At 73.1% G+C, this 57671-nt stretch carries 49 protein-coding genes (1 of these 49 running past the window's edge); 22 read left to right on the top strand and 27 right to left on the bottom strand.

Translation table 11 applies throughout. From position 1 onward, the window contains the following. Positions 1 to 1086: 1086 nt before the first annotated feature. Complete coding sequence (locus ABT057_RS41180) at positions 1087 to 1641, top strand: hypothetical protein (RefSeq protein ID WP_352349078.1); 555 nt, start codon at positions 1087 to 1089, stop codon at positions 1639 to 1641. 170 nt (positions 1642 to 1811) lie between these two features. After that, on the top strand, positions 1812 to 2897 hold the full coding sequence (locus ABT057_RS41185) for a GNAT family N-acetyltransferase (RefSeq protein WP_352349079.1): 1086 nt from the start codon (positions 1812 to 1814) through the stop codon (positions 2895 to 2897). A gap of 163 nt (positions 2898 to 3060) precedes the next feature. Here ABT057_RS41185 and ABT057_RS41190 read toward each other — a convergent pair whose 3' ends face one another. Then, complete coding sequence (locus ABT057_RS41190; protein WP_352349080.1) at positions 3061 to 3987, bottom strand: helix-turn-helix transcriptional regulator; 927 nt, start codon at positions 3985 to 3987, stop codon at positions 3061 to 3063. 492 nt (positions 3988 to 4479) lie between these two features. On the opposite strand from ABT057_RS41190, the gene ABT057_RS41195 reads away from it, so the two are divergent. Genes ABT057_RS41195 through ABT057_RS41205 form a run of 3 tightly spaced genes read left to right on the top strand, consistent with a single transcriptional unit; the run spans position 4480 to position 6863 of the window. Continuing rightward, the gene (locus tag ABT057_RS41195; RefSeq protein ID WP_352349143.1) at positions 4480 to 4893 is read left to right on the top strand and encodes a (R)-mandelonitrile lyase; all 414 of its coding nucleotides are present in this window, start codon (positions 4480 to 4482) and stop codon (positions 4891 to 4893) included. A 21-nt stretch (positions 4894 to 4914) separates the two neighbouring features. Next, entirely contained in the window at positions 4915 to 5949 is a 1035-nt protein-coding gene (locus ABT057_RS41200; RefSeq protein WP_352349081.1) for a zinc-dependent alcohol dehydrogenase family protein, read from the top strand. 26 nt (positions 5950 to 5975) lie between these two features. Next, positions 5976 to 6863 (top strand): aldo/keto reductase, encoded by an 888-nt coding sequence (locus ABT057_RS41205; RefSeq protein WP_352349082.1) that lies wholly within the window; start codon positions 5976 to 5978, stop codon positions 6861 to 6863. Between the two features lie 60 nt (positions 6864 to 6923). Here the strand turns inward: ABT057_RS41205 and ABT057_RS41210 are convergent, their stop codons facing one another. Further along, entirely contained in the window at positions 6924 to 7775 is an 852-nt protein-coding gene (locus ABT057_RS41210) for a SigB/SigF/SigG family RNA polymerase sigma factor (protein ID WP_352349083.1), read from the bottom strand. 277 nt (positions 7776 to 8052) lie between these two features. Here ABT057_RS41210 and ABT057_RS41215 point away from each other — a divergent pair, with 277 nt between their 5' ends. The 4 genes from ABT057_RS41215 to ABT057_RS41230 all read left to right on the top strand — a co-directional run bounded on the left by ABT057_RS41215 (position 8053) and on the right by ABT057_RS41230 (position 11083). Next, a complete protein-coding gene (locus tag ABT057_RS41215) occupies positions 8053 to 8418 on the top strand; it encodes an STAS domain-containing protein (RefSeq protein ID WP_352349084.1) in 366 nt (121 codons plus the stop codon). Next, positions 8415 to 9344, top strand: coding sequence for an anti-sigma factor RsbA family regulatory protein (locus ABT057_RS41220; RefSeq protein ID WP_352349085.1), 930 nt, complete (start codon positions 8415 to 8417; stop codon positions 9342 to 9344). The genes ABT057_RS41215 and ABT057_RS41220 overlap by 4 nt, the downstream gene beginning before the upstream one ends. A gap of 142 nt (positions 9345 to 9486) precedes the next feature. After that, complete coding sequence (locus ABT057_RS41225) at positions 9487 to 10719, top strand: PP2C family protein-serine/threonine phosphatase (protein WP_352349086.1); 1233 nt, start codon at positions 9487 to 9489, stop codon at positions 10717 to 10719. Between the two features lie 70 nt (positions 10720 to 10789). Beyond that, positions 10790 to 11083, top strand: coding sequence for a hypothetical protein (locus ABT057_RS41230; RefSeq protein WP_352349087.1), 294 nt, complete (start codon positions 10790 to 10792; stop codon positions 11081 to 11083). Between the two features lie 56 nt (positions 11084 to 11139). Here ABT057_RS41230 and ABT057_RS41235 read toward each other — a convergent pair whose 3' ends face one another. The 5 genes from ABT057_RS41235 to ABT057_RS41255 all read right to left on the bottom strand — a co-directional run bounded on the left by ABT057_RS41235 (position 11140) and on the right by ABT057_RS41255 (position 20706). Further along, positions 11140 to 13086 (bottom strand): serine/threonine-protein kinase, encoded by a 1947-nt coding sequence (locus ABT057_RS41235; protein WP_352349088.1) that lies wholly within the window; start codon positions 13084 to 13086, stop codon positions 11140 to 11142. 11 nt (positions 13087 to 13097) lie between these two features. Beyond that, positions 13098 to 14711 carry a VWA domain-containing protein gene (locus tag ABT057_RS41240; protein WP_352349089.1) on the bottom strand — a complete coding sequence of 538 codons (1614 nt, stop codon included), beginning with the start codon at positions 14709 to 14711 and terminating at the stop codon, positions 13098 to 13100. A gap of 60 nt (positions 14712 to 14771) precedes the next feature. After that, entirely contained in the window at positions 14772 to 17420 is a 2649-nt protein-coding gene (locus ABT057_RS41245; protein ID WP_352349090.1) for a hypothetical protein, read from the bottom strand. Positions 17421 to 17467: 47 nt separating this feature from the next. Continuing rightward, a complete protein-coding gene (locus ABT057_RS41250) occupies positions 17468 to 18778 on the bottom strand; it encodes a hypothetical protein (protein ID WP_352349091.1) in 1311 nt (436 codons plus the stop codon). A gap of 65 nt (positions 18779 to 18843) precedes the next feature. Beyond that, positions 18844 to 20706 carry a serine/threonine-protein kinase gene (locus tag ABT057_RS41255; RefSeq protein WP_352349092.1) on the bottom strand — a complete coding sequence of 621 codons (1863 nt, stop codon included), beginning with the start codon at positions 20704 to 20706 and terminating at the stop codon, positions 18844 to 18846. Between the two features lie 386 nt (positions 20707 to 21092). On the opposite strand from ABT057_RS41255, the gene ABT057_RS41260 reads away from it, so the two are divergent. Genes ABT057_RS41260 through ABT057_RS41295 form a run of 8 tightly spaced genes read left to right on the top strand, consistent with a single transcriptional unit; the run spans position 21093 to position 29755 of the window. Continuing rightward, positions 21093 to 22394, top strand: a complete 1302-nt coding sequence (locus ABT057_RS41260) for an extracellular solute-binding protein (RefSeq protein WP_352349093.1) — start codon at positions 21093 to 21095, stop codon at positions 22392 to 22394. Between the two features lie 7 nt (positions 22395 to 22401). Beyond that, the gene (locus tag ABT057_RS41265) at positions 22402 to 23355 is read left to right on the top strand and encodes a carbohydrate ABC transporter permease (RefSeq protein ID WP_352349094.1); all 954 of its coding nucleotides are present in this window, start codon (positions 22402 to 22404) and stop codon (positions 23353 to 23355) included. Next, on the top strand, positions 23352 to 24173 hold the full coding sequence (locus ABT057_RS41270; RefSeq protein ID WP_352349095.1) for a carbohydrate ABC transporter permease: 822 nt from the start codon (positions 23352 to 23354) through the stop codon (positions 24171 to 24173). The genes ABT057_RS41265 and ABT057_RS41270 overlap by 4 nt, the downstream gene beginning before the upstream one ends. After that, complete coding sequence (locus ABT057_RS41275; RefSeq protein WP_352349096.1) at positions 24170 to 25492, top strand: carboxylesterase family protein; 1323 nt, start codon at positions 24170 to 24172, stop codon at positions 25490 to 25492. Before ABT057_RS41270 ends, ABT057_RS41275 begins: the two co-directional genes overlap by 4 nt. Positions 25493 to 25500: 8 nt before the next feature. Continuing rightward, positions 25501 to 26631, top strand: coding sequence for an ROK family transcriptional regulator (locus ABT057_RS41280; protein WP_352349144.1), 1131 nt, complete (start codon positions 25501 to 25503; stop codon positions 26629 to 26631). Between the two features lie 24 nt (positions 26632 to 26655). Beyond that, positions 26656 to 28191 (top strand): GMC oxidoreductase, encoded by a 1536-nt coding sequence (locus ABT057_RS41285; RefSeq protein ID WP_352349097.1) that lies wholly within the window; start codon positions 26656 to 26658, stop codon positions 28189 to 28191. Between the two features lie 26 nt (positions 28192 to 28217). Continuing rightward, the gene (locus ABT057_RS41290; RefSeq protein ID WP_352349098.1) at positions 28218 to 28826 is read left to right on the top strand and encodes a nucleoside deaminase; all 609 of its coding nucleotides are present in this window, start codon (positions 28218 to 28220) and stop codon (positions 28824 to 28826) included. Beyond that, positions 28823 to 29755, top strand: coding sequence for a sugar phosphate isomerase/epimerase family protein (locus ABT057_RS41295; protein WP_352349099.1), 933 nt, complete (start codon positions 28823 to 28825; stop codon positions 29753 to 29755). The genes ABT057_RS41290 and ABT057_RS41295 overlap by 4 nt, the downstream gene beginning before the upstream one ends. 146 nt (positions 29756 to 29901) lie before the next feature. Here ABT057_RS41295 and ABT057_RS41300 read toward each other — a convergent pair whose 3' ends face one another. The 8 genes from ABT057_RS41300 to ABT057_RS41335 form a co-directional block, all read right to left on the bottom strand. Beyond that, entirely contained in the window at positions 29902 to 30705 is an 804-nt protein-coding gene (locus ABT057_RS41300; RefSeq protein ID WP_352349100.1) for an endo alpha-1,4 polygalactosaminidase, read from the bottom strand. Continuing rightward, a complete protein-coding gene (locus ABT057_RS41305) occupies positions 30702 to 31364 on the bottom strand; it encodes a spherulation-specific family 4 protein (protein ID WP_352349101.1) in 663 nt (220 codons plus the stop codon). Before ABT057_RS41305 ends, ABT057_RS41300 begins: the two co-directional genes overlap by 4 nt. Beyond that, positions 31361 to 32260 carry an NAD-dependent epimerase/dehydratase family protein gene (locus ABT057_RS41310; RefSeq protein ID WP_352349102.1) on the bottom strand — a complete coding sequence of 300 codons (900 nt, stop codon included), beginning with the start codon at positions 32258 to 32260 and terminating at the stop codon, positions 31361 to 31363. The genes ABT057_RS41305 and ABT057_RS41310 overlap by 4 nt, the downstream gene beginning before the upstream one ends. Before the next feature lie 7 nt (positions 32261 to 32267). Then, complete coding sequence (locus tag ABT057_RS41315) at positions 32268 to 32981, bottom strand: nucleotidyltransferase family protein (protein ID WP_352349103.1); 714 nt, start codon at positions 32979 to 32981, stop codon at positions 32268 to 32270. Positions 32982 to 33026: 45 nt separating this feature from the next. Then, positions 33027 to 34028, bottom strand: a complete 1002-nt coding sequence (locus ABT057_RS41320) for a GDP-mannose 4,6-dehydratase (RefSeq protein WP_352349104.1) — start codon at positions 34026 to 34028, stop codon at positions 33027 to 33029. A gap of 92 nt (positions 34029 to 34120) precedes the next feature. Further along, positions 34121 to 35539 carry a hypothetical protein gene (locus ABT057_RS41325; RefSeq protein ID WP_352349105.1) on the bottom strand — a complete coding sequence of 473 codons (1419 nt, stop codon included), beginning with the start codon at positions 35537 to 35539 and terminating at the stop codon, positions 34121 to 34123. After that, positions 35536 to 37062 (bottom strand): GT4 family glycosyltransferase PelF, encoded by a 1527-nt coding sequence (gene pelF / locus ABT057_RS41330; protein ID WP_352349106.1) that lies wholly within the window; start codon positions 37060 to 37062, stop codon positions 35536 to 35538. The genes ABT057_RS41325 and pelF overlap by 4 nt, the downstream gene beginning before the upstream one ends. Before the next feature lie 98 nt (positions 37063 to 37160). Further along, positions 37161 to 39308: a hypothetical protein gene (locus ABT057_RS41335; protein WP_352349107.1), complete on the bottom strand. Its 2148-nt coding sequence runs from the start codon at positions 39306 to 39308 to the stop codon at positions 37161 to 37163. 635 nt (positions 39309 to 39943) lie between these two features. On the opposite strand from ABT057_RS41335, the gene ABT057_RS41340 reads away from it, so the two are divergent. Continuing rightward, positions 39944 to 41989 carry a phosphocholine-specific phospholipase C gene (locus ABT057_RS41340; RefSeq protein ID WP_352349108.1) on the top strand — a complete coding sequence of 682 codons (2046 nt, stop codon included), beginning with the start codon at positions 39944 to 39946 and terminating at the stop codon, positions 41987 to 41989. Positions 41990 to 42081: 92 nt separating this feature from the next. Continuing rightward, the gene (locus tag ABT057_RS41345) at positions 42082 to 42894 is read left to right on the top strand and encodes an LURP-one-related family protein (protein WP_352349109.1); all 813 of its coding nucleotides are present in this window, start codon (positions 42082 to 42084) and stop codon (positions 42892 to 42894) included. Between the two features lie 15 nt (positions 42895 to 42909). Here ABT057_RS41345 and ABT057_RS41350 read toward each other — a convergent pair whose 3' ends face one another. Both ABT057_RS41350 and ABT057_RS41355 read right to left on the bottom strand, forming a co-directional pair. Next, a complete protein-coding gene (locus ABT057_RS41350) occupies positions 42910 to 43857 on the bottom strand; it encodes a DMT family protein (RefSeq protein ID WP_352349110.1) in 948 nt (315 codons plus the stop codon). Next, the gene (locus tag ABT057_RS41355) at positions 43854 to 44657 is read right to left on the bottom strand and encodes a phosphatase PAP2 family protein (protein ID WP_352349111.1); all 804 of its coding nucleotides are present in this window, start codon (positions 44655 to 44657) and stop codon (positions 43854 to 43856) included. Before ABT057_RS41355 ends, ABT057_RS41350 begins: the two co-directional genes overlap by 4 nt. A 150-nt stretch (positions 44658 to 44807) precedes the next feature. Between ABT057_RS41355 and ABT057_RS41360 the strand changes: the two genes are divergently transcribed. Further along, entirely contained in the window at positions 44808 to 45434 is a 627-nt protein-coding gene (locus ABT057_RS41360; protein WP_352349112.1) for a TetR/AcrR family transcriptional regulator, read from the top strand. A gap of 138 nt (positions 45435 to 45572) precedes the next feature. On the opposite strand, the gene ABT057_RS41365 is transcribed toward ABT057_RS41360, so the two are convergent. Beyond that, entirely contained in the window at positions 45573 to 46598 is a 1026-nt protein-coding gene (locus ABT057_RS41365; RefSeq protein ID WP_352349113.1) for a DUF2510 domain-containing protein, read from the bottom strand. Between the two features lie 310 nt (positions 46599 to 46908). Here ABT057_RS41365 and ABT057_RS41370 point away from each other — a divergent pair, with 310 nt between their 5' ends. After that, positions 46909 to 49602, top strand: coding sequence for an ATP-binding protein (locus ABT057_RS41370; RefSeq protein WP_352349114.1), 2694 nt, complete (start codon positions 46909 to 46911; stop codon positions 49600 to 49602). Positions 49603 to 49626: 24 nt separating this feature from the next. On the opposite strand, the gene ABT057_RS41375 is transcribed toward ABT057_RS41370, so the two are convergent. From ABT057_RS41375 to ABT057_RS41410, 8 genes are read right to left on the bottom strand one after another with little or no spacing between them, the layout of a single operon-like run. Further along, the gene (locus ABT057_RS41375; protein ID WP_352349115.1) at positions 49627 to 50418 is read right to left on the bottom strand and encodes an SDR family NAD(P)-dependent oxidoreductase; all 792 of its coding nucleotides are present in this window, start codon (positions 50416 to 50418) and stop codon (positions 49627 to 49629) included. 49 nt (positions 50419 to 50467) lie between these two features. After that, complete coding sequence (gene pcaDC, locus ABT057_RS41380; protein WP_352349116.1) at positions 50468 to 51583, bottom strand: bifunctional 3-oxoadipate enol-lactonase/4-carboxymuconolactone decarboxylase PcaDC; 1116 nt, start codon at positions 51581 to 51583, stop codon at positions 50468 to 50470. Further along, on the bottom strand, positions 51580 to 52908 hold the full coding sequence (gene pcaB, locus ABT057_RS41385; protein ID WP_352349117.1) for a 3-carboxy-cis,cis-muconate cycloisomerase: 1329 nt from the start codon (positions 52906 to 52908) through the stop codon (positions 51580 to 51582). Before pcaB ends, pcaDC begins: the two co-directional genes overlap by 4 nt. Continuing rightward, positions 52905 to 53510, bottom strand: coding sequence for a protocatechuate 3,4-dioxygenase subunit alpha (gene pcaG, locus ABT057_RS41390; RefSeq protein WP_352349118.1), 606 nt, complete (start codon positions 53508 to 53510; stop codon positions 52905 to 52907). Before pcaG ends, pcaB begins: the two co-directional genes overlap by 4 nt. A gap of 6 nt (positions 53511 to 53516) precedes the next feature. After that, entirely contained in the window at positions 53517 to 54290 is a 774-nt protein-coding gene (pcaH, locus tag ABT057_RS41395) for a protocatechuate 3,4-dioxygenase subunit beta (protein WP_352349119.1), read from the bottom strand. Positions 54291 to 54309: 19 nt separating this feature from the next. Further along, entirely contained in the window at positions 54310 to 55512 is a 1203-nt protein-coding gene (locus ABT057_RS41400; protein ID WP_352349120.1) for a thiolase family protein, read from the bottom strand. Continuing rightward, positions 55509 to 56153: a CoA transferase subunit B gene (locus ABT057_RS41405; RefSeq protein ID WP_352349121.1), complete on the bottom strand. Its 645-nt coding sequence runs from the start codon at positions 56151 to 56153 to the stop codon at positions 55509 to 55511. The genes ABT057_RS41400 and ABT057_RS41405 overlap by 4 nt, the downstream gene beginning before the upstream one ends. Then, the gene (locus tag ABT057_RS41410) at positions 56153 to 56935 is read right to left on the bottom strand and encodes a CoA transferase subunit A (RefSeq protein ID WP_352349122.1); all 783 of its coding nucleotides are present in this window, start codon (positions 56933 to 56935) and stop codon (positions 56153 to 56155) included. The genes ABT057_RS41405 and ABT057_RS41410 overlap by 1 nt, the downstream gene beginning before the upstream one ends. Positions 56936 to 57157: 222 nt before the next feature. On the opposite strand from ABT057_RS41410, the gene ABT057_RS41415 reads away from it, so the two are divergent. Next, positions 57158 to 57622, top strand: coding sequence for a MarR family winged helix-turn-helix transcriptional regulator (locus tag ABT057_RS41415; RefSeq protein ID WP_352349123.1), 465 nt, complete (start codon positions 57158 to 57160; stop codon positions 57620 to 57622). Here the strand turns inward: ABT057_RS41415 and ABT057_RS41420 are convergent, their stop codons facing one another. Next, positions 57623 to 57671: the 3' portion of a DUF3048 domain-containing protein gene (locus ABT057_RS41420; RefSeq protein ID WP_352349124.1), read on the bottom strand. Its footprint extends 941 nt past the window's final position; 49 of the gene's 990 nt are visible here — the last part of the coding sequence; the start codon falls outside the window, past its right edge — the gene reads right to left on this strand; the stop codon is at positions 57623 to 57625. It lies immediately after the preceding gene.

A 57671-nucleotide genomic window follows, 5' to 3' on the forward strand; every position in this document is an offset into this window, starting at 1 on the left:
CTCGTAGCGGAGCTACTAGGGCTTTTGTCCGGTGCGGCGAGAGTGCGTGCCGGGCGTCGCGACGCCGCGGAGATCCATCAGAAGGGCCCTAGGTCCGTTGCACCTGGAGGACGTGGAGATCGGGAGCGCGGCTGGAGGGCGGGGACGCAGTGATCCGCGAAAACGGGCTTGGCGGCCTCGGTAGTTCCGGCGCCCGGGGCAGGACTGCAGGGAGCGGCTGGACGGGTGCGGCGAGCACGGCTCGCACGTCTTCGGCGGCCGGTCCGCAGCACACGTCGCGGGAAGGGCAGTCGGCAGGGTGCGTGGCTGCGGTCGTGTGGTGACCGTCCGAGGCGCTTGTCGGGAGTGTCGTGGCGGACACGCTGGTCATGGAGGCGGGGGTCGGATCTCCGTGCCAGTGGGTCATGTACCCGAGACCCATCACCAGGGCGGCGAGCAGCACGGCGAGGGCTGGGCTCAGCACCGCGAGCCGTGTTGTCCGGCACGCAGCCCTGGTCGTGTGCTGTCTCTGGGGCCCCATCGCCAGTGATCTTAGGCGGTCAATGTGGCCAGGCTGTCGCCTTCGCCCGAACAACCAGGTGACTGGCCCAGCCGAACAAGACGCCGCAGAGATGATCGGCGTCGGGACTATGAACCGGGCGACAGGGGCCGCCCCTCGGGCCGCGCCCGGGACCGGGCCCGCCCCGACCGTCTTTCGTACCGCGAGACAGACGCCGCAGCCCTCTCCGCGCCCGTAGGCCAGCCGTTTTGAACGCCCCACGCGAAGGCGCTCCGCCGCCCGCCACCGATCATCAGGGCGGCTCAAACCTTCTCGACGCCGAGCCACCCCTGGCCAGAGCGACGCGTACCGTTCTGCAAGCCATCCCCGGCACCCTCTCATCCGGCGACCTCGAGTCGAGCCTCTGCGACTTCCGGAAGGCGGCGCACATCCGACGGCCGCCCGTTCACCCGCAGATGTGACCCGTCGCCTGAACGTTCGCGTGCCGCAGTTTTCCCGTTCCGAAGTGTTTTCCCCTCCATCTCGTCGACCATGGACGGGCCATGATGGTGCACTCACTCCTTCCTGCCCGGCCCGGCCGTCCGCCCGTGAGCGGCGCGACCGGGACAGGAGCAGTGGCGGCCGTGGGCTTCGCGGTGTCGGCGACGGCACTGGCAGCCGTCGGCTACCACCTGGTCTTCGCACGGACCGTGTCTGTCACCGCATGGCTGGTCGCGGCGCTTGTCCTGTTCGCGAGCGCCCTGCGGCGTCCCTCCACGCCCAGACCCCTGCTACCCGACCTCGGCGTCATGGTCCTGGCGCAAGCAGCAGCCTGCTGCTGGTTCGCCTACGCAGCCTTCGCCCCCATGCCGGCAGGACGGGCACTTCACGTCGGCTTGGAGGGCGCCGTCCATCTGGCGTTGACGCTGCTCACCGTGTGCGCGCTGCGCGATGTCGCACGCTCCCGACTCAGGCTCTCCGGCACAGTGCAGGAGACTTTGCGCACCTGCCTGCACCGCCTTCGCCTTCTACTCTTCACACGGACCGCGGTGATCCCGCCCTTGGACGCGAGCCGGTTCTGCGGAGCACGTGCCGGCGGGGACGACAAGTGCGCCTCCGAGGCGCTGCTCACCAGCGCGACCGGGCGCAGGGGCCCTCCGTAACACCGTCGGCGTCACCCTCGCATACCGGACACGGCGTCGAAGGTCCCCCGGCGTGCCCCCTGAGCCGCCACATCCGCCACCGCTGCACGCCATGGCGCACCACGCGTGGCCGGCCGCGCGCATCACCCGGTCCAGCTGGGCCACCTGCCTCCCCGCGACCAGGAGTAGCCATGAACACACCCCGCATCGACATCGTGCACCCCCGCGACCTCACGCCGAGCGACCTCGGCCTCTGGAACGAACTGCGGGCCGCCAACGCGGTCTTTGCCAACCCCTTCATGAGCGCACAGTTCACCCAGGCCATCGGCCGGGTGCGGCCCGATGCCCGGGTCGCGGTCCTGCGCTCCCATCGGGAACTTGTCGGCTACTTCCCCTACCAGCGGGGACGCTGGGGTCACGGCCGCGCGGTCGGCCTGGGCGTCTCCGACTGCCAAGGCGCCGTCCTGCACCCCGGCTTGCACCTGGACCCGCACCACCTCATGCGCGTCTGCTCCCTGAGCGCCTGGGAGTTCAACCACCTCGAAAGCGGCCAGGAACTCTTCCTGCCGTACGCGACGGACCAATTCGCATCCCCCGTCGTCGACCTCACCCACGGATTCGAGGCGTACGAGAATCACCTCCGCGCCCACTCACGCAGCTTCCTGAAATCGACCCGGGCTCAGGAACGCCGCATGGCCCGCCACCTCGGCCCGCTGCGCTACGTCCACGACGAACGCGCCCCGGCGGCACTGAAGACCCTCGTCGATTGGAAGTCCGCCCACTACCGCCGCACCGGCCGCCGCGACCCCTTCGACCAGCCGTGGATCGCCAACCTCGTGCACCTGCTCGCCGACACCGTCTCACCGGAGTGCTCGGGCATCCTCTCGGTGCTCTACGCCGCCGACCGCCCGGTCGCCGCCCACTTCGGCCTGCGCTCGCGCACGGTCCTCTCCTGCTGGTTCCCCTCCTACGACCGCGCCCTCGCCACCTACTCACCCGGCCGCATTCTCTATATGAGAATGATCGAGGCCGCTGCCGCGTCCGGCATCCGCCTGGTCGACTTCGGCAGGGGAGACGCCGCCTACAAGAACTCCTTCAAGACGGGAGATCTCGTGGTCCACGAAGGAGCACTGCGCACCACAGGCCCGGGCGCGGCCCTGCACTGGCTCCACCGCGAGCCGAGGCGAGTCGTACACCGACTGGTGCGTGAACGGCCCGCACTGAGGCGCGCGGCGGTACGAAGTCTCAGAGCCGTCGCAGCGATGAGGCAGCGCTGACCACAGCCGGAGGGCCGGAGACATTCACCCCCCCCATGACACCTCACGGCGCCGAGCACGGCGTGAAGAGGGCGCTCGCCGGAGAACACCGCCGCATCGATCCACGGAACCGCCCGACGAGTGACGTCGGCGCGACCCCGGGAGTGGCGGGCATCTTGACCGGTCAGGTGCCCTGTCCGGGTGCGGGTCGACCGGTCCGCAGCGGCGCCCGGGCCGGGAGCTCGTCGTCGGTGGCCGCGTCGAGCAGGCGCATCGCCTCGTACTCGGGGCTGCCGGGTTCGGCGTGGTAGGCGACCAGACGGTGGCCGCCGGCGCCCTCCAGCTCCATGACCTGGTAGCCGAAGGTGACGTCGCCGATCCCGGGGTGGTGGAAGGTCTTGCGGCCGGTGGTGTTGCCCCTGACGTCGTACTGCTCCCACAGGCGGGCGAAGTCCCGGCTCTTCAGGAGCAGTTCGTCGACCAGGTCGGTCAGGTCGGGGGCGTCCGGTTCGATGCCCGCCAGGGTGCGCAGGCGGGCGACGCAGCCGCGGATCTGGTACTCCCAGTCCTCGAAGAGGGTGCGGGCGGCGGGGTGGAGGAAGACGTAGCGCACGATGTTGCGCCGGGCGGGCGGCCAGTCCGCCAGACCGGCCATCAGACGCAGGCCGCCGGGGTTCCAGGCGATCAGCTGCATCGTGCGGTCGACCACATGGGCGGGATGGGGGCGCATGCTCTCCAGCAGCAGTTCGACGCCCCGCGCCACGACCCGGCTGGGTGCCGTCGCCGGCTCGCACGCGCCGCTGCGCGCGGCATGTGCGGCGAGGTCGCGCAGGTGCTCGCGTTCGTCGCCGTCCAGGAGCAGGGCGGCGGCGAGGGCGTCGACCACGGACGGGCTGGGGTTGGTCTCCCTGCCGCGCTCCAGGCGGGTGTAGTAGTCGATGCTGACCCCTGCGAGGGTGGCCAGTTCCTCGCGGCGCAGGCCGGGCGTCCGGCGAAGCCCGGGGCCTTCGGGGAGACCGACGTCGGCGGGGGTGACCCGGGCGCGGCGGGCTCGCAGGAACCGTCCGAGCTCGCTGCCGCCGGTGCCGCCGTTGCGCTGCTCACGTGCCATGCGATTCAGTGTGGCAGGGCTGTGACCTGCGGGACAGGTGGGTGAGGGGCCCTGTCACACCCCCTCACCAGGCGGTGGCGACGGTGCAGAACCACGCGCCACGTGTCGTCGGTCAGGTCCCTCGCCGGCTTGAGGGCATGGGCCGGGGAGCCGACGACGGCCGGGCCGGGGCGGGTCTCCTCGCCGCGCTCCAGCGGGGTGCAGCGGTCGATGCCGCTGTGACCTGCGCGGGAGAAGTCTGGGGGGCCCTGTCACTCCCCGGCACGACGCGGCCTCCCACCGCGACGGCCGATGGCGGAGGATCGACAGCGACCGGAAGCCCGTCTTCCCGCAGTGCCTCGAGTCGCCCTCGGCGCACCGAGGGCCGCGGCCAAGGCGACGAAGGGGCACCGCCCGGGCCTCTCCCCGCCCGACCGCGGTCCGGTCGCCGTCGCCGCGCCTGCCGCCCTGTACCGCACGGAGCAGCCGGGTCCCACAGCAAGGAACTACACCGTGGAAATCCTCAAGAAGCAGCCCACCGTCAAGGCGCCCGCCGACTGGTTCACCGGAGACGTCTGGTTCGACGTCATCCACGCCGGTCAGGAGCCCTCCCGCGCCCGCCTCAACCTCGTCCGCTTCTCGCCCTGCGCCCGCACCGACTGGCATTCCCACGCCCTCGGCCAGACCCTGCACATCGTCTCCGGCGTCGCGCTGATCGGCGGCCGGGACGGCACGGTCATCGAGGCCCGCCCCGGCGACACGGTGTACACCCCGCCGGGGGAGGAGCACTGGCACGGCGCCACGCCCGACGACTTCATGGAGCACCTCGCCCTGTGGGAGGGCCGCGGCGACGGCAGCCCGGAGACGACCTGGCTGGAGAAGGTCGCCGACGAGCAGTACGCCGCACCGCGCACCTCCGCTCACTGACCCCCCACCGGAGAAGAACCCATGCGAGCAACACTGATGTACGGTGCCGGCGACGTCCGTGTCGAGGACGTTCCGGACCCGGAGATCCAGCAGCCCACCGACGCCGTGGTACGCGTCCTGCGTTCCTGCATCTGCGGCAGCGACCTGTGGCCCTACGGCTCCATGCCGCAGGCGCGGCACGGCGAGCGGATGGGGCACGAGTTCCTGGGCGTCGTCGAGGACACCGGCTCCGACGTGTCGCAGCTGAAGCGCGGCGACCTGGTCGTCGCCCCGTTCGTCTGGTCCGACAACACCTGCGACTTCTGCCGCGAGGGCCTGCACACCTCCTGCCGCCACGGCGGCCTGTGGGCACGCGGCGGCATCGACGGCGGCCAGGGCGAGGCGGTGCGTGTCCCGCAGGCCCAGGGCACCCTGGTCAAGCTGCCGGTGGCCGAGGACTCGGACCTCCTGCCGTCCCTGCTGACGCTGTCCGACGTGTTCTGCACCGGACACCACTGCGCGGTCACCGCGGGGGTCGACGAGCGTACGACCGTCACGGTCGTCGGCGACGGCGCGGTCGGCCTCTCGGCGGTGCTGGCCGCCAAGCGCCTCGGCGCGGAGCGGATCATCCTGATGGGCCGGCACAAGGACCGCACCGACCTGGGCCGCGACTTCGGCGCCACCGACATCGTCGCCGAGCGCGGCGAGGAAGGCATCGAGCGCGTAAGGGAGTTGACCGGCGGCGACGGCACCCACACCGTCCTGGAGTGCGTCGGCACCCTGCCCGCCCTGCAGATGTCGATCGGTGCGGTCCGCGCGGGCGGCACGATCAGCCGGGTCGGCGCGCCGCAGTACCCCGAAGTCCCGCTTGGCTTCCCGGAGTTCCTGAACAACATCACCCTCACCGGCGGCGTCGCCCCGGCCCGCGCCTACATCGGGGAACTGCTCCCGGACGTCCTGGAGGGCCGCATCCAGCCGGGCCGCGTCTTCGACCGCACCGTCGGCCTGGACGGCGTACCGGACGGCTACCGGGCCATGGCCGGCCGCGAGGCGCTGAAGGTCATCGTCCAGCCCTGAACCAACCCTGCTCACAAGGAACTTCAATGACCGGACACAGTCCCGTGCTCAAGCTGAACAACGGCGTCGAGATGCCCGCCCTGGGCCTCGGCGTCTACCAGAGCCCCCCGGAGGAGACCGCCGCCGCGGTCGAGACCGCCCTCCGGGACGGCTACCGCCTGATCGACACCGCCGCCGCGTACCGCAACGAGGAGCAGGTCGGCGAAGGCATCGAGCGCTCCGGCGTCGACCGCGACGAGGTCTTCGTGACGACCAAGCTGTGGCTGAGCGACTACGGTTACGACTCCGCGCTGCGCGCCTTCGACACCAGCTTGGCCAAGCTGGGCCTGGACCACCTCGACCTCTACCTGCTGCACCAGCCGGTGCCGCTGGAGCCCGAACCGTGGATCGCCGCCTACAAGGCCGCGGAGAGGCTCCTCGCCGACGGCCGGGTCCGGGCGATCGGCGTCTCCAACCACACCCCGGGGCTCCTGAGCACGCTCATGGAGCAGACCGACGTGGTCCCGGCGGTCAACCAGGTCGAGCTGCACCCGTACTTCGTCCAGCGTGAACTGCGCGAGGTCCACGCGAAGTTCGGCATCGTCACTCAGGCGTGGTCGCCGATCGGCGGCATCACCCGCTACTGGGCCCATGCCCCGAACGGCGGCCGCAGCGCCCTGGAGGAGCCGGTCGTCACCGCGCTCGCCGACAAGTACGGCAGGACGGCCGCTCAGATCGTCCTGCGCTGGCACCTCGAGCACGGCGTGTGCGCGATCCCGAAGTCCGTCAAGGCGCACCGCATCGCGGAGAACTTCGACGTCTTCGACTTCCACCTCACGCCCGACGAGGTGGCCGCCGTCGACGCCCTCGACACCGGGCTGCGCAGCGGGCCGGACCCGGAGAGCATCCGCCTGGACACCTTCGGACGCCGCTGACGGCCTCCACCTCACCGACTGCTCACGATGGCGATCAGGGGAGGGCCGGCGGCCGTCGGTTCAGTTCGTGGTGAGCATGCCCTGGCGCAGGCGGGCCAGGGTTCGCGAGAGCAGGCGTGAGACATGCATCTGGGAGCAGCCGAGGTGTTCGGCGATCTGGGCCTGGGTGAGTTCCTCGACGAACCGCATGTGGATGATCCGCCGGTCCCGCTCGGCCAGTTCGGCGAGCAGCGGGGCCAGGGCGTGGAAGTCCTCCACCAGTTCCATGGCGGTGTCTTCGGTTCCGATGAAGTCCGCCAGCGCCGTCTCCCCGGTCTCCTCCCCGTTGATGGCGGCGTCGAGGGAGGAGGAGTTGTAGCCGTTGGCGGCCAGGCGCGCCTCGATGACCTCGTCCTGCGAAAGGTTCATCAGTTCGGCCAGCTCCCTGACCGTCGGGGTGCGGCCCAGGCGGCTGCGGAGCTCGTCGGTGGCGCGGGCGAGTTCGACGCGGGCCTCCTGAAGGCGCCGGGGGACGTGCACGGCCCACGAGGTGTCGCGGAAGAACCGCTTGATCTCTCCGACGATGTAGGGGACGGCGAACGAGGTGAACTCCACCTCACGCGAGAGCTCGAACCGGTCGATCGCCTTGATCAGCCCGATCATGCCGACCTGGACGATGTCCTCCATCTGGTCCGCGCCCCGGCTGCGGAACCGGCCGGCCGCGTAGCGGACGAGGGACATGTTCATCTCGATCAGTGTGTTGCGCGCGTACTGGTACTCGCAGGTGCCCTCTTCCAGGACGGCCAGCTGTTCGAAGAACAGCTTCGACATCGACCGCGCGTCCCTGGGTGCCACCTTCTGCGGATCGGCCACCTCCGGCAGTCGATCGGCAGCGTGAACGACGTCTTCGTGGAGACTCGTTGTCGCGGTCATCTTTGGCTTCCCTCCCTCGTCCTGCAGGCCGGCCCCTGCCCGTGGCGGGCCGACGGCGACTCGTCTACCCCGCCTGACCCGGACCATGCGGACCCGTCCTCCATCACCTCGCGCATGTCACCCGGCGGCCGACCGCACGCCGTCCCTTCCCGGCTTCGGTGCCCGGTGCACCGGCCGGGCTATACGATGGCGTGCCTGAAGTCCGTCGCTCCGCAGGTGCGGTAGGCGGAGAGGCGGGGAGCGCCGGTCGGCGCCACCTGAGGTGGGGAGAGGGAACGTGGATGCCTCTCACGGCGTGGACAGGCCGGTCCCGGTCCGGGCGCCGTCGCGTGACGGCGCCGTGCTGGAGATCCGGTCACTGTCGGGTCGCCCCGGGATCCGTGCCGCTGGAGAGATCAACGTGATCACCCGTTCCTCCTGGGAAGAGGCACTGGAGACCCTGGCGAGCGGCCACACGGACGTCTCCTTCGTGGAACTGTCCGGCCTGACGTTCATCGACATGGGCGGCACGGCGGCACTGGCGGTCACCGCGCAGCAACTGGGCACCGGCCGGATCGTCCTGGAGCGGCCGCCGCCGGAGCTGGGGCGCGTCCTGGGTATTTTCTGGCCCGGGCTTTCGACGATCGAGGTGGCGGGGCGATGAGGACGGCCACCAGTGACGAACCCTTCGTGCACCCCGCGCTGTTCTACCGGGGCGCGGAGCAGTACACGGCGGGCGTCGTGCCCTTCGTCGTGGAAGGTCTGGCCGCCGGAGAGGCCGTCGCGGTCGCCGTGCCCGGCCCCAACCTCGAACTGATCAAGGCCGGACTGGGAGCGAGCGCCGCCAAGGTCGAGCTCCTCGACATGACCGAGGCCGGCCGCAACCCGGGGCGGATCATCCCAGGCGTACTGCGCGCCTTCGCCGACGCTCACACGGCCGGCCGGGTGAGAATTGTCGGGGAGCCGATCTGGGCCGGTCGTTCGGCCATGGAGTACCCGGCCTGCGTCCAGCACGAGGCGCTCATCAACGCGGCCTTCCAGGGCCGGGAAGTGACGATCCTGTGCCCGTACGACGCGGACGGCCTGGAGCCGGGGGTGCTCGCCGACGCCCGCGCCACCCATCCCGTCGTCATCGACACCGGCATCGAACTGGCCAGCGACGTCTACGCTCCCGAGGAGGTCGTCGCCCGCTACAACCAGCCCCTCGCACACCCGCCCGGAGCGGCCTCTCTGACGTTCGACGCGGAAGCACTTCCGCTGGCCCGTTCCTTCGCGGTCCAGGCAGCGCAACAGCTGGGCCTTGCTCGTGACCGGCTGCAGGACCTGGCGCTGGCGGTGGCGGAGCTGACCACCAACAGCGTGGTCCACGGCGGCGGATCGGGGATCCTGCGGATCTGGGCCGAGGGTGAGCGGATCGCCTGCGAGGTCCACGACCGCGGCCGGCTGACCGATCCGCTGGCGGGCCGTCGGCCACCGGCACGCGACCAGTTGGGCGGGCGCGGTCTGATGCTCGTCCACTACATCGCCGACCTCGTACGCCTCCACACGGCCCAGGACGGCACCACCATCCGCTTCTACCTCGACCGCTGACCGGCCCGCCCCGCCGCCGCCCGACGGACCCGGCATCTCCGCACACCATTCTGGCCCGCGACCCTGACCAGGCAGGACGGGCACATCAGGTGATGTTGCGGAGACTCGGGGAAGAAGTTGCGGCAACCGATGGGAGGTTGCCGTGGAGGGTGGAGATCTGGAACTGGGCGAGTTGCTGGCCGCCGCGGAGGCGGCGCCGCCCGGTGAGTCCGTCGACGTGATGGCACACGACCTGCAGAAGCGATTCGGTGCGGAGCGGGTGTCCTTCCTGTTCCTCGACCTCATCGGTCAGCGGCTGGTACGGCTCGCCGCGGCCGGCGGTGACGTCGCGGACCGTACCGAGCCGATCGACCTGCAGGGCAGCGTCTACGACGGCGTTCTGCGGAGCCAGCGCCAGCATGTGCAGCCCGACGGCCAGGACGGACGGCGCGTCATCACGCCGGTCACCAACCGCGGCGACTGCATCGGCGTCCTGGAGGTCACCCTGCAGTCCGCCGACGACACCGCGCTCCGGCAGGTCCGCGACGCGGCACACGCGCTGGCCTACATCATCGTCACCGACCGCCGTTTCACCGACCTGTACCACATGGGCCGGCGCACCACCGAGACCAGCCTCGCCGCGGAGATCCAGCACCAGCTGCTTCCCTCGGCCCCCTGCTGCGAGGCGGCCCAGTTCACCCTCGCCGCCGGGCTGATCCCGGCCGACGACATCGGTGGCGACACCTACGACTACACCCTCGACCGCGACACCCTGCACCTGTCCATCACCGACGCCATGGGCCACGACACGAACTCGGCTCTGCTGGCCACCCTGCTGGTCGGAGCGCTGCGGCAGGCACGCCGCAGCGGCTGTGACGCCCTCCAGCAGGCCGCCCACGCCCACCGGGCCATGCTGAGCCACAGCCGCGGCCTGGCCACCGGACAACTGCTGTGCGTGGACCTCGGAACAGGCCTCTGCGAACTGGTCAACGCCGGCCATCCGTGGCCACTGCGGCTGCGCGACGGCACCGTCGAAGAGGTCGAACTCGCCGTCAACCTGCCGTTCGGTGTGGCGGCACCCACCTCCTACCGCGTACAGGAACTGCAACTGCGTCCCGGAGACCGTCTGATCCTGCTCACCGACGGAATGCAGGAGCGCGGTGCCGCGGCCGCCGACCTGGCCTCGGTCGTCCGGGACACCCGCGCGCAGCATCCGAGAGAAGCCGTCCGGAGCCTGACCGGCGCGGTGCTCGAAGCCTGCCACGGCAACCTCAGGGACGACGCCACGGTCCTGGTACTGGACTGGCACGGCGATCCCCGCGGACCGGCGCGGAACAGACCCGGCCTGCGGCGACGAGCCGCAGCCGCCCACTCCTCGAGTCCGAGCCGAACCTGACCGCGTGGCGGCCCCGAAGCCGGGCACACCCGCATCGTTGGACCGCCCGGATCGGGGTACACGGGCCGGCATGGCAGCGAACCGTGATCACCCAGTGTCCGTGCGGACGGTGAGGCAACTGCGCCGCGTCCGGGTCCACTACGCGGCGGGCGTCGTGCTGTGGACGGCGTCGACCGCGTGGACGGCATGGCAGTCCCCGGGCAGCCGGCCCATGTGGACGTCAGCCCTGCTGCTCGTCGTCTTCGTCGGGCTGCTGTCCACGACGTCCTGGTGGCTGCAGTGCCTCGCCGCCAACGGCGGGGCCGGGCCGCAACGGCACGCCGCACCGCGCGGGACCGCTCACTGGCGCCGCACGGGTGCCTGAAGCCGGAGTGCGCCCAGGAACAGGAAGGTGACCGCCGCGCGGCGTCCGGATGCGGGTCAGAGCGGTACCTGATGGACCGTGCCGGCCGAAGTGGCCGCGAGGACGGCGGTGTTCAGCGAGGCCGGGGTGAGAGCGAGGATCTGGCCCGGGAGGTCGAGCGTGCGCACCGTGCCGCCGTCCTCGGCGCTCACGGCGTGCAGGCGGCCGAGCCAGCCGCCGGCCACCAGCGTGCCGCCCAGCGCGCACAGCGCGAAGATCTCGTCCCCGTCCGTCCGGCCGGTCCGCCACCGCTCCGCGCCCGTTCGGGCCGCGCGGGCGTGGACCACCCCGGACGTGTCCCCGACCACGACGGTGTCGCCGACCCGCACGGGCGCCGTGACGACCGGCGCCCCGAGCGCCACCGACCAGCGCACGGCCGCGTCGGGCGCCGACAGACACCGCAGACCGCCACGCGTGTCGGCGACCACGACGGCGTCGTCGACCGGCAGCGGCGCCGCCCGCACCGGAGCCTCCAGTGCGACCGGTTCGGGCCAGGCCGGGGTGCCGTCCTCGTCGTGGAGGGCCAGCAGCAGACGCCCCCCTCCGGCGAGGACGTAGATCCGGTCCGGCCCCGCCGCGATGGCCGTCGGCCCCGGCAGCGGGCCGCTGCGCCACCACACCCGGCGGGTGCGGACGTCGAAGTGGAGGACGGTCGCGTCGCTCTCGCACAGGAACACGTTGTGCCCGTGCAGCAGGAAGGGCGTCGCGGCGCTCCCGGGCGCCACCGCCGACCAGCGGCGGACCCGCTCCCGGGTGTCCCACGCCTCGACCCGGCCCGCGGCGTCCCGGACCAGGAACAGCCGCTCCCCGGCGCTCATGCGCAGCGGCGGCCGGTACCCCGGGAACCGTGCGACGGGCACACCGGACGCGGCGTGCAGCCAGTGCACACCGCCGGCGCCGTCGGCCGCGGCCACGGCGCCGTCCTCGCTCGCGACGACGGCGTGCGCCCAGTCCCCGATGTTCCTGCTCCACCGGCGCCGGCCGGGCCGGAACGGCACCGTGAGCTCGGCCTCGTTGCCCACGCTGCGCAGGAAGTGCCGCAGCTGGGCCCGGTGCCGGTCCAGCGTTCCGTGGACGGCGGCAGGCAGCTCCGGGGTCCCGGGGTCGCCCAGCTCGTCGCGCAGCTCCTCCAGCGTGGGCCGGTCGGCGGCGTCCGCGGCGAGACACGCGCCGACGATCTCGCCGAGCCGGTCGCCGGCCAGTCCCGAGAGGTCCGCCGAGCGCCGCACGGCACTGCGGGGCCCCGGGTACGGGACGCGGCCGCTGAGCGCGAACAGCAGCACCGCGCCGATGCCGAACACATCGGTGGGGGCACTGGTCGAGGCGAAGTCCTCGAGCTGTTCGGGGGCGCAGAAGTGCGGGTTGCCGATCGCCTGGTCCAGGGGGCGGGTGAGGCGCTGGCCGCTGATCCGGGTGAGACCGAAGTCGATGATCCACGGGCCGTCGGCGGTCAGCAGGATGTTGCCCGGGTGCAGATCGCGGTGCAGCAGCCGTTTGCTGTGCGCCGTGCGCAGGATGTCGACGAGGTCGGCGCCCAGCGCCCGGACGCTGTCGGACGGCAGTCCGCCGGCCTGGGCGTCCACGATCCGGAAGAGCGAGGGGCCGGGGATGAACCGGGTGGCGATCGCGGGCGCCCGGCCCACGTCGAACTGGAAGGACAGCAGCTCGGGGATGCGGGCCCCCGCGCACCGCTCGAGGGCCTTGCTCTCCTGGTGGAAACGCTGCAGGTGCTGGGGGTCGGCCGAGTACTCCTGCTTGAGGAGCTTCACCGCAGCCAGCACGTAGGGGTCGCCGCCGGGCTCCACGGCATGGTCGACGGCACGCCGGCCGAGATAGATGTGGCCGAACCCGCCGGTCCCGAGCCGGCCCAGCAGCCGGAACCCGGCGGCCTCGGCGGGGTCCGCGTCCGTCAGGGCGGTCACCGGGGCGGGGAGCGTGGCGGGGACGGTCGGCAGCTGGTCCACGGGCCGGTCCCTCACTGCGCCGGAGCGGTGTCACGGGCGGCGACGGTGTGCGAGAAGCCGATCCCGCACAACACCGTGGACTTGCCCGGCTCGAGCGTCCCGCTGTCGGAGAGCCGTGTGCCGGTGGCCCGCACGGGTTCGCGGACGCAGTCCAGGGCGAGGACCCGGCGTCCGGCCACCGTGCGCCCGCGGACCCTGACCCGGGCCCGCACGTCGGCCACCTCGATGTCCAAGGTGACGGTCCGGCCGCTCAGCGGCCTCGTGATGCGCTCTCCCGACGGCAGGTCCGTGACGACGAGCTCGCCCGACAGCAGCGGCCGGCGCCGGGTGTGGAGGAGCCACCCGAGGAACCCGCCGCCCACGACCAGTACGAGCAGCAGGGGGAGGGCCCAGCGGGGCGAGTGCCCGGGCACCTCGCCCCGGAGCCTCACCTCGGCCGTGCGGGAGCCGTCCAGCCGGAAGTCCGGGTAGCCGAGGGCGCCGTGCACGGTGGGCGTCCACGGCGACGCGACGTCCGCGGACACGGTGAGGCCGGACCGGAAGGCACCGGACGAGCCGGTGAGGGACGAGCGGGGGTTCTGCGCCCAGGTGAGGGTGACGTCGTAGGTCCGCACGGTCCCCGGCGGCAGGACGAGCGGTTCGGCGGGCAGTCCGTCGGCCGTGACCGCGGGCTCTCCCGGCCGGGAGCCGGCCCGCAGTCTCACCCGCAGCGGCACATGGCGGGCGAGGGACGTGACGGTGAGGCGTACGGTCTGGCGCCGCGCGCCGGTGCGGTCGCCGGTGGGCACGGTCAGCGTGCCGGAGCCCGCGCCGCGGGCCGACGGGTCGGCGACGGTCAGCCGCACCCCGCTTCCGTCGTCCTCCCGCAGTGCGCGGACCGCCTTGTCGGCGCGCACCCGGTCCTTGGCGGTGTCCAGCTGGGAGTCCAGGTCCGCGACGCCCGCCGGGAGGATGCGGGGCGTGGGGAAGACCGCCGCGAGGACGTCGGAGATGTGGGTCTGTCCGGTGAGCGGCAGTCCGTAGCCGACCACGTTGCGGTCGGTGCCGAGCCCGCTGTACCGCTCGCGCAGCTGCTTCCAGCCCGGCGATCCCAGCTTCGCGTAGGGACTGCCGGGAGCGTTGATCGCACCGTCGGTGAGCAGCAGTACGGCCGCGACCGGTGTGCGGCTCTTCGTGAGCTGTTCCGCCGCCGCCTCCAGGGCGCTGCCCGGATCGCTCGCGCTCTCCCCGGCCTCGGCGGGCAGCGCGTCGGCGGCGTCCCGCGCGTCGCCGGCCGGGCTGAGGGGCTGGACCACGCTCACCGCACGCCCGAAGGCGACCACGGAGACCTGGTCCGAGGGGGCGAGACCGGCGAGGAAGCCCCGCAGCCGGGCGCGCACCGTGTCGTACAGCCTGGTGCCGTCCGGCCCGGGGTCGTTCATCGACGAGGAGGTGTCGACGAGGACGACGTAGGTGGCGGGGACGTCGTCGACGTGCAGGGCGTGGCCGATCTCGTCCGGTGAGGGGGCGGGTTCCTCGGAGCCGCGGGCCGCCGACGCGCCCAGCAGCAGGGCGACGGAGAGGCAGGCGGCCACCGCGGCGGCGCGCGAGCGGCGCCGGAAGGGTGACGGTGGGGGCGTGAGCATGGCAGGCAGCACTTTCTCGGGAGGTCCCGGCGGTTGCCGGAGGATCGGGCGGCGCCGGGTTCAGTGGCGGGCCGAGTGGAGTTGGGTCAGTTCCCGCAGGCGGCGCCGGACCGTCTCCCGGTGGCGCTCGGCCGTGCGGATCGCTTCCGAGGCCCGGTCCTCCTCGGTCCGCAGGGAGGCCGTCGCGGCCGTGTAGTAGTCCGACCACAGCGTCTGGCCGAGCCGGCCGCGGGAGAACTCCCACTCCAGCGCCGTCCGTGCGGACGGGCCTGACGGATCGTCGCTCTCCGCATGGACCCTCAGATAGGCGTCCAGCAGGCTGACCAGCGCGTTCCCGCACTGAGGGTGCCGCGCCGCCCAGTCGCCGACCGGTTTGCACAGATCGGCGGCCGTGACGCCGGCCAGCCGTGCCGCGCGCAGCTGCAGAGCGAGTTCGGAGGCGGTGAGCCGGCCGGTCCGTACGGCGTCGCGCAGCGAGTACAGCTCGAGGACGTTCCCGAGGGACGGCAGGGAGGTGCCCAGCCGCCGCAGCCACCCGGTGTCCTCCGGTTCCGCGCGCCAGTCGTCGCGGGCCAGCAGCTCGGTGACGGCCGTGTCGGTGAGCCGGCACAAGGGCTGATCGGTGGGCGCCTGGACGAGCCGTTCGGTCACGGCGCGGGCGGTGTCGCCGGGCCGCAGCCCCGTGGCCGCGTCGACGTGCAGGAGGTGCCGCAGCAGGACCTCTCCCGCGATCGTCCGCTCCCGGGGGCGCAGCGCGCTCAGATGCTGGCGCAGGAAGGTCGCGTAGGTGTCCAGCCGCGATCGGGTCGGCGGTGTGCGGTGATGCCCGGCCGCTGCTGTGGGCGGCTGGCCGGCGAGCGCGCACAGCAGGTCCCAGCGGGCCTCGGAGCGCGGGTCGAGCGGTGCGCACGGTCCGCCGCGCAGCAGGGCGCGCAGGGCGGCAGGCTCGTCCCGCGGGCCGGACGTCCTGCGCAGGCCCCGGTGCGGCGACACCAGTACGTCGCGCAGCTCGTCGAAGACCTGGCCGCTCAGCACGGCGTCGCCCCTGCCGCAGGCGATGGCCAGGTCCAGCAGCCGCGCGCAGGCGTCCGGGTGCTTGGCGGCCCAGCGGGGCTGCGGCGCCCACGTCGACGTCTCGTACCGCACCAGGAGGTCCCGCAGCAGCGGGAGTTCGGTCTCGTCGCCCGGAGCGGGGCTGAGCCAGTCCAGCCAGCGCAGGACTTTCGCCGCGGGCATCGGTCCCCGGGACACCGCGTGCAGGAGCCCGTGGACGTGCTCCGGGAGGGCGGCGAGGGCGCCCCGGGTGAACGGCATGCTGTCCGGTTCGAAGGGCTCCAGGGACGGCAGGAGCCGCAGGGTGGACGTGATGTCGATGTCCTGTCCGCGCAGCTGCGGCTGGGTGACGAGAGAGGCGACGGAACGGTCGAGGACGTCCCGGCGCGGGCCGTCCGTCGCCGTGTGGAACAGCAGACTGCTGATCCGTTCCTGGACGGACTCCAGGGGACCGGCCAGCAGGTCCTGGGCGAGCAGGCCGAACAGCAGCCGCGCGACCTCGGGATCGTCCAGCCGGGGAGAGACGGACGACATGTCCGTCGACGGTCCGGACATCTTGGCCTGCAGCATGACCCTGACGGTCGTGCCGCTGGTCCGCGGGTCGCGCAGGAAGTCGTCCACCACCTCGACGGCGACCGGCTGCCCGCGCAGTGCCTGCGCCTCGATGGAGAGGCTGTCGTCGAGGGCGCTGAGGACCGCGTAGGCCTGTTCGGGCAGCGGGAGGCGGGGTACGTCGCCGTGCGCGTCGAGCCCGGTCGCCCGCGCGAGATGGGCGAGGACCGCGGGGCCGCCGCGCGAATCCCAGGCGTGGAGCAGCAGGTCGTGGTACTGGAGGGCGGCCGGGGAGAGCACGTCGAGCGCGGGCGGCTTGGCCTGCCAGGGGACGCAGACGACACCGGGGGCGGGGCGGCCCCACGACAGATGGATGCGGTGGTTCGCCCCGGACGACGTCGCGGTGGCGGCGGAGACCGTGGAGCGCAGCGCGAACGGCAGCATGGCGGCGATGTTGTCCAGGAGCCGCAGCCTTTCCAGCGGATCCTCCTCGGGGCCGCCCGTCACCACCACGGGCCCGTCGAGCAGCCGCGCGGCCACGGCGGCGTGCCAGCGCAGCACGTTGGTGGCCAGGTCGGAGCCGTCGTCGGAGGTGAAGACCTCGTCGACCTCGCGCATGAGGTGCTCGTCCGCGCCGATGGGCAGTTCGACGGCGTGCGGGGCCGCGGCGGGGGCGGGCAGGTCCTGCGCCGGGTCCGGCCGCTGCGTCTCGGGCACCGGGGCCCCGGTGCGGTTGACCAGGCCGAGGGCGGCGCGGGCCAGGGAGGTCCAGCCGAGCCCCCGCCCGGCCGCCAGCCGGTACGGCACCCAGAAGTGGGTGATGCGGTTGATGGGCCGGTTGTGCGCGTCGGAGGTGCCGGTGCCGTGGAGCACGTAGACGCCGAGGCCCAGCTGCCCGTCGGGCATCCGGCCGGGGCCGATGGTGATCCAGGGCAGGGTGTCGGTGGGGGCGGGCGTGCCGGGGGACCAGTCCTGGATCGCCTTGTTGTACGGGCTGCTCCACTCCGGCGGCCAGGCCGCCATGACGTGGTACCCCTGCCGGCTGCCCGGGGGTTTGCCCCAGACCGCCCAGCCCGCGGTCAGTCCCGTGCCGGTGGACGACATGGGCAGGTCTTCCTTTCTCGTCCGGGGACCTCGGATACGTGGGGGTGTCATCGCCGCCGGTTCAGGCCGCGCAGGAAGAGGAACGGCTCCATGACGTTGACGGGCCGGGGCGAGGCGGCGAAGCGCACCCTGTCCTCGAGGGGGTTGACCAGCGAGGGGTTCGCGAAGTCGAAACCGTGCTCGGGATGCACCCAGAACCCGACGGCGGAGGACACGAAGTAGCCGACGCGCTCCGGTACGAAGTAGCGCTCGATCTGGTTCCTGATCTCGCTGAGGCTGCCGTGCGGGAACTCGTTGCACAGGTCCTCGAAGAGCCGTCTGGCGTCGACGGCCTCCGGCTGGCCGGTGCGGGGGTTGAGCCGCACGTTGGCGTTCTCGCAGGCGAAGCGGAAGACCTCCGCGTCGTCGAACTTGGCCAGGCAGACGGCGATGCTGTGGGGCAGCCGGTGGCCGTCGCGCTGCCCGCGGATCGCGATCTCGGTGGCCACGCCGTCCAGGACCTCGGTGAAGAAGTCGGCGCTCTGCCGTTCGTCCTCGTCGACGGGCCCGTTCGCGCCGTTGACCCGCCACTCGCGGGCCGCGTCGAGGACGTACACCATGGCCCGTGAGTCGGCGAGGTCGGTGACCAGCCGGGGGCCCATCAGCGCCCCGGTGTCGGAGCGCAGGTCGAAGGCCTCGCCGGGCATGTCGCGCAGACTGACCCGGAATTCGAGCACGTCGGACGGCGGCGGCCCGTTCCGCCGCCACTTGCGTCTGGTGTTCCTGGTCGAGTACGGCGTTCCGGCCACGTCGCCGACCAGGGTGAGCCGGACGGGGCGCTGTTCGTCCTGGGTGGCGCTGGGGAAGACGCGTTCCCGGTAGAAGGTGTGGGCGAGGTCGCTGAGGTACTGCTTGGAGGCGTGGTCCTCCGGATACACGTTCCAGGAGCCGTACTGCGGGTCCAGCACGGCGCGGGTGAGCGCGGCCAGCAGGGTGGACTTGCCGCTGCCCATGCCTCCCCAGAGGGTGATGGTGGACGCGGCGGCGGCCTCGGCCCCGGCCTCGTTCGTGCTCTCGACGGCCGGGGCGGCGGGGCTCTCGGCGGGCTCGGCCCGCTCAGGCCGCGCCGCCGGGTGGGTGCCCGGCCGGGTGAGCTGGTGGTGGACGGGCCGCCGTTCGTCGGTCTGCTTGCCGCCGTCCTCCTGGACGGGGAACATCGCGGGACCTGCGGGCGGGGCGGACGGTCCCGGCGGGTCGGGTGGTCCGGGCAGCGCGACGGGCTGGTCGAAGACGGCGTACGGGCTCTTCCTGCCGCTGTCGGCGCGCCGCCGCCCCGCGTCCTGCGGGTAGGCGTCCTTGTCGTTTTCTCGGTCGGTCATGTCTCCCCCTGTTTCTCTGGAGGGCCTCCGCAGGTCCGAAGGCCCCGGTCGGGTCGGTCCGCTCGTCAGACCGCGTCGGGCGCCGGATGGGCGAGCCAGGCGTCGGCCGGCCCCGCGGCGGCGACGAGCATCGACGGCGCCGCGCCGTCGCCGGCCGGACGGACGGAGGTGAGCAGCGTCCGCACGACCGGTTCGGTGCCGTCGGCGACGGCGAAGCAGCCCTGCCGGCCGAACTGCGCCCAGGCGTGGCGGGCCCACTCGGCCACCAGGGGCTCGGTGTCGCCGTCCATCCAGGCCGGCGGGTCCACCAGGGCCAGACAGCGCAGTTGCTGCCGGCTGTGCAGGGCCGCGAGCGCGGACTCCCAGTCCAGCCGGTCGGGGCACACCCGTACGGGCGCCCGCCGGCGGACGGCCTGCGGCGGTCTGCCGTAGGGATGCGGTGGGCGCGCCCCCACGACCAGCAGGACCCGCAGACTGCCGGGCCGCCACTGCGCGTGCCAGCCGAGGAGTTCGCCCGGCACGTGCTCGAGGCCGGTCGCGAAGTCGTGGTGCAGCTGGCTGTGCTCCCAGCCGGCGAGCTCCCGCGCCGCCTCTCCCGCCGGGCGCAGGCCCGCGCGGTAGTGGATCGGCGTACGGTCCCCGGGGCCTGCGAGCGGCTGGTGGTCCCGGTAGCCGATCAGTCCCACCCACAGTCCGTCCGCGTGCGGTACGGCGGCGGCGGTGGCGCTGATGACCGCCCGGGCCTGCCGCAGCCGTTCCGCGAGCTGGGCGGCGCCGTGTCCGCGGCGCACCGCGGTCTCCACGGCCACCACCAGGTCGACGGGCCGTGGGGCCGACTGCCCGCGCGGCAGGTCGCGCACGACCAGCGGCCAGGCGGTGGTCTCCGGTTCGTGCCCGCCGTCGTACAGCAGCCGCAGGCTTCCCGGGGCGTCGAGCCGGTAGCGCAGGGTGGTCCCGCCGGCGGCGGGCAGCGCCACCCGGTCCGCCCTGACGGGGAGCCAGGCGGTGGGCGCGTCGGCCGGCCGGGCGGTGACGACGAAGGCGCTGTGCCGCTGCGGTGCGCCCGAGGCGGAGGGCGGCTGCCCGACCTGTACGCCGGCGACCGGCGACGACCCGCCCGCGTCCGGCCGGGCGGAGCCGGTGCTGCCGGCCCGGAAGAGGGCCTGCCGGGCGAGGCCCACGGCGCCCGAGGAGTCGTCCACCCGGGCGGCGACGAACCACAGGGTGCGGCGCAGGGGCGCGCCGGCGAGCAGGTCGAGGGGGCCCTGCCGCGGCCAGCCGACGGGCAGACACAGCCGCAGCACAGCAGGTCGCAGGGCGCCGGCCAGGGCGGTGGCCTCCTCGACCCGGGCCCAGCCCGCCGCGCGGACGGCGACGACGAGGGGAGGGTCGTCGTGCCGTGCGGACCGCCCGAGGGCACGGTCGAGGGCGTCCGCGACGTCCCGCGCGGTGGGCGTCTCCCGGGCCAGCTCGAACAGGTGCCGCAGCAGGCTGTCGTCGTCGAGGGCGCCGTCCGCGGCGGCGGTGCGCCACTCCGTCTCGCACAGGACGCTGGTGTGGGGGAGTCCGTCGTCCGTGCCGCACGAAAGACGGCTGACGCGTACCTTCTCGCAGCCGATCTCCGTGACGGTGACGGCGTCGAGTTCGCCTCCGACGAGCGCGGTGCTCAGCCATCCGAGTCCCTGAGTGCGGCTGTTCCTCTTTGCGCTGTCGGCCGCCCGCCGAAGTGCCTTCCGCCATTCCGCCGAAGAATGCCGGCCGAATTCAGGCAGCTGTTTTCTGAAAAACTGTTCGATGAATTCGAACGACGGATCGACATCGGGTGCGTCGGTCTCGTTCCGTGTCGCGTGCCACGCCGTCGCGACCCGGGCAGCGGCTGTCAGGTCGTCCGTACCGTCCAGCGCCCTGCTGTTGTGCTGCGTTCTCACGTGCCCCCCGGAACGCGGACTGACGTATCGAATCCGAAAATGAATCCGAAAATAAATTCGAAGTGAAATCGAAAAGACGTGCTGATGGGAAGGTCGGACCGTGTGCCTTGTGGGACCTTCGTGAAGTCGTACGTTACCCCAGTTGCCGGAATCAATAGCAGCCGTTCACGATAAAACGATCCGGCTGTTTCCGGATCGGCGCGCCGGGGCGCGGAAGCGGGCCCGCGCCCCCGTTCAAGATCACGCGGGCCGCGCCCGGGGGGATTTCGCTACAAGTTCCGAAATTATTCGAGGCGAGGACCGCCACGGGGACGAAACACGACGTTCGTAGCGTCGCTGCCACCTCCCAAAACGCTACTTCCCCCTGAAATCCCGTGGAGTCCCCCGTGCCCCACCTCTCCCGCCGCACCGCCCTCAGACTCGCCGCCGGCCTGACCGCCGGATCGGCTCTCCCGCTCGCCGGCTGCGGACGCGGCGCCGGCCCGGCGGCCGCCACCGGCAGCGCCGCGCCCGTCGACAGCTCCCCGGCCACCGGCACGGTCGCCGTCTGGGCCGCCCAGGGCGACGCCGACGTGCTCGACAAGGTCATCGCGCCCTTCAAGAAGGCGAACCCGGACGTCCGCGTGAAGTTCACGCTGATTCCGAACGCCGAGTACTACACCAAGCTCCAGGCGGCCGTCGCGGCGGGCAAGGGACCGGACGTCGCCCAGTTCTTCCCCGAGTCGCAGGCACAGTTCCTCGACGCGAAGACCCTGAAGCCCGTCCCCGACGGCCTCGTCGACCCGGACGCCTTCTTCAAGAGCCTCTGGGACGCCGGCGTGGCCGACGGCGTGGCGTACACGGTGCCCTGGTACGCGTACACGTACGCCCTCGTCTACCGCGCCGACCTCGCGAAGAAGGCCGGCGTGAGCGCACCCGCCACCTGGGACGACATGACCCCGTTCCTGAAGGCGCTGCAGGGCGCCGGCGCCGGGCACGGCCTCGGGGCCGACATCGGCTGGGACGTCTTCAACGGCCAGGACGTCGCGATGTACGCCTGGCAGGCGGGCGGCTCGCTGCTGTCGTCCGGCGGCAAGTGGACCCTCGACACCCCGGCCATGGCCGACGCGCTGAAGTACAACGCGTCCTTCTTCACCTCGGGCACCGCCGACACCGGCGGCCCCACCTTCCTCGACGCCCAGCCCTACTTCGTCTCCGGGAAGACCGCCACCATGATCACCGGACCGTGGGTGATCGGCCAGCTCGACACCGCCGCGAAGAAGACCGGCTGGACCGCCTCCCACGTCGCCACCGCGCCGCTGCCGGCCGGCTCCGCGGGCAGCGTCTCCTTCTCGGCCGGCGGCTCCTGGGGCGTGCTCGCCGGCAGCGGCAACGCGGACGCCGCCTGGAAGCTCGTCCGGCACATCGCGCAGCCGAGCACCCAGATCGCGCAGTACAAGGCGTACAGCTCGCTGCCCGCCGTCATCTCCGCCTGGGACGATCCCGCCATCAAGGGCCAGCCGCTGCTCGACGCCTTCTTCACTCAGCTGAAGGACACCCGCGCCTTCCCGAAGGTCACCACCTGGCAGCAGGTGGCGACCCGGATGGGCAAGGAGATGGAAGCCGTGGCCAAGGGCAAGGAGACCGCGGCGAAGGCCGCCGCGAACATCCAGGCGTACGCCGAGAGCGTCGGTACGGGGTCGGAGTGAGCCGCCGATGACGACCACCCTGATCCCGGAGGCCCGCGGGAAGCCACTGCGGAAGGCGGCGCCCCGCACCGCCCGCAGGCGCCCCCGCCCCGCGGCCCGCCGTACGGCCGTCGCCTGGCTGTTCCTCGCCCCCTTCACCCTCGTGTTCCTGCTCTACACGCTGGTCCCCGCCGTCGCCGCGCTCGGCTTCAGCCTCACCGACCTGCGCGGCGCCGACCTGCGGACCCCGTTCGCGGTGAACTTCACCGGGACGGCGAACTACCTGCGGCTGCTGCGGGACCCGACGTTCCTGCGCGACATCCTCAACACCGGCCTCTTCGTGGCCGTCGGCGTACCGCTCACCATGGGCGTCGGCTTCGCGCTGGCCCTCGCCCTGAACTCCGGGATCCGCCGGCTGCGCGGGGTGCTGCGTACGGTCTTCTTCGCGCCCGTCGTCACCAACGTCGTCGCCGTGGCCCTGATCTGGCGCTACGCCTTCAACACCGACGGCACGGTCGACAAGGTGCTCGGCGCGGCCGGGTTCGCCGGACCGGACTGGCTGGGCGACCCGCACCTGGCCATGCCGGTAGTCATCCTGCTCGGCGTCTGGCGCAACTTCGGCATCGCGATGGTCCTCTTCCTCGCCGGGCTCCAGGCCGTACCCGGGGACGTGTACGAGGCCGCCGCACTGGACGGGGCCGGCCGGTGGCGGCAGCTGTGGCACATCACCCTGCCGCTGCTGCTGCCCACCACGCTCATGGTCTCCGTCCTGCTGACCGTGTTCTACCTCCAGGTCTTCGACGAGCCCTACCTGCTCACCGGGGGCGGCCCGCTCGGCTCCACCGAGTCCGTCGCGCTGTACACCTACCGCCAGTTCGGCGCGGGCGAGTTCGGCACCTCGGCGGCGGCGTCCTTCGTGATGCTCCTGCTGGTGACCGTGGTCAGCCTCGTCCAGTTCCGGCTGCTGAGGTCCCGCACATGACCCACCTGCGACGCCCCGCGCTCTACGGCGCCCTCGTGCTGTGCGCGCTGCTCACCCTGCTCCCCTTCGTCTGGGTGGTGAGCGGCTCGCTGCGCGGCCTCGACGAGATCCGCTCCGATCCCGGCGCCTGGCTCCCGCACCACGTCACCCTCGCCAACTTCACCCGGCTGTTCGCCACCGAGGGCTTCGGCCGGTTCCTCACCAACAGCGTGGTGGTCGCGGCCGTCGTCGTCGCCGGCAACATCGTGGCGGCCTCCGCCGCCGGCTACGCGCTCGCCAAGCTCGACTTCGCGGGCCGGCGGCTCGCGTTCGGGGCGGTCATGGCGGCGATGATGGTGCCGTTCACCGCCGTCTTCGTCACCCAGTTCGTGATCACCGTCGACCTGGGACTCGCCGACACCCTCGCCGGGATCGCGCTGCCCGCCGTCGCGCTGCCGTTGTCGGTGTTCATCATGCGGCAGTACGCGCTGTCGATCCCCGACGAACTCCTGGAAGCGGCCCGCATCGACGGCGCGGGCGAGTTCCGGATCTTCTTCCGGATCTTCCTCCCGCTGGCCGGGCCCGCACTCGCCACGATCACGATCATGTCGTTCCTCAGCTCCTGGAACAACTTCATCTGGCCGCTCATCGTCGCCCAGAGCATGTCCACCTACACCCTCCCGGTGGGCCTCGCCGCCACCAGCCAGGCAGCCGCGCACGTCACCGACTACGGCCTGATGCTCGCCGGGGCGGTCGTCGTCATGCTGCCGGTGCTCGTCCTGTTCCTGTTCCTGCAGCGGTACTTCGTGCAGGGCATCGCCGGGACGGGGCTTCGGTGAGCGCCCTGCGGCCGGTCGTCCACGCACCCGCCGGCACGATCGTGGGGCGTCAGCTCAAGGGCGTACGCCGCTTCTCGGGCATCCCGTACGCCGAAGCCCCCACCGGCGCCCGCCGGTTCGCCGCGCCCGTCCCGCGCGGCCGGCTGCCGGAGCCCTTCGACGCGTCCCGGCCCGGCCCCACCTCCCAGCGCGTCCCGCTGTCGGCGACGACCACCGTGCCGGAGCCGTCGGTCCCGGGCGACGACATCCTGAACCTCACCGTCACGGCCCCGGCGGCGGACGGCGACCGCACGCCCCGCCCCGTCCTGGTATGGATCCACGGCGGCGGCTTCCTCGCGGGCAGCCCGGCGAGCCCCTGGTACGACGGGCGCGCCTTCGCCCGCGACGGCGTCGTCCTCGTCACCCCCGGCTACCGGCTCGGCGTCGACGGCTTCGCCCCACTGGACGGGGTGCCGGCCAACCTCGGACTGCGCGACCTGCTGCTCGCGCTCGACTGGGTGCGGGAGAACATCGCCGCGTTCGGCGGCGACCCGGAGCGCATCACGCTCGCCGGCCAGTCCGCCGGGGCGGCGGCCGTGCTCGCACTGCTGTCCTCGCCCGCCGGCCGGGGCCGCTTCCAGCGGGCGGTGAGCCTCTCCGGCGGCTTCTTCGAGGTCACAGGACACGGCTTCCTCGAACGGCTCGCGCACTCCCTCGGCGTGCCGCCGACCCGCGCGGGGCTCGGCGCCCACCCGCCCGGGCGGCTCCAGCGCGCCGTCCTCGACCTGCGCACCGAGGACGACGTCCTGGTGCTCGGCCCGGTCGTCGGCGACGACGTCCTGCCGGTGCCGGTCGCCGACGGCCTCACCCGGCACGGGCACGACGTCCCCCTGCTCCTCGGGGCGACGGCCGACGAGTTCGACTCCCCCGCGGACCCCGTCGGACGCGCCGCCGGGACCCGCCGCACCGACACCGTCTTCCGCGCCGCCTGCCCGGCCGCCGCGACGGCCCGCCGCACCGCCCCCGCCGGCACCTGGCTGTACTCCTTCGAATGGCCCTCCCCGGTGTCCGGCGGCGCCGCGCACTGCACCGACCTGCCGTTCTTCTTCGACCTCCTCGACGCACCCGGAGTCCCCGAGGCACTCGGCCCGAACCCGCCGGCCGTCCTGGCCGCGCACATGCACGCCGACCTGACGGCCTTCGTCCGCGGCGGGACACCGGCCTGGGGCCGCGCCACCGGCGGACACGGCGATCCGGCCCGCGCGTACGGCACGCCCGTCGTCGACACCACCGGCGGGTACGACCCCGTGGTCCGGGGGACGGGAGCGGGAACGTGCTGATGTCCGGGATGAACCAGAGCGCCGTACGCCGGGTCAACACCTCCGTGATCCTGCGGGCGTTGGCGGTGGCGTCCGGGCCGACGACGATGACCGGGCTCGCCGGGGGGACCGGACTCTCGCGCCGCACCATCGAGTTGATCCTCGACACGCTCGTGGAGGCGGGCTGGGTGGCGGAGCTGGACCGCGTCCCGGTCAGCGGCTGCGCCGGCCGCCCCGCCCGCCGCTACGAACTGCGGGCCGAGCACGCCCTGTTGGCCGCAGTACGCATCACCACGGTGGACGCCTCGGCCGTCGTCGCCGATGTGCGCGGCCGCATCGTCGGCCGGGCCCACCACCCGCTGCGCGCCTACCAGGACCCGGACACCACCCTCGACGACGCCGCCGGACTGGTCCTGGCCGCGCTCGACGACGCGGGCGGGACCGCGGACCGGCTGCGGGCGGGCGCCGTCGCCAGTGGCGGCGCGATCGACGACGCGGGCGTCGTACGACGGCTGGTGCACACCACCCGCTGGGAGGGCGTCCACCTGCCGGACGAGCTGGCCCGACGGGTCCGCGTGCCCTGGTTCGCCGACAACGACACCAACCTCGGTGCCCTCGCGGAACGTTGGCGCGGTGTGGCGGGCGACCACGACAACGTCGTGTGGGCCATGCTCGGCAACCGCACCGGCCTCGGCATCCTCGTCCGGGGAGCCGTGCACCGGGGTCTCGACGGCGCGGCCGGCGAGATCGTGGAGGCGCGGTCCCTGCCGGCCGGCTCGGTCGAACACCGGCCCGTCGCCTGGCTCACCTCGCCGGACCCGGACCGACGGGCCGTCGCCCTCGCCCGGTTCGACGCCGCCCGGGCCGGCGAGACGGCCGCGCTCGCCGAGGTCGAGGAGTTCGTGGAGAACATCGCGTCGATCCTCACCACCCTGTCCTGGACGGTCGCCCCCTCGCTCATCGTGCTCGGCGGCGGTCTCGAGGACGCGGCCGACGTGCTGCTGCCCCGGGTACGCGCGGCTCTGCGCGAGGCCCGCACCCCGGCGGTCGAACTGCGGGCCACCGGCCTGGGCCACGAAGCCCCGCTGGTCGGCGCCGTGAAGCTGGCCCTCGACCGCATGGACACCGAACTGTTCGGCCCCCGAGCCCCCACCGCGTGACCACGCGCACCCAGGAGTCCTACCGTGACCTGCACCCCCCGCACCGACGTCCTCATCGTGGGCAGCGGCATCATGGGATCGGCCGTGGCCCGGCTGCTGCGCGAGGCCGATCCCGCCCTCCGCCTCACGATGGTCGACGGCGGCGCCCCGATCGGCGCCGCACCCGGCCTGCACCTGCACGACCTCGACGATCCGGCCCTGTGGGCGCGCTACAACGAGCGGGTCGCCACCGGCATCCAGGGCATGTACACCGGCGCCGAGGTGGTCCGCGAGACCGCCGGCGGCCTCACCGCCCTCACCCCCGGCATGTTCCACGCGCTGGCCTTCGGCGAGGATGCCGAGGCGATGCCGCAGGCCGCGCTCGCCTGGAACGCGGGCGGCATGGGCGTCCACTGGACCGCCGCGACCCCGTGGCCCCACGGCGAGGAGGTGTTCGACTTCGGCGCCCCGGACCGCTGGAGCGCCGACCTCGCCACCGCGCACCGGCTGCTCGAGGTCACCCCCGCCGCGATCGGCCCCACCGGGCCCGGCCGCCTCGTCCTCGACGTCCTCAACCGCCGCCACGGCGCCGCGGCCCCCGCCGGCCGGCACGCGCAGCCCATGCCCATGGCGGTCACCGCGACCGCGGCCGGGCCCATGCCGCGCACCGCGCCCGGCACGATCTTCCCGGCCCTCGCGGCCGGCGGCGACCCCGCCTTCACCCTGCTGACCGGCACCCTGGCGACCTCGCTCCTCGGCACGGGCACCGGCCGGATCACCGGCGCCCGGCTGCGCCGCGTCGCCGACGGCGCCGTCCACGACCTGCACGCGGACGCCGTCGTGGTGTGCGCGGACGCGCTGCGCACCCCGCAGCTCCTGTACGCGTCCGGCATCCGGCCCCCGGCGCTGGGCCGCCGGCTCAACGAGCACGCGTTCGTCACCGCCCGGGTCCTGCTGGACCTCGACCGGTTCGGACTCGCCCTCGACGACCTGCCGCTGCCCCGCCCCGGCGAGTTCAGCACCGACTCCCTCTGGCTGCCGCAGGGCGGCCCGGACCAGCCCTTCCACGGCCAGATCATGAACCGCACCTACGTCGACGAGGACGGCCGCCCGCTCGCCCACTCCGTCGGCATCTCCCTGTACGTCCCCGTCGAGATCCGTCCCGAGAACCGGCTCGTGTTCTCCCCGACCGCGACCGACCTCGCGGGCATGCCGCGTATCCGTGTGGAGTTCGGGTACTCCGCCGCCGACCGCGCCCTGATCGACCGGGCCCTCGACGAAGTCCGCTCCCTGGCCGAGGAGTTCGGCCCCTTCGACCCCGCGACGGAGCGCGCCCTGCTGCCGCCCGGCTCGTCCCTGCACCTCACCGGCACGGTCCGGGCCTCGGCCGCCGACGACGGCACCGGCGTATGCGACCCGGACGGCAGGGTGTGGGGCTACGACAACCTGTACCTCGCGGGCAACGGGGTGATTCCCACCGCGATGGCCGCCAACGTGACCCTCGCCGGGGTGGTCACGGCGGTGCGGGCGGCCCGCGCCGTCGCCGCCCGCGACACTGTGCTCACCGCCCGACGTCCCTGACCCGCGCCCGACAGAAAGGCCCTTCCGTGCTCGAAATCGCCAAGGAATACCGTGTGGCCCTGCCCGCCTGGATCGACGACGAACTGGCCGACGTGCCCGCCGTCGTACCCGGCGTCGAGGACCGGATGCGGCTCGTGCACCGGCTCGCCGACCGCAACTGGCGCGAGGGCAACGGCGGTCCGTTCGCCGCCCTCGTCGCCGAGCGCGCGAGCGGCCGGATCGTCTCCGTCGGGGTGAACGTGGTGCTCTCCACCGGAGTCTCCAGCGCCCACGCCGAGGTGGTCGCCCTCGGACTGGCCCAGATCGCCACCGGCGGCTGGGATCTCGGCGGCGAAGGGCTGCCCGAACACGAATTGGTCGTCAACTGGCGGCCTTGCGTGCAGTGTTACGGCGCCACGATGTGGTCAGGGGTGCGCGGCCTGGTCGTCGCGGGCGAGGGCCCGGACCTGGAGGAGATCACCACCTTCGACGAGGGCCCGCTCGGCGCGGACTGGGCCGAACAGTTCGAGGCCCGCGGCATCGAGGTCGTCCACGACGTCCTCCGGCCCGAGGCCCTCGCCGTGTTCCGGGGCTACCGCAAGGCCGTCGACGAGGGCGGCATCGTCGTCTACAACGCGCGCGGCGGTGACGAGTGACCCCGCCGAGGTTCGCCACCGACGTCATCACCTTCTACCATCCGGCGTTCTGGGGGCTCGACTCCGCCGGGGCGCTGCGTTCCTGGGCCGCCGCGCACCCCTCGGCCTTCTGGGAACGGGTGATGGACACGCTGGCCGGGACCGGTGTCACCGGCATCGAACTGACCTTCCCGCCCGGCGACATCGACTCCGCCCTGCGCGCCTACGGCAGCGCGGCCGCCTTCCGCCGCGCCCTCGACGCCCGCGGCCTGTCCGTGGTCAGCGCCTTCGTCGCGGGCGAGGACGCACCCGACTGGCGCCGTGGGGACAACCTGCCCGCGATCGTCGCCGACGCCGAGCGCCGCGCGGCCTTCCTCGCCGAGGCCGGCGCGCGGCTCCTCGTCACCGGACTGCCCATGCGGACGACGTTCGGGACCCGCCCGCCCTTCTTCGTCGACGCCGCGTACATGACCCGGATGGCCGGCATCGCGCACGCCGTCGGCGAGGCGGTGGCCCGCCACGGCGTACGGCTCGCCGTCCACACCGAGTCCAACAGCACCCTCTGGTACGAGCGCGACATCGACCTGTTCATGGCCCTCACCGACCCGCGCTACGTCTGGCTGTGCCCCGACTCCTGCCACATCGCGCTGGGCGGCGGCGATCCCGTGGCCGTCGCCCGCCGCCACACCCCGCGCATAGCGCTGGCGCACTGGAAGGACGCGGTCGGTCCCATCGACGTCGAACTCACCGTGGACGAGACGGTGTTCGCCGCGCAGCAGCCGTACATGGCCGCGCTCGGCTCGGGGATCGTGGACTGGCGGGGCTGGGCCGAGGCGATGTCCCGCACCCCCGGCGCCGGCACCGTCCTCATCGAACTCGACGAGGCGGCCGACCCCGTGGCCGCGCTCCGCGCCGGAACGGCGGTGGTCAGCGCCGCCCGGCCGGCCTGACCGGCGGCGCGGCCGGGGACGTCCGGTGCGCTGTCGGGACCGGAACCGTGCGCTGACGGTCCATCCGTTCCCCGCGCACCCCCGCCGCATGGTCCACCCGGCCCGCGCCGACGCGCGCAACAGCCCGCGTCCCTGAACACCGCGGCTCAGCAGGGCTTGCGCCACACCCCCAACTCCAGCTTCTTCTGCATCGACGACAGCTTCAGCCGCCGGGACTCGGCGCAGAAGCTGCTGGTGGGCTCCGCGTACTCCACGTGGAACACCGCCTTCCCGGCCGCGACGAAGGGGGTGAGCCGGGCGCACTCGCCGTACTGGGCGCACTCCTCGTTGACCGCGAAGTCGAAGTCGGGGAGGAGCTGGGGGATCTGCGGCAGGTCGTTCTTCAGGCCGACCGACATCCCGCGGCGGTGCGCGATCCCCGCGATCATGCGGTTGTAGCGGAGCTGGTCGCGGGCGGTGAGCGGGAAGCCGGTCTTGTTGCCGTAACCCTCCACCAGATCGGGTTCCACCGCGTCGAAGCCCTTGTCCCGGCACATGTCGAAGCGCCGCTCCATGATCGGCCGCAGCACGGAGACCTTCCGGATGTCCAGCCACCGTTCGCCCGCCCAGCCGTTCTCCTCGCCCAGCAGCGACTTCGGGAAGTCGCCCTTGTCGGGCCGGAAGTTCTCCCAGGCGCCGACGTTGACGTAACAGATGACTTTGCGGCCGTCGCGGTGCAGCCGCGCCACGTCCGCCTTCGTGTTCTCGAAGCCGTCGATGTCGTAGACGGGCACGTCCACCGACGGGTCGACCCTGCTGTCGAGCTGCCACTGCCAGGCCAGCCCGGGCCGGGGCCGCCAGCGGCCCCCGGGTCCCGAACCGTCCGACGAGGCCCTGTCGCCGTCGCCTCCGGAACAGCCCGCCACCATCAGGGCGGCCGCCAGCAGAATCGCTCGTGCCGTGTACCTCATTGCTCCGTTCCGGTCAGTGCGGGCGTCAACTCCGCCCAGGGATTGGGAAGTTGGCCGGTCACCGGGCCGCTGACCCCGGCGCCCCGCTCACCGGCGGTGCGGACCGCCAGCGGCACCAGCGCCTCGGGGACGCCGTAGACGAGATGGCACAGCCGCTCGGGCGGATGCCGCGCGGCCCAGGCGGGCCGGCTGAACGCCGAGACGTACGTCGACCAGTGGCCCTCGAAGGTGACGGTCAGGTCGGCGAGCCGGGCGTAGCCGGGCGCCGGATGGACACCGGGGTTGAGGACGACCGTCCCGGTGCCCAGCTTGCGCACGGTCCGCACCAGCCGGCGGCAGGCGGGCAGCGCGTCCGGCGTCGCCGTCACCTGGTCGAGGAAGCAGCCGTCGGCCGCGTACCACTCCTGGTGCCGGCGCACATCGGCCACGACCTCGGCGCGCTCGCGCACCCCGTAGTCGGTGTCGACGTAGCCGAGCACGCGTGCGCCCGCCTCCCTCAGCGCCCCGGCCGCCGCGGCGAACGCGGGGTCGGGGCCCTCGCCGGGGCCGTTCGCCGGGTTGAGGATCACGCCGTACGTGCGCCCGGCCGCCCGGATCAGACGGTGCCATGCGCCCGGATCCTCCGCCGGGTGCACGTACAGCGGAATCAGCAGGCTCACGGCGTGCCGTCGCCTTCCCACAGCGCGGCCAGCGCCTCGTCCAGGGAGTGCTGCGGGCGCCAGCCCAGGGCCTGTCCGGCGGCGGTGACGTCGGAGCACTGCCAGGACACCTCGGCCGAGCGGACCGAACGGCCGCCGCTCACGGCCTCCTCGACCCGGCCCCGGAAGCCGGCCCGCGAGGCCAGGCCCAGGACCAGTTCGCGCACCGGGACCGCCCGGCCCGCGCTGACGTTCAGGATCCCCGGCAGCGGGCCGGGCACGGTGACCGCGAGTTCGACCGCGCGTGCCACGTCGCGTACGTCCACGAAATCACGGTACGCGGACAGATCGCCGAGCCGCAGCACGGCGTCCGGGCCGCGGTCGGACTCCCGCAGCAGCGCGGCCAGCCGGCCGGGCAGTCCGGCGGCCGGGGCGCCCGGCCCGACCGGGTTGCCCACCCGCAGCACCACCGCGTCCAGACCGGAGGCGGTCACGGCCACCGTGCCCGCCAGTTTGGTCGCGCCGTACGGGCCCGCCGGGCAGGTCGCCGCGGACTCCGTCACCGGGATGCCCGCCGCCCCCGGACCGTACTCGGCGGCCGAGCCCAGATGCACCAGGCGGGCTCCCGGCGCCGCCTCACGCAGCGCGGCGCACAGCACGGCCGGGCCGCGGGCGTTGACCTCGGCGAGGGTCACGGCGTCGCCACCGGTCGCGCCCGCGCAGTTGACCACCGCGTCGGGTGCCGCCGCGGTAAGGATCTTGGCCAGCTCCCCGGGCCGGACCGAGGCGAGGTCGACCTCGTGGTCCGCGCCGGGGGACCGGCCGGCGCCGAGGACCCGTGCGCCCGGCAGGGCGCGCAGCCGCTCGGCGACATGGGCTCCGAGATAGCCGGTGAAGCCCAGGACGAGAATGCGCATGTGGTGCTCAGGCTCCCTTGAGGAGATGGGACTTGCGGGTGGTGAACTCGGCGTTGGCCCGGTCGTAGTCGTCGGGGCGCCCGATGTCCAGCCAGTAGCCGCCGAACTCGTAGGCGTGCGGCTCGTTCTGAGCTCCGATCAGGTCGAGGACCAACTCGTCGAAGCCGAGGGGCAGTCCGGGCGTGTAGCCCGCAAGCGTCGAGCGGGACAGGCCGTAGACGCCCATCGAGACGCGGTAGTCCATGCTGGGCTTCTCGGTGAAGGCGACCACCTTCGAGGAGTCGGTGGTCAGCACCCCGAAGTCGATGTGCACCTTGCGGGCGTACGTGGCGATGGTCAGCGGCGCCCCCGAGTCCCGGTGTCTGCCCAGCACGTCCGCGTAGTCGAGGTCGGTCAGGACGTCGCCGTTCATCACGAGGAACGACTCGGGCAGTCTCTCCCGCAGGGCGAGCAGCGGGCCCAGGGTGCCCAGCGGGCTCTCCTCGGTGGCGTAGTCGATCCGCATGCCCCAGGCGGAGCCGTCGCCGACATAGGCGCGGATGATCTCGCCGAGATGGCCGATGGCGATCGTGCAGTCGGTGAAGCCGGCCGTGGCCAGCTGGCGCAGCACGATCTCCAGGATGGCGTGCTGGTCGCCGATGGGGACCAGCGGCTTGGGCAGTGCGGTGGTGTAGGGGCGCAGCCGCACGCCCTTGCCTCCCGCCAGGATCACTGCATGCATGGGACTCCTCCTTGGTGTCCGTCGTGCCAGGTCGTGCCGGGCGGGTCAGATGTTGTAGATGCCGGTCTTGTAGCGGGCCAGGTTGGCCGGGTCGCGGAAGAACTCCACGGTGTGCGCGAGCCCCTCCTCCAGGCTGTGCCCGGGCTGCCAGCCGGTGGCCGCGGCGAGCCTGCTCGCGTCCGCGACCAGCCGCATCACCTCGGAGTTCGCGGGCCGGATGCGCGCGGTGTCCTCGCGGACGTCGAGGGCGGTGTCCATAACTTTGCCGATCAGCCCGACCAGGTCGCCGACCGAGATCTCCCCGCCCGTCCCGGCGTTGAAGGTGCGGCCCACCACCTGGTCGGCGGGTGCGGTGCCGACGGCCAGGAACGCCTGCGCGGTGTCCCTGACGAAGGTGAAGTCCCGGGTGGGCCTCAGGTCGCCGAGGGTGATCGTGCGTTCCCCGGCGGCCACCTGACCGATCACGGTGGGGATGACCGCGCGCATCGACTGGCGCGGCCCGAAGGTGTTGAACGGCCGCAGCGTCACCACGGGGGTGTCGAAGCTGGCGTGGTAGCTGTCGGCCAGCCGGTCCCCGCCCGCCTTCGAAGCGGCGTACGGCGACTGGGTGTTGATCGGGTGGTCCTCGGTGATCGGCACGGTCTGCGCGGTGCCGTACGTCTCACTGGTGGAGGTGTGCACCAGCCGGGGCGTGCCGAGCGCGCGCACCGCCTCCAGCACGTTCAGGGTGCCGGTGACATTGGTGTCCACGTAACTGTGCGGCGCCTGGTAGGAGTACGGGATCGCGATCAGCGCCGCCAGGTGGTAGGCCGTGTCGGCCCCTTCGAGCAGGCCGCGGACCGAACCCGGGTCACGGACGTCGCCCAGGACGATCTCCACCTGGTCGAGGACGTCCCGGTGCAGGGTCTCCAGCCAGCCGTACGAGGAGAAGGAGTTGTACTGGGCCATGGCCCGCACCCGGTGTCCGGAGGCGACCAGCGCCTCCGTGAGATGCGAGCCGATGAAGCCCTCGGCCCCGGTGACGGCGGCGAGCGGTGTGGAGGTCAACTCCGGTGTCCTTCCGTTCGGTTCGATGCGTGGGGGGGGGGAGGTGCGTGGGGGAGGAGCGAGGTTCGGGTACGCGCCGGCGGCGCGCATGCTCAGGCGTGCGGCGCGGGGCGGCCGAGCTGCCACAGGGCGCCCGCCGACAGACAGAGCGCCGCGGCGCCGCAGCCCCAGGAGAGCGCAGGGGCGGGGCCAGGCGGCAGGCCGAACAGCGCGACCGCACCGGCACCCCCCGCCGCGGCGAGACAGATCACGGCCGACGGCCAGGCCGCCCCGAACGCCTGCAGCAGCAGCGCGGTCCAGAGGGCGGCCGCGAGCGGCAGCAGCCCGGCCGGGGCGGCGCCGGTGAGCGCGGCCGCGGGCAGCAGGGGCAGGAGGTAGGCGAGCAGACAGCCGCCGAGGATGCCGGCCGAACGCAGCAGGAAGCCGGCGGGCGTCGCGGTGGTGCGCAGGGCCGCCACCGACAGACCACGGTAGCGGTACAGCAGCCACTCCGCGGGCCCCATGCTGACAGTCAGCACGATCACCGCGTACGGCTCCTCGCGCCCCTCCAGCAGCACCAGCACCCCGGCGGCCAGCCCGAACAGGCCGTACGGCAGGGACCACACGAGGCGCGGCCGGGCGGCGCCGGCCGCGGCGGGCACGGCGAGGGTGCCCCGCAGCGCCCAGGCGGTCGCGGCGAGCGTACCGAGCAGGGCCAGCGCCGGCAGTCCGGCCCGCGGCCAGTCGCCCGGATCCCGCCACGGCAGCACGGCCGTCCCGGCGACCAGCGGGGACAGAGCGGCCAGCAGCAGCCGCTCCCGGGCCAGCACCAGCAGCACCCCGGCCGCCGCCAGATACAGCGACTGCGCGGCCGCCGCCAGGACCACCGGTCCGCTCCCGGCGAGCGGCGCGGCGGCCGCCGTCGCGAGGACGGCCCCCAGGGGCGCGCCGGCGAGCAGCGTCCGGCCCGCCTCGCGTCGCCCGGCCGCCATCCGCAGGTGTGCGCGGTGGCCGAGCGCCTGCCCCCAGGCCCAGGAGACCAGGCCCGCGGTGATCAGCGCGGGCGCGTGCCGACCGGCGTTCCACAGGGGCGCGGTGAGCAGATAGGCGAGGCCCGGCAGGGCGAACAGCACCCCGCGCAGCAGACAGCGCACGGTGTCCGGACGCCACACGTCGGGGGCCGCGGCGGGCTCCGGGAAGGTCCGCGGCACCTGCTCGTACAGCGCGGCGGCCAGTGAGAACAGGCTCGGATGGCCGTACCGCTCCTTGATCAGGGTGGCCGACAGGCCCTCCGCCTCCAGGAGCGCGGCCACCTCGTAGGGGTGGACGGCGGGCCCGATGCGGTCGGCGAGTTCGGCGGCGAGCCGGCTCACCGCCTCCTCGTCGGGCCCGTGCCGGGGCAGCCGGATGGCGAGCGTGGTGTCGTCCGACGCCCAGCGCGGGCGGCGGCGCGGCGGCCGGGTGTCGGCCAGCCGCAGCGCCAGCGTGTCCTGTTCGGAGCCGCCCGGCTCGAGGGACATCGGCCCGCTCATCCGGCCACCGTGCCGACCGGCGCTGTCGGCGCCGTCTGCGCGAGCCGTTCGGGCGGGGCCGGTATCGCCGCTGACTCCCGTTCCAGGGCGGGCAGTTCGAGGTAGATCGAGCGGAAGGTGTCGATGGTCCGGCGCAGGGTGAACTGTTCGATCACCCGCAGCCTCGCCGCCTCGCCCATGGACCGCCGCCGCGTCCGGTCGCCCAGCAGTCTCAGCGCGGCCGCGGCCATCGCCTCCGGGTCGCGCGGCGGCACCACCAGTCCGGTGTCGCCGACGGCCTCCCGTACTCCGCCCACATCGGTGGAGACGGTCGCCCGCCCGCACGACATGGCCTCGATCAGCGTGAACGGGAAGCCCTCGCTGATGCTGGACAGCATCACGACGTTGCCGGCCGCGTAGGCGTCCCTGATGTCGTCGACGCGGCCTTCGAAGGTGACGGCGTCCGCGTGCCCGAGTTCCGCGGCGAGCGCCTCGCACCGCTCCCGGTAGGCCTCCCCGCCGCGCGGTGTTCCTCCGAACAACCGCAGCCGCACGGAAGGGAGTCGGGCCCGCACCAGGGCGAAGGCGTGGATGAGGGTCTCCAGGTCCTTGATCGGGTCGACCCGGCCGGCCCAGCTGAGGGTGAGCTCCTGCGGTTCGGGTCCGGCGGGCGGGAAGGCGGCCGGGTCCACGCCGTTGTAGACCGTGCGGATCGACTCCGGCGCGGCGCCGCCCTGCTCCTCCCACAGCCGGTTGTAGCGGTTGCCCGGGGTGATCAGGGCGGCCCGCCGGTAGCTCTCCTCCGCGAGCAGCCGGAAGAAGCCGAGGACGACCGCCTTCACCGGCCAGCGGTAGGGCGCGGTGCGGTAGCCGAGGTAGCGCTCGCGCAGATAGACGCCGTGCTCGGTCAACAGCAGCGGCACACCGTGCTGTTCGAGTGCCGCGAGCCCCGGCAGGGCGGCCACGCCCCCGCTGACCGCGTGCGCCACCCCGGTCTCCGGGGACGGCGCGGCGAGCGGGCGCAGGGCGTGTTCCAGCAGGGTGGTCGCGGTCACGGCGTCGTGCAGGGTCGGGCCGGCCTCGCGCACCGCCAGGCCCGGCCGGTTCCACACCGAGGTCAGGACGGCTATGGCCCGGTCGCCGCGCAGGAAGGGGCTGAGGGCCCCGTCGCCCGCGGCCCGCGCCATCGCGTACAAGGCGGGCGCGAACCCGGCCTCGGCGCGCGGATCGAGCAGGGCGGTGAGGAACTCCTCGTACGCCGAGACGAGTCGGGCGCGGGCCCGGCCGCGGGGCGGCCGGCCCTCGAGCGGGTCGCCCCACATGGGGACGGACCGGACGCGGCCGACGTGGGCGGGCAGGTCCCAGACGACCGGCTCGCGACCGGTGCCGGTGACGGCGATGACGTCGAAGTCGATGTCGGGCATACCTTGGACGAGTTGGTCGCACCAGACACTGACGCCGCCGTGACTGTGCGGGTAGGTGCCTTCGGTCAGCAGGGTGACGCGCGTTGCGCCGGAGCGGCGCGCGCCGTGGGGAACGTGCATCGATGGGCTCCACGGCCGAGGTGTGGGGTGGTTCGTGCCCGGTGGCCGCGTCGGTCGACGGGGCCACCGGCGGGTCCTTGGGTCGGTCGTTGCGCCGTTCAGTTGTCCGTGCTGTCCACCGTGTCCGTGGTGTAGGGGACCTGTTCGCTCACGCCCGCGGGCACCTCGGTGTCCGGTGCGGGCTTCGTCGTGGCGGGCGTCTCGGAGGTGTCGGCGGCCGGGGCCGCGGCGGAGGCCGGGAGGGTCAGCGTGAGGGGAGTGCCGGCGGAGGGGGTCCAGCCGGACACTCCGCCCGCGTACGCCGTCCCGAAGGCGGCGCCGGCCAGGGTGGTGCCGGCCGGCAGTGACGCCGTGACGTCCACCCCGCCCGGTGCCTCGACGGTGACGGTGTCACCGATGCGGTAGGCGCTGACCTGCCCGGACCGCAGTGCGCTCTGCCAGGCGGCCCGGCGCCGCAGTTCCACGCCGATGTCCTTCATCCGCAGGTCGACCACGGGGGTGTCGTCCGCGAACAGGGCCTTGTAGCCGTCGAGGACCCCGTCGAGCACGGGGTAGGCGAGGCGGTCCTCGGCCAGGTTCGACTGGTGGATGAAGTGCGGCTCGGGGTCGTTCGCGAGGACGTGCCCGAGGGCGGTCCGGGTCTCCAGCGGCACGATCCGGCCGGTGTAACCGGTGGCGGTGTCCAGCGGCGCCGCGAGGCAGGTGGTGGTGGCCGGGTTGTCCTCGCAGATGCCGCTGCCGCCCTGGGCGCGGCTGGTGTAGAGCCAGTTGTACTCGTCGACCTGCTCGGCCGTCCGGCCCGCGTTGTAGAAGACGTTCATGGGGTGGCGGGGCACGGTGACGGCCGGGCCGACCTGACGCTGGGCGGGCTCACGGGAGTCGTCCGAGCCGAGCCAGCCGACGCCGTTGTCGGCGAGGGCGAGCGCCAGGTTCGGGTTGTCGGCGGGCTGCTGCGGCAGCACCTTCGTGCCGGAGTGCTCGCCGGTGACCAACTCGTCGCTCTGCAGGGGGAGTCCGGCGTTCTCGCCCCACACGCGGTTGTTCGCGATCTCGTCGGAGATCTCGGTACGGGTCACCCACTCGGTGGAGCCGTCGGCGTTCGTGCCGCACTTCCACGGCACCACCGTGGTGTCCTGCACACAGCCGAGGAAGGCGTGCGTGTAGGTGTGGTTGATCCAGCGGAACTGGTCCTTCTGCGCGAGGAGTTCGTCCGCGAAGGGGTCGGCGCCGTTGTTGTCGGCACGTCGGCCGATGGTGCCGGCCGCGTTGTAGGCGAGGTCCAGGGTGAAGTCGTTCTCGCGCTGCCAGGCGGTCGCGTGGTCGACGTCGGCGGCGGTCATCCGGATCGGGTCGGGCGTGGCGCTCGGGTCGGTGCAGTCGACGTCGCCGGGTGTGCAGTCGAGGGTGGAATTCCAGCGGTCGTCGGCCGCGAACACGTCGTCCACGTGCACGGCGAAGTAGTTGCGGGAGGCGCCGAGACGGACCCCGCCGGTCATCCAGTCCACGATGCCGCGGGCCAGCAGCCGGAACTGCTGCTGGTACTGGTTGTAGACGAACGTGACGACGAGTTCGCGCCGCCCGTCGTGCCGGTACTCGCCCACGAGCGAGCCCCGCGTCGACTGCCCGGGGATCGGCGCGTCGACGTACGGCGTGAAGTCGGCGCCCGCCGCGGGCACCGAAAGGTAGGCGTAACTCTCCGCGACGGCGGCGTCGTTGTCCTCGAAGGGCACGGTCCCGTCGAGGTAGCCGAAGGGCCCGGCCCGTCCGGCGGCGGTCACCGAGGCCTGCACCCCGTCGACGCTGCCGGAGTGGCCGCCGTACACCGGATATTGCAGACCCGCTTCCGGACGGGCGTAGGTGTAGGCGTCGACCTGGGGGATCGCATAGGTCTGCTCGTAGGCCGCGAGTGCCGTCATCTCCGCCGAGCCCGCCGCGAACGGGTTGTCGTCGGGCAGCACCACCGCCTGGAATCTCGCGTGCGGCCGGCTCCCCGTGGTGTCCGCGAGGAAGCCCGCGTCGATCACCTGCCGGCCGGCCCGGCTCAGGTCGATCTCCGTGTACGGCGTCCCGGCCGCGTCGAGTTCGGCCGTGATGGCGGCGGTGGCCGGGCCGCCGTCGCTCACCACGAGGACCCGCAGGTCGACGCGGGGTCTGGTGTCGTCGGCGTGTGCCGTGCCGGCGGGCAGGCCGAGCGCGGCGATGAGCGCGCCCACCGTCAGCACGGTGGTGCGTGTGGTCCGCTTCATGCGGTGATGTTCCCTCCCCGGGCAGGGGTGAGTACGGCTCCCGTGGAGCGGACGCACCCCCTGGCGGGACGCCGGCTTCCCCCTCAGAGGCCGGTCGTCGCCGCATCCGTCGCGTCAACATAGTGATGTTCCTGTGTGGGTTTTGTGGTCTTGCTGCGAAACGTGACGGAAAAGCACGCATGATCCACTCGTCGGACAGACAACCGGATCGTGTGTTTTTCGTTCGGGGTGCCTGTGGAGTCCGTCGGTCGGCGGACTCCCTGTGCTGGCCCGGGCCTTGTGCGGTGGACCGGGGGACCGCTCGGGCCCGCCGGTGGTCTATACCGTCAGGAGTGTCCGGCAACAGGCCGGTTTTGGATCACTCGTATGGATTAACCGGAATTGACCGTCCGTCAGGCGCGGAGCCGGCGCACCGTGGGTCGAGGCGTGACGTCCAACCCCCGCCTCCGTGCGGCACCATGGCGGCCCTTTGGCACTCCTTGGGGCGATCTTGGTCCCGTGCACACCTCGCGTACGGTCGACTTTCACATGGGCGCCATCCGACCCTTCCCTGACGTTCGATGCCCTTGGAACACTCGCATCCCGTCATGTACCGGCCGGCAGAGACATTCCTTCTGCACGAGAGGTCCTCACCCATGCCCGAAGTCAACCGGCGTCGATTCCTCCAGGTCGCGGGCGCCACCACGGCGTTCACCGCGCTCTCCGGCAGCATCGAACGAGCCGCCGCGCTGCCCGCGAACCACCGCACGGGGTCGATCGAGGACGTCGAGCACATCGTCGTCCTGATGCAGGAGAACCGCTCCTTCGACCACTACTTCGGAACCCTCGGAGGCGTCCGCGGCTTCGGCGACCCGCGCCCGGTGACCCTCCCGAACGGCAGGTCCGTCTGGCACCAGTCCGACGGCACCAAGGACGTCCTGCCGTTCCACCCCGACGCCGACGACCTGGGAATGGCCTTCCTCCAGGACCTCCCGCACGGCTGGAACGACGGCCACGCCGCGTTCGACGGCGGCAAGTACGACGGCTGGATCGCGGCCAAGTCCGCGACCACGATGGCGTACCTGAACCGCGCGGACATCCCGTTCCACTACGCGCTCGCCGACGCCTTCACCATCTGCGACGCCTACCACTGCTCCTTCATCGGCTCGACCGACCCCAACCGCTACTACCTGTGGACCGGTTACACCGGAAACGACGGCAAGGGCGGCGGCCCGGTCCTCGGCAACGACGAGGTCGGCTACAGCTGGACGACGTACCCCGAGCGCCTGGAGAAGGCCGGGGTCTCCTGGAAGATCTACCAGGACGTCGGCGACGGGCTGGACAGGAACGGCAGCTGGGGCTGGATCCAGGACGCCTACCGGGGCAACTACGGCGACAACTCGCTGCTCTACTTCACCCAGTACCAGAACGCCCAGCCCGGCGACCCGCTGTACGACAAGGCGCGCACCGGCACCGACGCCCGCAAGGGCGAAGGCTTCTTCGACCGGCTGAAGGCCGACGTGAAGGGCGGCAAGCTGCCGCAGATCTCCTGGATCGTCGCCCCCGAGGCCTTCACCGAGCACCCCAACTGGCCCGCCAACTACGGTGCCTGGTACGTCGCGCAGGTGCTGGACGCGCTCACCTCCGACCCGAAGGTGTGGGCGAGAACGGCCCTGTTCATCACCTACGACGAGAACGACGGCTTCTTCGACCACGCGCTCCCGCCCTTCCCGCCGGCCTCCGCCGCGCAGGGCAGGTCGACCGTCGACACCGGACCGGACCTGTTCGCGGGCGACAGCAGCCACCCGGCCGGCCCCTACGGCCTCGGCCAGCGCGTGCCGATGCTCGTCATCTCCCCCTGGAGCAAGGGCGGTTACGTCTGCTCCGAGACCTTCGACCACACCTCGGTCATCCGTTTCATGGAGCGCCGCTTCGGCGTCCACGAGCCCAACATCTCGCCCTGGCGGCGCGCGGTCTGCGGCGACCTGACCACCGCGTTCGACTTCGGCCGCAAGGACACCCGGCCGGTGTCCCTGCCCGGCACCGACGGCTACCGGCCGCCGGACAAGGACCGGCACCCGGACTACGTCCCCACCCCGCCGGCCAACCCGCGGCTGCCGAAGCAGGAGTGCGGCTCGCGACCCACCCGCCCGCTCAAGTACGCGCCCTCCGTGGACGGTTCGCTGGACGCGGCCGCCGGAAAGTTCACGCTCACCTTCGCCTCGGGCCGCGAGGCCGGGGCCGCCTTCCTGGTCACCTCCGGCAACCGCGCCGACGGACCCTGGAGTTACACCACCGGCGCGGGCAGGTCGCTCTCCGACACCTGGAACTCGGCGTACAGCGGCGGCTCGTACGACCTGACCGTGCACGGCCCGAACGGCTTCCTGCGCGCGTTCAGGGGGAAGGCGGCCGGCGCGGAGGTGGCCGCCCGCCACGCCGGCGACCGCCTCGAGCTGACCTTCACCAACAAGGGGTCCGGCACGGCCGTGCTGAAGGTGCGGGACGGCTACCGCGGCGGGACCACCACCGTCAAGGTGCGTCCCGGAGCGGTCGTACGCCGGCAGGCGGACCTGTCGGCGGGCCACCGCTGGTACGACCTCACCGTCACCTCCGACACCGACCCCGCCTTCCTGCGGCGGCTCGCGGGCCATGTGGAGAACGGCCGTCCGGGCGTGAGCGACCCGGCGATCGCCACCGACTGACCGGACGCCGGCCGGCAGGTGGGTAAATGCGCGGTCAACACCGGCTCGTGGGGACTGGTCAGGTCCCGGTGGACTCGGGATAGTGTGCCCCGGTGACCACGCATTCGAACACACCTGCAGGCTGGTACCCGGATCCGCACGGCGCGGCCCAGACCCTGCGCTACTGGGACGGCGCCCAGTGGACCGACCACACCCACGCCGGACAGCAGGCGCCGGGCGTGCCGCAGCAGCCCGCGGGCCCGGATCCCAAGGTGCAGCGGCAGGTGCAGCAGGAGGCCGGGGTCGCCCCGAGCGGCCCCGGCGGCGGCACGCTGTTCAGCGAGCCGGTGCTGGTGGTGAACCAGAAGGCCAAGCTCATCGAGCTGACCAACGAGTACAAGGTCATGGACCAACAGGGCCACCAGCTCGGATCGGTCGTCGAGGTCGGCCAGAGCGCCCTGCGCAAGGTGATCCGGTTCGTTTCCAGCCTCGACCAGTACCTGACGCACAGGCTGGAGATCCGCGACGCCCACGGGCAGCCGGTGCTGCTGCTGACCCGTCCCGCGAAGATCTTCAAGTCGCGGGTGCTGGTGACGCGCCCCGACGGGCAGCAGGTCGGCGAGATCGTCCAGCAGAACGTCTTCGGGAAGATCAACTTCGCGATCAACGCGGGCGGTCAGCAGATCGGCGCGATCAAGGCGGAGAACTGGCGGGCCTGGAACTTCGCCATCGTCGACCACGCGGAGAACGAGGTCGCCCGGATCACGAAGACCTGGGAGGGCCTCGCCAAGACGATGTTCACCACCGCAGACAACTACGTCCTGCAGATCCACTACCAGCTGCCCGAACCGCTGCTGAGCCTGGTCGTCGCCACCGCCCTGACGGTGGACACGGCGCTGAAGCAGGACGCCCGCGGTCTCGGCTGACGCCCTGCCTCCCCCTCACAACGGGGTGAGATGCTCCGGTCCGGTCGCGGGCCGGGGCAGCAGCGCGGGTTCCGCCGAAGCCGTCTCCGGCTTCAGGGCCAGCACGGCCGCCACGGGATGCTCCTCGTCGAAGGCCGGGTGCGGCTCCGGCGTGGCCCGGGACAGCAGCACCACGCCCCATCCGGCGACGCTCGCCCCGGCCAGCGCCAGCAGCACACCCGCGGCCCCGCCCTGGAGCCGCTCGCCCAGGAGGGCGATGCCGATCGCCGCGGCGGCCACCGGGTTGGCCAGCGTCACCATCGCCAGCGGGGCGCCGAGGCCGCCCCGGTAGGCGGTCTGCGACAGCAGCAGCCCGCCCGTCGCGAACGCCGCCACCAGCAGCGCCACCCCGACCACCTGCACGCTCAGCAGCGAGCCCGACCGGTCCGTGGCGGCCACCGTCACCGTCTGGGTGAGCGCCGAGGCGACCCCGGACGCGAAGCCCGACGCGCTCGCGTGCCGCAGTCCGGGGGTGGCCCCGGGCCGCGCCAGCAGACCGATCAGCGCCGCCGTGACCCCGGCCACCGCCACGGCCGCGGAGCCGCTCAGCACCTGCTCGGGCGCCGGGCCCGACGCCGTGACCAGGATCGCGGCCAGACCGGCAAGGGTGTAGGCGGTGCCGCGCCACTCGGCCGCGGTCACCCGCCGCCCCGCGGCCCTCGCGCCCATCGGCACCGCCGCCACCAGCGTGAGCGCGCCGAGCGGCTGCACCACGGTCAGCGGACCGTACTTCAGCGCCACCACGTGCAGCAGCGCGGCCGAGGCGTTCAGTCCCACCGACGCCCACCAGGCACCTCGGCCCAGCATCCGCGCCAGGCCCGCGCCGGGGGACCGGGAGGCCAGCCGCTCCTGGGCGACGGCCGCGGCCGCATAGGCGACGGCCGAGAAGAGGGAGAGCACCACGGCGCCGAGCATGGCGTTCATCGGGCCGCCCCCGCGAGAACCGGCTCCCCGGCCGGTGCCGGGACGAGCCTCGTGGCACCGCGTCCCGCCGTCGTCGCCGTACGGCGCGGCGCGTGGATCACCGCGAGCGCGGCGGCGAGCAGGGCGCCGGCCACGACGGCGTCCAGCCAGTAGTGGTTCGCCGTGCCCACGATCACCAGCAGGGTCACCAGCGGATGCAGCAGCCAGAGCAGGCGCCACCGCGACCGGGTCGCCACGATCAGACCGATCGCCACCATCAGGGCCCAGCCGAAGTGCAGGGACGGCATCGCCGCGAACTGGTTCGAGAGATGGTCGGTCTTCGGGGGGCCGTAGACCGAGGGGCCGTACACGCGCGCGGTGTCGACGAGGCCGGCCGCCGCGAGCATCCGCGGCGGGGCGAGCGGGAACGCCAGGTGCAGCACCAGGGCGGCGGCGGTGACGGCGGCCAGCACCCGGCGCGCCCACACGTAGTGCGCCGGGCGCCGCAGGTACAGCCAGACCAGGAAGGCGAGGGTGGCCGGGAAGTGGACGGCCGCGTAGTAGGTGTTCGCGACCCTGACCAGGATGTCGCCGTGCAGCAGGAGGGACTGCACCGACTGCTCGCCCGGCAGATGGAGCCACCGTTCGGCGTGCCACACGTCGCCGGCGTTGCGGAGGGCCTCGGCGGTGTGGCCGGTGGCCAGTTGCCGCCCGAACTTGTAGACGAGGAAGAGCCCTGCGACGAGCAGGAGCTCCCGGACTATCGGCGGCCGTGCCGGCGTGGCCGGCTCCGCTTCTGCAGGCTCGGTGCGGGCATTCATCCCCCGGCCCCTTCGCTGGTGCGTTTGATCGATCGATACGACATCGTACCGATACGTTAGTGTACCGATACGCCTGAGTACCGGTACACTGGCGTATCGATTGAGATACGACACACTGGAACCGGGAAGAAAACGGAGAGGGGAAGGGCGATGACGTCGCAGGCCGCTGAGGGACCGGGGCCGGTCGCCGCAACGCGCCGCTCCAAGATCACGCCCGAGCGTGAGAAGGAGTTCTTCGACGCCGTCCTCGAACAGATCCGCGAGTGCGGGTACGAAGCGGTCACCATGGAAGGGGTCGCGGCCACCACCCGCTGCAGCAAGTCCACGCTCTACCGGCAGTGGAAGACCAAGCCCCAGTTCGTCGTCGCCGCGCTGCGGTCCCGGCGGACCGGGCGGCTGACCGGCATCGACACCGGTTCGCTCGCCGACGACCTGCGCGAGGCCGCACGGGCCACGGGCCACTGGTCGTCGCACGACAGCACGCTCATGCAGGCCCTCGGTCACGCGGTCCACGGGGACGAGGAACTCGCGACGGCGCTGCGCGAGGCGCTGATCACCCCCGAGATCGACGCGCTGCGCACGATCCTGCGGCGCGGCGTGGAGCGCGGGGAGATCCCCGCCGGCCATCCCGCGCTGGAGTACATCCCGGCGCAGTTGTTCGGGGTGGTCCGCGCCCGGCCGGTGGTCGACGGGGAGTACGCCGACGCGGACTACCTGGTCAGGTTCGTGGAGGCGGCCGTACTGCCGGCCCTCGGACTGGGTCCGGCCTCACCGTAGAAGACCCAGGCCGCCGTCCACGGGATGACCGGACGGTGACCTGCTCGCGCCGCACCGTGGGGACGGGGGCGGCGCGGACCCCCGGCCGGGTGGGGTTCCCCTTGAGCGGAGGGGTGCCCCACCCGGCCGACCGCCGTCTCACACGTCCTGGCCGCTGCCCCCGCCCGACGCCGTCTTGATGCCCTTGGTGATGGTGTCGATGACGGTCGTGCTCTGGTCGGCGTCCACCCCGAAGCGCAGCACCACCAGTCGCTTGGCGTCGGCCGGCGCCGGGAAGGCCAGGGACTCGACGATGCCGTCGGCGCCCTTGCTGGTGACCGCCTTCCAGCGCACCAGGTAGCCCTTCTGCCCGGCCACGGTCACCGCCTTGGACGAGAGCACCTGGTGCGAGGTGATCTCGCCGTAGGTGGTGCCGCCGTAGGACTCCTCGGCGTTCTTCGAGATGTCCGCCTTCGCGACCGCCTCGGCCGTCGCGCCGTTGGTGCCGAGCGCCTCGGCGGGCGCGGAGTACACACCGCCCTTCGTGCAGGTCTTGGAGGTGTCGCCGGGGCACTTGTAGGAGGCGTCGGAGGTGACCTGCGCACCGACGCTCAGTTCCTGCCCGGTCCAGCCGGCCGGGATGGGGATGCTGATCCCGTTCAGCGCGTCGGTCACCGAACCGCTCTTGATCTTCGGAGCCTCGGACTCGTCGGGAGCGGGCGAACCGCCGCCCGAACCGCCCGAGTCCCCCGACCCGCCGGAGCCGCCGCCCGATCCGCCGAACGGCCCGCCCTGGCCGCCCGTACCGCCGCTGCCGCCCGGTCCGCCCTGGCCGCCGGGGCCCTGCGCGGTGCCGCCACCGCCGCCCCCGTCGTCCTTCGACAACGCGTACACGCCCACCCCGATACTGGCGAGGACCGCGACCGCCGCCGCGACGGCTATGCCCGTGCGCAGCCCGCGCCGCGGGCCGCCGGCCGCAGGGGGAGTCGGATACGCGGCATACGTTGGATATGCCGGATAGGTTCCGTCGGTCGGCGCCTGCGCCGGCGGACCCCATGCGGCGGCCGAGCCCGCGGGGCGGGTCTGGTCCGTCCACGCCTTGCCGTCCCACCAGCGTTCGGTGGCGGGACCGTCACTTGTCTGCCCCGGGTCGGGGTACCACCCGGGAGGAGTCACCTGCGTCATGCCCCCACCGTATGAGGCATCGGTGAAAGGCGGATGAGAGGGAGGGCGTCCAATCCGCTTTCCGGTGGAATCGGTCCCCGGCGCCCCACCGCCCGGCCTGGCGTGAAACCGATGCCGGACCGGACGTCAATTCGGCGCGCGTCGACCGCTGTTGACGTTCCCGGCGCCGCCCCGCAGGCCCGTCGGCGCGTCGCGGGGCCGCCCCCGTCACCCGTGCAGGCAAGACCTGCGCGGACTCCCTCCGTCACGGCCCCCGGACGGCTACGCTCGAGGTCTGTACGTCGTTCGGGCGACTTGGGGAGGTAGCGGGATGACGGAGGCACGGCCGGCGGGGGCCGCCTCGGCTTCCCTCTGGGAGCGCGAAGAAGAGGTCGCCGGCATAGCGCGGGCGGTGGACGCGCTCTGCGCGGACCGGTCCTCCTCGGGCCGTCTGCTGGTGCTCCGGGGCGAGGCCGGCGTCGGAAAGACCGCGCTGCTGGCCGAGACACGCCGCATCGCGGAGGACCGCAACTGCACGGTCTGGTCGGCCCGAGGAGGTGAGACGCTCAGGTCCGTCCCCTTCAACGTGGTACGGCAGCTGCTGCAGCCGGCGCTGCTGTGCCTGCTGCCGGAGGAGGCCCGCGAGTACCTCGGCGACTGGTACGACATCGCCGGCCCCGCGCTCGGCATAGCGGAGCCCGGCGAGGGCCAGGCCGACCCGCAGGGCGTGTGCGACGGCCTCGTCGCCGCGATGAGCCGGCTGGCCGCGCGGTACTACCCGCTCGTGCTGCTGATCGACGACGCGCACTGGGCCGACCAGGAGACCCTGCGCTGGCTCACGGCCTTCGTGGAACGCCTGGACCATCTCTCCGTCCTGGTCGTCGTCGCCCGCCGGACCGACGAGGTCACGGGCGAGCGGGGCCGCTACCTCGACCGCCTCGGCGAGGCCGCGGGCCGCTCCGTCACCAGCCTCAGCACCCTGACCCCGGCCGCCGTGGCCGGCCTGACCCGCGCCACCCTCGGGGAGCACGCCGACGCCGCGTTCTGCCGCGAGGTGTGGGCCGTGACGGACGGCAACCCCTACTACACCGTCGAACTCCTCGCCAAGGTCAGGGACAAGGGCCTCGACCCGATCGAGGACTCGGCCGCCGAACTGCGCCCCCTCAACCGCGCCGCGGGCAGCGGCGGCCTCGTCGACCGGCTCGAGGAACTGGGCGTCGAGGCCACCCGGTTCGCCATGGCGGCCGCCATCCTCGGCGGCGTCGGGATCTCCATCGACGAGGCGGCCCGGCTCGCCGTCATGGACCGCGACGCGGCCGTGCGCTGCGCCGAACTGCTGCGCACCGCCCGCATCCTGACCGAACCGGACCCGGCGGCCGTGCCCGCCGCCCGCGGCGACCTGGAGTTCGTCCACCCGCTGATCGCCTCCGCGGTCTACGACTCCATCCCGCAGAGCCTGCGCACCGCGATGCACGGCATCGCCGCCCAGGTCGTCACCGACGCAGGCAAGGGCCTCGCGGCCGCCTCCCGGCACCTCATCCAGGTCCACCCGGAGGGCGACCAGGAACTCGTCGAGCAACTGCGCGGGGCGGCCGGCGAACACCTCGCCGTCGGCGCCCCCGACGCGGCCCGCCGCTGTCTGGAACGCGCCCTGGAGGAGCCACCCGCGCCCGATGTCCACGCCCGGGTGCTGTACGACCTGGGCTGCGCCACCCTCCTCACCGCGCCCGCCCGCACCGTCGAGCACCTGCGCACGGCGCTCGCCATGCCGGGTCTCGACGGCGACGTACGGGTCGACGCCGTCTACCGCCTCTCCCAGGCCCTCCTGCACAACGACCAGATGGAGGAGGCCGTCCGCACCATCGAGGCGGAGGTCGCCCGGCTCGGGCCCGGACCGGCGAAGATGCGGCTGCAGGCGGTGCAGTTCATGTGGGAGGGCGTCCACGCGGGCGAGGCGACCTCACCGGGCCGCTCGGAGAGCCTCGCCGCCCTCGCCGCGACCTGTACAGGCCGCGACAACGCCGAGCGCGCCCTGCTCATCCTGCGCGGCTTCGACGCCATGACCCGCGGGGAGAACGCCGAGGAGGTCGTCGAGTTCTGCGACCGCTCCCTCGTCAACGGCCGGCTCGCGCCCGGCCTCGGCTGGGTCGACCAGGAGTGGGGCATCGAACTGCTGATGATGCTGTCCAGCTCCTACGCCTACACCGACCGCCTCGACCGCGCCGACGCCCTCTTCAACGAGGCGCTGCGCACCTACGAGTCGGCCGGCTGGAGCGGCGGCCACCTCTCCCTGGCCCACGCCTACCTCGGTCTGGGCCTGCGCCGCCGGGGCCGGCTGAAGCAGGCGGAGGAGTCCCTGAGGGAGTCCCTGCGCATCGCCGAACGCGTCGGCCGCGGACTGCCCCTGTACTGGTCGGCCACCTGCAACCTCGTCGACGTGCTGCTCGCCCGCGGCCATGTCGAGGAGGCCTGGGAGATCGCCGAGGAGTACGGCTTCGGGCCGCCCTACCCGTCCACGATCGTGCTGCCGGACCCCCGCTCGGTGCGCGGCCGGCTGCTGCTCGCGGTGGGCCGCACCGCCGACGGCGTCAACGAACTGGAGGAGGCCGAGAAGGCGGCGGTGGCACGCGGCCACCTCAATCCCGTGCTGGTGCCCTGGGCGGTCGACCTCGCCCGGGCCCTCGCCGCCGAGGACCCGGTCCGCGCGGCCCGGCTGGCCTCCGACGCCCGCCGCCGGGCCGAACGGCTCGGCACCGACACCGCCATCGGCGAGGCCCTGCGCTGCGCCGCCGCCCTGGAGACCGGCCAGCGGGCGGTCCGCCTCGCCCAGCAGGCCGTCACCTACCTGGAGGCCTCGCCCTGCCAGTTCGAACACGCGGCCGCGCGCATCGAGTACGGCATCCTGTCCCGCTCGATCGCCGAACTGAACCGCGGCCTGACCCTGGCCCGCGCCTCCGGGGCGGACGGCCTGGTGCGAAAGGCGGAACAGGCGCTGGACGGCCTGACGGGACTCGACCCGCGGTAGGGCGGACAGCCGGAAGGGGCCCGGTCAGCCGGCGAGCAACTCGTCGGTGAGCCGGGCCAGCCGGCCTCGCAGTTCCGGGTCGTAGGCGTCCTCGTGCGCCCGGGCGGGCCGGGTCCCGTCGAAGAAGCGGCCCGTGCCCAGGTCCTCGGTCGCCAGCGCCAGGACGCCCGGCGCGCCGTCCGCGACCGTGGACCACGGCGCGACCCCGCCCTCGCGGACCATCGCCGTGTCCATGAACGTCGCCGGGTGCAGCACGTTCACCGCGACGCCGGTGTCGGCCAACTCCTCGGCGAGGGTGAACGTATGGGCCGCCAGGGCGAACTTGCTGCGGCAGTACGCCGGGAAGCCGCCGTAGCCGCGGGTGAACTCCGGATCGTCGAGATCGACGGGTTCCTGCCCGACCGACCCGACGTTGACGATCCGGGCCGGCGCGGATCCCCGCAGCACCGGCAGCAGCACACGGGTCAGGGCGACCGGCGCCAGGTAGTTGACGGCCAGCCGCAGTTCGTGCCCGTCCGCGCTGACCTCACGGCCCGAGCCGGGCGAACCGGCCCCGACGCCCGCGTTGTTGACGAGCACGTCGAGTCCGGGGTGGGCCTGCGCGACCCGCGCGCCCAGCTCCCGGACCCGCGCCAGCGAGGCCAGGTCGGCGACGAACCCCTCGGCCTCGCCCTCCTTGCGCAGCTCCTCGACGAGGGCGTCCGTACGGCCCGGATCGCGGCCGTGGGCGAGAACCAGGTGACCGGAGCGGACCAGCTCGAAGGCGACGTACCGGCCGAGACCGGAGGTGGCGCCGGTGATCAGGATGGTGGACATGCCCCTACGGTAGGCACACCGCGCCGCCCGGTGCCTGTCCCCGCCGGGGTCACCCTTCCTCCTCCAGCACCCGCTGGGCCGCCGCGAACGCCGAGTTGGCCGCCGGGACCCCGCAGTACACGGCCGTCTGCAGCAGCACGGCGCCGATCTCCTCCGGCGTGAGCCCGTTCCGCCGGGCCGCGCGCACGTGCATGGCCAGCTCGTCGTAGTGGCCGTGGGCGACCAGCGCGGTCAGTGTGATCATGCTGCGCTCGCGGCGGCTGAGCGTGGGGTCGGTCCAGATCTCGCCCCAGGCGTAGCGCGAGATGAAGTCCTGGTAGCGGGCCGTGAACGGGGACTGCCGGGCCTGGGCGCGGTCCACGTGCGCGTCGCCGAGCACCTGGCGCCGCACCTCCATGCCCCGCCTGGCGCCCCCGTCGAAGTGTGCGCGCAGTGCCGTGAGGACCGCCTCCGGCCGCTCCGCCGGGGCCAGGTGCGAGGCGCCCGGGATCTCCACCAGAGTGGCGTGCCGCACCCCGTCCGCGATCTCCCGCAGATGCGCGGGCGGGGTCGCCGGATCCTGCCGCCCGGCGATCAGCAGCGTGGGCACGGAGATCTCCGCGAGCCGCTCCCGCACGTCGAACGCGCCCAGCGCGTCACAGCACGCCGCATACGCCTCCGGGTCGGCGTCGCGGTGGTCGGCGATCAGCCGCGGCACGGTGAACCCGGGCGTGAACCAGCGGGCGTCCGCGTTCTCGGCGAGCGTGCCCAGCCCCTCGCTGCGCACCAGCGCGGCCCGCTCCTCCCACGGCCTGCTGCCGTTGAAGTGGGCCGAGGAGCAGATCACGGCCAGGCACGACACGCGCTCGGGGTGGTGCAGCGCGAGGTGCAGCCCCACCGCGCCGCCCAGCGACACGCCCGCGTACCCGAACCGCTCCAGGCCGAGGGAGTCGGCGAGCTCCAGCACCAGGCCGGCGAGGTCGCCGACGGTGGCGCCGGGCCCGATGAGGTCCGCCGGGGAGCCCCCGTGGCCCGGCAGGTCCCAGCGCACCACCCGGTGGGTGATGGACAGTTCGGGCGCGACCTGGTCCCACAGGGCGTAGGAGGTGCCCAGCGAGGGGCCGAGCAGCAGCGGGGGCGCGGAAGCCGGGCCCTCGGCACGGTGGTTGAGCAGCTTCTCGGTCAACGTCGCTCCAGCGCACGGTCGGTGAGGGTTCCGGCGGAGCCGGTGTAGTGGGCGGGGTCGGTGAGGTCGCCGAGGTCGATGTCCTTCAAGTCGGGCTCTTCGGCGAGCAGTTCGGCCAGCGTCCGGCCTTCGGCATAGGTCCGTGGGGCGAGTCCGGTCAGCAGCTCCTTGGCGCGGGCCCGGCCCAGCACGGCCGACAGCTCGGCGGACAGCCGCTCGGAGACGATCAGCCCGTGGGTGAGGTCCAGGTTCGCGCGCATCGCCTCGGGCCGCACCCGCAGCCCCTCCGTCAGCTCGGCCGCGTCCCGGGCGGCCCCGCCGGTCAGCCGCAGCAGGTCCCTCAGCGGCTCCCACTCGGCGTGCCAGGCGCCGGCCGGCCGTTCGTCCTCGGCGGCCAGCGACCCGTAGAGCACCGCCGCGAGCTGCGGGGCGCGCCGGGCGGCGGCCGCGACCAGCGTGGCGCGCACCGGGTTCGCCTTGTGCGGCATGGCCGAGGAACCGCCCCCGCTGCCCTCCGCGACCTCGGCGATCTCGGTCCGGGCGAGGGTGAGGACGTCGGTGGCGGCCTTCCCCAGCGCCCCCGCCGTGAAGGCCAGGGCGCCGGCCAGGTCGGCGATCGGCGTGCGCAGGGTGTGCCACGGCAGCAACGGTGCCGCCAGCCCGAGTTCACGAGCGTAGGCGGCCGGGAGCGCGGTCGCGTCCCGGGTGCCGTACGCCGTGAAGGCCGCCAGGGTGCCTGCGGCACCGCCGAGTTGGGCGGGCAGCGAGCCCCGCACGGCCGTCACCCGGTCCCTGGCGTCCAGCACGAGGGCGCGCCACCCGGCGGCCTTCAGCCCGAAGGTGGTCGGTACGGCGTGCTGGGTGAGCGTGCGGCCCGGCATCGGAGTGTCCCGGTGGGCGGCGGCGAGCCGGGCCAGCGCCCGCTGGACGCGGTCGAGGTCGGCGAGGAGGAGGTCCAGTGTCCGCGCCGCCACCAGCATGGTCGCGGTGTCCATGATGTCCTGGCTGGTGGCGCCCCGGTGCACATACGGGCCGTACTCGCCGCCGACGGCCTTCGTGAGGTCGGCGACCAGCGGAATCACCGGGTTGCCGCCCGAGCGGGCGCGCTCGGCGAGGGAGCGCACGTCGAAGTCGGCTGCCGCCGCCTCGGTCACCGCCGCCCCCGCCCCTTCGGGGGCCACGCCCACGGCCTCCTGGGCGCGGGTCAGCGCCGCCTCCGCGTCCAGCAGGGCCCGCAGATACGCGCCGTCACCGGTCGCCGAGGCGGCGGGGGAGCCGGTCCACCCCGGGGAGAGCAGACCGGCGCCCGGCTGTGCAGAAGTCACTGGAACTCCAGGAAGACCGTCTCGCCCTCGCCCTGAAGGCGGATGTCGAAACGGTAGGTGCCGAGCGGGCCGTCCTGGGCGATCAGCGTGTCGCGGCGCGCCGGGTCCACCTGCTTCAGCAGCGGGTCGGCGGCGAGCGCCGCGTCGTCGCCCGGCAGGTAGATCCGGGTGAACAGGTGCACCAGCAGCCCCCGCGCGAACACGCACACGCTGAGGTACGGGGCGCTGTTCCCGCGCGCTCCGGGCCGCAGCGTCCGCGCCGACCAGTGACCGTTCGCGTCCGTCTGGACCCGCCCCCAGCCGGTGAACTCCACCCCGTTGCGGCCCAGGAACCCGCCGCTCGCGGGGTCGCGCCGCATCGAGCCGTCGACCTGCGGCACATTGCCGTCCGGGTCGGCGCCCCACAGCTCCACGAACGCGTCCGGCAGCGGGGTCCCCTCGCCGTCGTACACATGTCCCTGCAGGGTGATGGTGTCGGGGTGGCCGAGCGGGGCGATGTCGCCGCCGCCGGGGAACGGCAGGGCGTGGCCGTAGAACGGGCCGACCGTGTGCGACGGGGTCGGGAGCACGGTCTCAGGACGGCTCGTGTCGATCTTCGTCATGGCAGGTCAGCGTCCTTCTTCGATCCAGGTGGCGTGCGGCCCGTCGAGCACGATGTCCCAGTGGTAGCCCATGGAGAACTCCGGCACGGACAGACTGTGGTCGTAGGTCGCGACCAGCCGCCCGCGGGCCGCGTCGTCCGTCACCGACTGGATGATGGGGTCGTAGGGGAACAGCGGGTCGCTCGGGAAGTACATCTGTGTCACGAGCCGCTGGGTGAACGCCGTGCCGAACAGCGAGAAGTGGATGTGGGCCGGCCGCCAGGCGTTGAGGTGCTGGCGCCACGGGTACGGGCCCGGCTGCACGGTGGTGAAGCGGTAGTGGCCGTCGGCGTCGGTCAGGGTGCGGCCGACGCCGGTGAAGTTCGGGTCCAGCGGGGCGTCGTGCTGCTCGCGCTGATGGGCGTAGCGGCCCGCCGAGTTGGCCTGCCAGATCTCCACCAGCTGGCCCCGGACCGGACGGCCGTCACGGTCCAGCAGCCGTCCGGAGACGGTGATGCGCTCGCCGATCGGCTCGCCGTCGTGCTGCCGGGTGAGGTCGTTGTCGATCTCGGTGATGTCGCGCTCGCCGAAGGCGGGGGAGTGTAGCTCCACCAGCTCCGGGTCCTTCGTCACGTCGATGGTGACCGGCGGCTGCTTCGGGTGGCGCAGGACCGAGGAACGGTACGGCGCGTAAGCGCGGCGCGGCTGGTGTTCGACGGGCGCGCCGTCCGCGATCCGCTTCTCGTACGCGGCGTGCTCGGCCGCGATCTCCTGGTCGATGTCGGCTTGCGTGAGAGTCATGGAAGTTCCTCGGGGTTTCCTAGCGTTCGAGGACGAGGGCGAGGCCCTGGCCGACGCCGATACAGAGGGTGGCGACGCCTACGCCGCCGCCCCGGCGGGCGAGCTGGTGGGCGACGGTGCCGGCGAGCCGGGCGCCGGAGGCGCCGAGCGGGTGGCCGAGGGCGACGGCGCCGCCCTGCGGGTTGAGGACCGCCGGGTCGAACTCGGGCCACTCGGCGACGCAGCCCAGCACCTGGGCGGCGAACGCCTCGTTGAGTTCGAGGACGGAGAGGTCGTCGAAGCCCCTGCCCGCCTTGGCGAGGGCGCGGTTCACCGCCTCGACGGGGGCGAGTCCGAAGTAGTGCGGGTCGATCGCCGAGACCCCGGTGGCCGAGACCCGGGCGAGCGGCTCGCGGCCGGTGGCGGCGAGGCCCTCCTCGTCCACCAGCAGCAGGGCCGCGGCGCCGTCGTTCAGCGGCGAGGCGTTGCCCGCCGTCACGGTGCCTCCCTCCTTGCGGAACGACGGCTTCAGCTTGGCCATGGCCTCGAGCGAGGCATCGGGCCGTACGCATTCGTCGGCGCCGAAGACCACCGGGTCGCCCTTGCGCTGCGGCAGCGGCACGGGGGCGAGCTCGGCGTCGAACAGGCCCTGTCGCTGTGCCGCGGCCGCCTTGCGGTGACTGTGCAGCGCGAACTCGTCCTGCTGCTCGCGGCTGATCTTGTGCTTGTCGGCGATCAGTTCGGCCGACTCGCCCAGCGGGACGGTCCACTGCGGGTCCATCCTCGGGTTGACCATCCGCCAGCCCAGCGTGGTCGAGTACAGCTCGGTGTGTCCGGCGGGGAACGGCCGGTCCGACTTCGGCAGCACGTACGGCGCCCGGGTCATCGACTCCACCCCGCCGGCCACGGCGATGGAGGCGTCGCCGACCGCGATCGCGCGGGCCGCCTGGATCACCGCCTCCAGGCCGGAGGCGCAGAGCCGGTTGACCGTGACGCCGGGCACGGAGGTGGGCAGGCCCGCGAGCAGCGCTGCCATCCTGCCGACGTTGCGGTTCTCCTCACCGGCGCCGTTGGCGTTGCCGAAGTACACGTCCTCGATCCGGGCCGGGTCCAGGTCCGGGGTGCGGGCGAGGAGCGCGCGGAGCGCGTGCGCGGCGAGGTCGTCGGGGCGCACCGGCGCGAGAGAGCCGTTGTAGCGGCCGATCGGGGTGCGGACGGCGTCGACGACGTAGACGGTGTTCACCGCGGGTCCTCCGCGACGGTCAGCCCGGCGCCGGTCCTGGCGATGATCTCCTCGGCCGTGACGCCCGGTGCCGTCTCGACCAGCACCAGCCCGTCGTCGGCGACATCGAGGACGCCCAGGTCGGTGATGATCCGGTTCACGCACGCCTTCCCGGTGAGCGGCAGCGCGCACTCCCGGAGGATCTTCGGGGAGCCGTCCTTCGCGGTGTGGGTCATCACCACGATGACCGTGCGGGCCCCGTGCACGAGGTCCATCGCGCCGCCGATGCCGGTGATCAGCTTGCCGGGGATCGCCCAGTTCGCCAGGTCGCCGCGCTCGGAGACCTGCATGGCGCCCAGCACGGCGACGTCGATGTGACCGCCGCGGATCATGCCGAAGGAGAGCGCCGAGTCGAAGAAGGCGGCGCCCGGCAGGACGGTCACGGTCTCCTTTCCGGCGTTGATCAGATCCGGGTCGACCTGGTCCTCCGTGGGGTAGGGGCCGGTGCCGAGGATGCCGTTCTCGCTCTCCAGGACCACCTCCACGCCCGGCGGGAGGTGGTTGGGAATCAGGGTCGGCAGCCCGATGCCGAGGTTGACGTACTGTCCGTCCTCGAGTTCGCGCGCGGCGCGGGCGGCCATCTGCTCGCGTGTCCAGGCCATCAGCCGCTCACCGCTTCCTCTGCCGCGGGCGCGGAGACCGTCCGCTGCTCGATCTTCTTGTCCGCCGCCTGTCCGGGCGTCAGGGCCACCACCCGCTGCACGAAGATCCCCGGCAGGTGCACCGCGTCCGGGTCGATCTCGCCCGGCTCGACGAGTTCCTCCACCTCGGCGACCGTGATCTTCCCGGCCATCGCCGCGAGGGGGTTGAAGTTGCGGGAGGACTTGTTGAAGACCAGGTTGCCGTACCGGTCGCCCTTCCACGCGCGGACCAGCGCGAAGTCGGTGCGGATGCCGCGCTCCATGACGTACTCGACGCCGTCGAACTCCCGCACCTCCTTCGGCGGGGACGCGAGCGCCACGCCGCCCTCACCGTCGTAGCGCCACGGCAGTCCGCCCTCGGCGACCTGGGTACCCACCCCGGCCGGGGTGAAGAAGGCCGGGATGCCGGCGCCGCCGGCCCGCAGCCGCTCGGCGAGCGTGCCCTGCGGGATCAGCTCCACCTCGAGCTCCCCGGCCAGGTACTGGCGGGCGAACTCCTTGTTCGCGCCGATGTAGGACCCGGTCACCCGGGAGATCCGCCCGGCGGCGAGCAGGACCGCGAGGCCCGACTCCATCGCCCCGCAGTTGTTGGAGACGACCGACAGACCGGTGACTCCCCGCTCGTACAAGGCCTGGATGACGACGTTCGGCACGCCGCTCAGTCCGAAACCGCCCACTGCCAGCGACGCGCCGTCGGGCACGTCGGCCACCGCCTCCAGGGCCGTGGCGACCACCTTGTCCATCCGTGAAGCCCCATCTCCGCCGAGCGTCCGGAGCCTCCCAGTACCGGAAATTAATCAGGGCACTGAGTATCTCTCCGAGGTTTCCCACACGCTGCCACTGGAGGGTGGAGTCGTCAAGACCCCAGGCGGGAGGAGGTGAGCGGGTCGCCGAGACGCGAGACGTGCCCGGTCTTGCGCGCTATTGTTCAGTGCACCGATGAAATCACTCACACGGGAGCGCACATGGCCGCGGTGGATCTCACCAGCCACCCCGGGCACCTCGCCCGGCGGCTGCAGCAGGCGCACCACCTGCTGTGGAACACGATGGTCTCGGAGGAGATCACCTCCCCCCAGTTCGCGGTCCTCAACGCGCTCGTCGCCGAGCCGGGCCTCGACCAGCGCACCGTGGGGGAGAGGGTGGGGCTCGACCGCTCCACCATCGCCGAGGTGATCAGCAGGCTGAGCCGGCGCGGGCTGCTGGACAAGGTGCGCGACCCCGGGGACGGCCGCCGTTTCCTGCTGCGGCTCACCGAGGAGGGGACGCGCACCCACCGCAGGCTGACCGTGCGCACGGCCCGGATGAACCAGGTCTTCCTGGCGCCGCTCTCCGCGGCGGAGCAGACCCTGTTCTTCGAGCTGATCCGGCGGGTCTCGGACACGGCGGAGGGGCTGCGCAACCCGGCGGAACCCCTCGTGGGCCAGGGCTGATCACGGCGCTTTCGCCAGCACCACCCACACCTGCCCCTCGGCGAAGCCG

Source organism: Streptomyces sp. NPDC002588, assembly GCF_040295925.1.
Lineage (GTDB): Bacteria > Actinomycetota > Actinomycetes > Streptomycetales > Streptomycetaceae > Streptomyces.

Excerpts from the sequence above, each read along its gene's own strand:
- ABT057_RS41185 (WP_352349079.1), top strand. The coding sequence starts at position 1,812 with ATGAACACACCCCGCATCGACATCGTGCACCCCCGCGACCTCACGCCG.
- ABT057_RS41190 (WP_352349080.1), bottom strand. The coding sequence starts at position 3,987 with ATGGCACGTGAGCAGCGCAACGGCGGCACCGGCGGCAGCGAGCTCGGA.
- ABT057_RS41200 (WP_352349081.1), top strand. The coding sequence starts at position 4,915 with ATGCGAGCAACACTGATGTACGGTGCCGGCGACGTCCGTGTCGAGGAC.
- ABT057_RS41205 (WP_352349082.1), top strand. The coding sequence starts at position 5,976 with ATGACCGGACACAGTCCCGTGCTCAAGCTGAACAACGGCGTCGAGATG.
- ABT057_RS41210 (WP_352349083.1), bottom strand. The coding sequence starts at position 7,775 with ATGACCGCGACAACGAGTCTCCACGAAGACGTCGTTCACGCTGCCGAT.
- ABT057_RS41220 (WP_352349085.1), top strand. The coding sequence starts at position 8,415 with ATGAGGACGGCCACCAGTGACGAACCCTTCGTGCACCCCGCGCTGTTC.
- ABT057_RS41230 (WP_352349087.1), top strand. The coding sequence starts at position 10,790 with ATGGCAGCGAACCGTGATCACCCAGTGTCCGTGCGGACGGTGAGGCAA.
- ABT057_RS41240 (WP_352349089.1), bottom strand. The coding sequence starts at position 14,711 with ATGCTCACGCCCCCACCGTCACCCTTCCGGCGCCGCTCGCGCGCCGCC.
- ABT057_RS41245 (WP_352349090.1), bottom strand. The coding sequence starts at position 17,420 with ATGTCGTCCACCGGCACGGGACTGACCGCGGGCTGGGCGGTCTGGGGC.
- ABT057_RS41250 (WP_352349091.1), bottom strand. The coding sequence starts at position 18,778 with ATGACCGACCGAGAAAACGACAAGGACGCCTACCCGCAGGACGCGGGG.
- ABT057_RS41265 (WP_352349094.1), top strand. The coding sequence starts at position 22,402 with ATGACGACCACCCTGATCCCGGAGGCCCGCGGGAAGCCACTGCGGAAG.
- ABT057_RS41270 (WP_352349095.1), top strand. The coding sequence starts at position 23,352 with ATGACCCACCTGCGACGCCCCGCGCTCTACGGCGCCCTCGTGCTGTGC.
- ABT057_RS41280 (WP_352349144.1), top strand. The coding sequence starts at position 25,501 with ATGAACCAGAGCGCCGTACGCCGGGTCAACACCTCCGTGATCCTGCGG.
- ABT057_RS41300 (WP_352349100.1), bottom strand. The coding sequence starts at position 30,705 with ATGAGGTACACGGCACGAGCGATTCTGCTGGCGGCCGCCCTGATGGTG.
- ABT057_RS41310 (WP_352349102.1), bottom strand. The coding sequence starts at position 32,260 with ATGCGCATTCTCGTCCTGGGCTTCACCGGCTATCTCGGAGCCCATGTC.
- ABT057_RS41315 (WP_352349103.1), bottom strand. The coding sequence starts at position 32,981 with ATGCATGCAGTGATCCTGGCGGGAGGCAAGGGCGTGCGGCTGCGCCCC.
- ABT057_RS41325 (WP_352349105.1), bottom strand. The coding sequence starts at position 35,539 with ATGAGCGGGCCGATGTCCCTCGAGCCGGGCGGCTCCGAACAGGACACG.
- pelF (WP_352349106.1), bottom strand. The coding sequence starts at position 37,062 with ATGCACGTTCCCCACGGCGCGCGCCGCTCCGGCGCAACGCGCGTCACC.
- ABT057_RS41335 (WP_352349107.1), bottom strand. The coding sequence starts at position 39,308 with ATGAAGCGGACCACACGCACCACCGTGCTGACGGTGGGCGCGCTCATC.
- ABT057_RS41340 (WP_352349108.1), top strand. The coding sequence starts at position 39,944 with ATGCCCGAAGTCAACCGGCGTCGATTCCTCCAGGTCGCGGGCGCCACC.
- ABT057_RS41350 (WP_352349110.1), bottom strand. The coding sequence starts at position 43,857 with ATGAACGCCATGCTCGGCGCCGTGGTGCTCTCCCTCTTCTCGGCCGTC.
- ABT057_RS41355 (WP_352349111.1), bottom strand. The coding sequence starts at position 44,657 with ATGAATGCCCGCACCGAGCCTGCAGAAGCGGAGCCGGCCACGCCGGCA.
- ABT057_RS41360 (WP_352349112.1), top strand. The coding sequence starts at position 44,808 with ATGACGTCGCAGGCCGCTGAGGGACCGGGGCCGGTCGCCGCAACGCGC.
- ABT057_RS41365 (WP_352349113.1), bottom strand. The coding sequence starts at position 46,598 with ATGACGCAGGTGACTCCTCCCGGGTGGTACCCCGACCCGGGGCAGACA.
- ABT057_RS41370 (WP_352349114.1), top strand. The coding sequence starts at position 46,909 with ATGACGGAGGCACGGCCGGCGGGGGCCGCCTCGGCTTCCCTCTGGGAG.
- ABT057_RS41375 (WP_352349115.1), bottom strand. The coding sequence starts at position 50,418 with ATGTCCACCATCCTGATCACCGGCGCCACCTCCGGTCTCGGCCGGTAC.
- pcaG (WP_352349118.1), bottom strand. The coding sequence starts at position 53,510 with ATGACGAAGATCGACACGAGCCGTCCTGAGACCGTGCTCCCGACCCCG.
- pcaH (WP_352349119.1), bottom strand. The coding sequence starts at position 54,290 with ATGACTCTCACGCAAGCCGACATCGACCAGGAGATCGCGGCCGAGCAC.
- ABT057_RS41405 (WP_352349121.1), bottom strand. The coding sequence starts at position 56,153 with ATGGCCTGGACACGCGAGCAGATGGCCGCCCGCGCCGCGCGCGAACTC.
- ABT057_RS41410 (WP_352349122.1), bottom strand. The coding sequence starts at position 56,935 with ATGGACAAGGTGGTCGCCACGGCCCTGGAGGCGGTGGCCGACGTGCCC.
- ABT057_RS41415 (WP_352349123.1), top strand. The coding sequence starts at position 57,158 with ATGGCCGCGGTGGATCTCACCAGCCACCCCGGGCACCTCGCCCGGCGG.